This is a genomic window from Streptomyces sp. XY431 (genome assembly GCF_001279805.1).
GTDB lineage: Bacteria > Actinomycetota > Actinomycetes > Streptomycetales > Streptomycetaceae > Kitasatospora > Kitasatospora purpeofusca.
In genome coordinates this window covers 1-48,624 of the sequence record NZ_LGDO01000475.1, presented here as the reverse complement: position 1 = coordinate 48,624, position 48,624 = coordinate 1, and the positions used below count along the sequence as shown (strand labels likewise).

The 48,624-nt window shown below is 75.1% G+C and carries 42 protein-coding genes and 1 pseudogene; 36 read left to right on the top strand and 7 right to left on the bottom strand.

The genetic code is table 11. The annotated features are described in order from the left end of the window. Window positions 1-232, bottom strand: a pseudogene (locus tag ADK60_RS47080) (hypothetical protein); the annotation flags it as partial. 229 nt (window positions 233-461) lie between these two features. On the opposite strand from ADK60_RS47080, the gene ADK60_RS45960 reads away from it, so the two are divergent. Next, window positions 462-722 carry a hypothetical protein gene (locus ADK60_RS45960; RefSeq protein WP_199839792.1) on the top strand — a complete coding sequence of 87 codons (261 nt, stop codon included), beginning with the start codon at window positions 462-464 and terminating at the stop codon, window positions 720-722. A gap of 73 nt (window positions 723-795) precedes the next feature. Here ADK60_RS45960 and ADK60_RS30145 read toward each other — a convergent pair whose 3' ends face one another. Further along, on the bottom strand, window positions 796-2,784 hold the full coding sequence (locus tag ADK60_RS30145) for a glycoside hydrolase family 5 protein (RefSeq protein WP_107094753.1): 1,989 nt from the start codon (window positions 2,782-2,784) through the stop codon (window positions 796-798). Window positions 2,785-3,165: 381 nt separating this feature from the next. On the opposite strand from ADK60_RS30145, the gene ADK60_RS30140 reads away from it, so the two are divergent. The 11 genes from ADK60_RS30140 (at window position 3,166) to ADK60_RS30095 (ending at window position 10,289) form a co-directional block, all read left to right on the top strand. After that, window positions 3,166-3,930 (top strand): SDR family NAD(P)-dependent oxidoreductase, encoded by a 765-nt coding sequence (locus ADK60_RS30140; RefSeq protein WP_053650158.1) that lies wholly within the window; start codon window positions 3,166-3,168, stop codon window positions 3,928-3,930. Window positions 3,931-4,022: 92 nt separating this feature from the next. Then, window positions 4,023-4,895: an SMP-30/gluconolactonase/LRE family protein gene (locus tag ADK60_RS30135; protein WP_053650156.1), complete on the top strand. Its 873-nt coding sequence runs from the start codon at window positions 4,023-4,025 to the stop codon at window positions 4,893-4,895. Window positions 4,896-5,011: 116 nt separating this feature from the next. After that, window positions 5,012-5,515, top strand: coding sequence for a YfbM family protein (locus ADK60_RS30130; protein ID WP_053650138.1), 504 nt, complete (start codon window positions 5,012-5,014; stop codon window positions 5,513-5,515). 118 nt (window positions 5,516-5,633) lie between these two features. Further along, window positions 5,634-6,599 (top strand): SigB/SigF/SigG family RNA polymerase sigma factor, encoded by a 966-nt coding sequence (locus ADK60_RS30125; RefSeq protein WP_053650136.1) that lies wholly within the window; start codon window positions 5,634-5,636, stop codon window positions 6,597-6,599. A gap of 117 nt (window positions 6,600-6,716) precedes the next feature. After that, window positions 6,717-7,115 (top strand): STAS domain-containing protein, encoded by a 399-nt coding sequence (locus ADK60_RS30120; protein ID WP_052709604.1) that lies wholly within the window; start codon window positions 6,717-6,719, stop codon window positions 7,113-7,115. Between the two features lie 190 nt (window positions 7,116-7,305). Further along, the gene (locus tag ADK60_RS30115; RefSeq protein ID WP_079008801.1) at window positions 7,306-7,788 is read left to right on the top strand and encodes an ATP-binding protein; all 483 of its coding nucleotides are present in this window, start codon (window positions 7,306-7,308) and stop codon (window positions 7,786-7,788) included. A gap of 171 nt (window positions 7,789-7,959) precedes the next feature. After that, window positions 7,960-8,358 (top strand): SsgA family sporulation/cell division regulator, encoded by a 399-nt coding sequence (locus ADK60_RS30110; RefSeq protein WP_053650134.1) that lies wholly within the window; start codon window positions 7,960-7,962, stop codon window positions 8,356-8,358. Between the two features lie 86 nt (window positions 8,359-8,444). Continuing rightward, entirely contained in the window at window positions 8,445-8,744 is a 300-nt protein-coding gene (locus ADK60_RS30105; RefSeq protein WP_045943875.1) for a WhiB family transcriptional regulator, read from the top strand. A 160-nt stretch (window positions 8,745-8,904) separates the two neighbouring features. Continuing rightward, window positions 8,905-9,060: a DUF6131 family protein gene (locus tag ADK60_RS45955; RefSeq protein WP_199839791.1), complete on the top strand. Its 156-nt coding sequence runs from the start codon at window positions 8,905-8,907 to the stop codon at window positions 9,058-9,060. An 84-nt stretch (window positions 9,061-9,144) separates the two neighbouring features. Further along, entirely contained in the window at window positions 9,145-9,408 is a 264-nt protein-coding gene (locus ADK60_RS30100; protein WP_053650132.1) for a hypothetical protein, read from the top strand. Between the two features lie 56 nt (window positions 9,409-9,464). After that, on the top strand, window positions 9,465-10,289 hold the full coding sequence (locus tag ADK60_RS30095) for an aminoglycoside adenylyltransferase family protein (RefSeq protein WP_053650131.1): 825 nt from the start codon (window positions 9,465-9,467) through the stop codon (window positions 10,287-10,289). 21 nt (window positions 10,290-10,310) lie between these two features. On the opposite strand, the gene ADK60_RS30090 is transcribed toward ADK60_RS30095, so the two are convergent. Beyond that, on the bottom strand, window positions 10,311-11,195 hold the full coding sequence (locus ADK60_RS30090) for an alpha/beta fold hydrolase (RefSeq protein WP_053650128.1): 885 nt from the start codon (window positions 11,193-11,195) through the stop codon (window positions 10,311-10,313). A 78-nt stretch (window positions 11,196-11,273) separates the two neighbouring features. Here ADK60_RS30090 and ADK60_RS30085 point away from each other — a divergent pair, with 78 nt between their 5' ends. The 4 genes from ADK60_RS30085 to ADK60_RS30070 all read left to right on the top strand — a co-directional run bounded on the left by ADK60_RS30085 (window position 11,274) and on the right by ADK60_RS30070 (window position 15,357). Then, the gene (locus tag ADK60_RS30085) at window positions 11,274-12,251 is read left to right on the top strand and encodes a winged helix-turn-helix domain-containing protein (RefSeq protein ID WP_053650126.1); all 978 of its coding nucleotides are present in this window, start codon (window positions 11,274-11,276) and stop codon (window positions 12,249-12,251) included. Window positions 12,252-12,613: 362 nt separating this feature from the next. Then, window positions 12,614-13,057: a hypothetical protein gene (locus ADK60_RS43975; RefSeq protein WP_053650124.1), complete on the top strand. Its 444-nt coding sequence runs from the start codon at window positions 12,614-12,616 to the stop codon at window positions 13,055-13,057. Between the two features lie 122 nt (window positions 13,058-13,179). Next, window positions 13,180-14,763 carry a hypothetical protein gene (locus tag ADK60_RS30075; RefSeq protein ID WP_159400655.1) on the top strand — a complete coding sequence of 528 codons (1,584 nt, stop codon included), beginning with the start codon at window positions 13,180-13,182 and terminating at the stop codon, window positions 14,761-14,763. 57 nt (window positions 14,764-14,820) lie between these two features. Continuing rightward, window positions 14,821-15,357, top strand: a complete 537-nt coding sequence (locus tag ADK60_RS30070; RefSeq protein WP_045944030.1) for an isochorismatase family protein — start codon at window positions 14,821-14,823, stop codon at window positions 15,355-15,357. A 57-nt stretch (window positions 15,358-15,414) separates the two neighbouring features. On the opposite strand, the gene ADK60_RS30065 is transcribed toward ADK60_RS30070, so the two are convergent. Continuing rightward, complete coding sequence (locus ADK60_RS30065) at window positions 15,415-16,797, bottom strand: histidine-type phosphatase (RefSeq protein ID WP_234371336.1); 1,383 nt, start codon at window positions 16,795-16,797, stop codon at window positions 15,415-15,417. A gap of 275 nt (window positions 16,798-17,072) precedes the next feature. On the opposite strand from ADK60_RS30065, the gene ADK60_RS30060 reads away from it, so the two are divergent. The 7 genes from ADK60_RS30060 to ADK60_RS30035 all read left to right on the top strand — a co-directional run bounded on the left by ADK60_RS30060 (window position 17,073) and on the right by ADK60_RS30035 (window position 26,984). Beyond that, window positions 17,073-18,740 carry a protein kinase domain-containing protein gene (locus ADK60_RS30060; protein WP_053650120.1) on the top strand — a complete coding sequence of 556 codons (1,668 nt, stop codon included), beginning with the start codon at window positions 17,073-17,075 and terminating at the stop codon, window positions 18,738-18,740. Window positions 18,741-18,817: 77 nt separating this feature from the next. Beyond that, window positions 18,818-19,369, top strand: a complete 552-nt coding sequence (locus tag ADK60_RS30055) for a hypothetical protein (protein ID WP_053650118.1) — start codon at window positions 18,818-18,820, stop codon at window positions 19,367-19,369. A gap of 826 nt (window positions 19,370-20,195) precedes the next feature. Further along, window positions 20,196-22,838 carry a class III lanthionine synthetase LanKC gene (gene lanKC, locus ADK60_RS30050; RefSeq protein WP_053650116.1) on the top strand — a complete coding sequence of 881 codons (2,643 nt, stop codon included), beginning with the start codon at window positions 20,196-20,198 and terminating at the stop codon, window positions 22,836-22,838. A gap of 130 nt (window positions 22,839-22,968) precedes the next feature. Then, window positions 22,969-23,106 (top strand): SapB/AmfS family lanthipeptide, encoded by a 138-nt coding sequence (locus ADK60_RS43970; protein ID WP_094745592.1) that lies wholly within the window; start codon window positions 22,969-22,971, stop codon window positions 23,104-23,106. Window positions 23,107-23,281: 175 nt separating this feature from the next. Beyond that, entirely contained in the window at window positions 23,282-25,060 is a 1,779-nt protein-coding gene (locus ADK60_RS30045) for an ABC transporter ATP-binding protein (RefSeq protein WP_053650114.1), read from the top strand. A gap of 73 nt (window positions 25,061-25,133) precedes the next feature. After that, window positions 25,134-25,961, top strand: coding sequence for a poly-gamma-glutamate hydrolase family protein (locus ADK60_RS30040; RefSeq protein ID WP_079008797.1), 828 nt, complete (start codon window positions 25,134-25,136; stop codon window positions 25,959-25,961). 138 nt (window positions 25,962-26,099) lie between these two features. Further along, entirely contained in the window at window positions 26,100-26,984 is an 885-nt protein-coding gene (locus ADK60_RS30035) for a prohibitin family protein (protein WP_053650112.1), read from the top strand. A gap of 60 nt (window positions 26,985-27,044) precedes the next feature. Here ADK60_RS30035 and ADK60_RS30030 read toward each other — a convergent pair whose 3' ends face one another. Further along, complete coding sequence (locus tag ADK60_RS30030; RefSeq protein WP_053650110.1) at window positions 27,045-27,410, bottom strand: darcynin family protein; 366 nt, start codon at window positions 27,408-27,410, stop codon at window positions 27,045-27,047. Beyond that, entirely contained in the window at window positions 27,400-28,356 is a 957-nt protein-coding gene (locus ADK60_RS30025) for an NAD(P)H-binding protein (protein ID WP_079008796.1), read from the bottom strand. Before ADK60_RS30025 ends, ADK60_RS30030 begins: the two co-directional genes overlap by 11 nt. Window positions 28,357-28,466: 110 nt before the next feature. Between ADK60_RS30025 and ADK60_RS30020 the strand changes: the two genes are divergently transcribed. Further along, window positions 28,467-29,411, top strand: a complete 945-nt coding sequence (locus ADK60_RS30020; RefSeq protein WP_053650108.1) for a LysR family transcriptional regulator — start codon at window positions 28,467-28,469, stop codon at window positions 29,409-29,411. 85 nt (window positions 29,412-29,496) lie between these two features. On the opposite strand, the gene ADK60_RS30015 is transcribed toward ADK60_RS30020, so the two are convergent. Then, window positions 29,497-30,987: an alpha/beta hydrolase family protein gene (locus tag ADK60_RS30015; protein ID WP_053650106.1), complete on the bottom strand. Its 1,491-nt coding sequence runs from the start codon at window positions 30,985-30,987 to the stop codon at window positions 29,497-29,499. A 321-nt stretch (window positions 30,988-31,308) separates the two neighbouring features. Here ADK60_RS30015 and ADK60_RS30010 point away from each other — a divergent pair, with 321 nt between their 5' ends. The 12 genes from ADK60_RS30010 (at window position 31,309) to ADK60_RS45205 (ending at window position 48,508) form a co-directional block, all read left to right on the top strand. Further along, window positions 31,309-32,550, top strand: coding sequence for a sensor histidine kinase (locus ADK60_RS30010; RefSeq protein WP_079008795.1), 1,242 nt, complete (start codon window positions 31,309-31,311; stop codon window positions 32,548-32,550). Further along, window positions 32,547-33,209: a response regulator gene (locus tag ADK60_RS30005; protein ID WP_053650104.1), complete on the top strand. Its 663-nt coding sequence runs from the start codon at window positions 32,547-32,549 to the stop codon at window positions 33,207-33,209. The genes ADK60_RS30010 and ADK60_RS30005 overlap by 4 nt, the downstream gene beginning before the upstream one ends. A gap of 67 nt (window positions 33,210-33,276) precedes the next feature. Beyond that, window positions 33,277-35,322 (top strand): glycosyl hydrolase, encoded by a 2,046-nt coding sequence (locus ADK60_RS30000; protein ID WP_234371335.1) that lies wholly within the window; start codon window positions 33,277-33,279, stop codon window positions 35,320-35,322. A gap of 218 nt (window positions 35,323-35,540) precedes the next feature. Next, window positions 35,541-37,730, top strand: coding sequence for a catalase/peroxidase HPI (gene katG / locus ADK60_RS29995; protein WP_053650100.1), 2,190 nt, complete (start codon window positions 35,541-35,543; stop codon window positions 37,728-37,730). 389 nt (window positions 37,731-38,119) lie between these two features. Next, on the top strand, window positions 38,120-38,407 hold the full coding sequence (locus ADK60_RS45210) for a hypothetical protein (protein WP_159400654.1): 288 nt from the start codon (window positions 38,120-38,122) through the stop codon (window positions 38,405-38,407). Between the two features lie 418 nt (window positions 38,408-38,825). Next, window positions 38,826-39,992 (top strand): 4-hydroxyphenylpyruvate dioxygenase, encoded by a 1,167-nt coding sequence (hppD, locus tag ADK60_RS29990; protein ID WP_079008794.1) that lies wholly within the window; start codon window positions 38,826-38,828, stop codon window positions 39,990-39,992. Window positions 39,993-40,089: 97 nt separating this feature from the next. Continuing rightward, window positions 40,090-41,325: an acyltransferase family protein gene (locus ADK60_RS29985; protein ID WP_159400653.1), complete on the top strand. Its 1,236-nt coding sequence runs from the start codon at window positions 40,090-40,092 to the stop codon at window positions 41,323-41,325. A gap of 26 nt (window positions 41,326-41,351) precedes the next feature. Next, window positions 41,352-42,422 carry a prenyltransferase gene (locus ADK60_RS29980; RefSeq protein WP_079008792.1) on the top strand — a complete coding sequence of 357 codons (1,071 nt, stop codon included), beginning with the start codon at window positions 41,352-41,354 and terminating at the stop codon, window positions 42,420-42,422. Window positions 42,423-42,569: 147 nt separating this feature from the next. After that, window positions 42,570-43,658, top strand: coding sequence for a polyprenyl synthetase family protein (locus ADK60_RS29975; RefSeq protein WP_079008791.1), 1,089 nt, complete (start codon window positions 42,570-42,572; stop codon window positions 43,656-43,658). A 55-nt stretch (window positions 43,659-43,713) separates the two neighbouring features. Next, window positions 43,714-45,582: a prenyltransferase/squalene oxidase repeat-containing protein gene (locus ADK60_RS29970; protein ID WP_053650096.1), complete on the top strand. Its 1,869-nt coding sequence runs from the start codon at window positions 43,714-43,716 to the stop codon at window positions 45,580-45,582. Next, on the top strand, window positions 45,579-46,886 hold the full coding sequence (locus ADK60_RS29965) for an FAD-dependent oxidoreductase (RefSeq protein ID WP_053650093.1): 1,308 nt from the start codon (window positions 45,579-45,581) through the stop codon (window positions 46,884-46,886). The genes ADK60_RS29970 and ADK60_RS29965 overlap by 4 nt, the downstream gene beginning before the upstream one ends. A 62-nt stretch (window positions 46,887-46,948) precedes the next feature. Further along, window positions 46,949-48,508, top strand: a complete 1,560-nt coding sequence (locus ADK60_RS45205) for an NAD(P)/FAD-dependent oxidoreductase (RefSeq protein WP_159400652.1) — start codon at window positions 46,949-46,951, stop codon at window positions 48,506-48,508. Window positions 48,509-48,624 lie beyond the last annotated feature (116 nt).

Sequence of the window (48,624 nt, the reverse complement as noted above, 5' to 3'; positions counted from 1 at the left end):
GCGGGGCGGGCGGGGCCGGAGGGTGGGCCGGGGCGGGTGGCACCGCCGGAGCCGGGACCGGGAGGAGCGCCGTGAGCTCGACTGCGAACGGCGCCTCGGTGGACAGGGCATGGACCAGGACCCGGCACAACTCAGCCTGTGCGGCGGGTTCCTGAGGCTCAGCGTCGAAAGCCTCCACCGCGGCCAGGCCGTCCGGCTGCGAGGACAGCCGGCGCCGGACCAGCTCTCCCACGGCCTCCCCCATCGCCCGGCCTGCGGTTCCCGCGATTCCCGATGCCGTGTCCGTCATGAGTCCGACAATGGTCGCAGCAAGATCAGACTCGCTCAAAGCGCCCCCCTGACACAGTCGTTGAAACTCAACCTTGACAGCGATGGTGGCCGGCGACCCTCGGGTCGCCGGCCATTGCGATCGAACCGCAACATCGGGCGGGCCCGTCCCCGGCTCGCCCCGGGTGCCTTCGTTGCAATCCATTGCAACGAACGGTGAAATCGGTCGTTGCATCGAGCGTCCGGACCTCGGTCCGGAGCACGGCGCCGTCGTCCACCACAACGGCGGTGCCCCGGGCGGCTACGGGGCGCTGATGATCGCCGCCCCGGACGGCGGCAGGACCCTCACGGCAGGGCCGACCGCGGGCGACGCCGCGACGGACCCGGCGCAGGTGTTCGCGGGGGCGCTGGCCGCGCTGATCACGGTCGTGTTCCGCGACGGCCGCGGGCGGTGACCCGGACGTGCCCGCCGCCGGCGGGACGGTTCGCCGGACAGCTGTCGTCCGGCGAACCGTCCCTGATGGTGCGTCAGGCCAGCGGGCGGCAGAGCACCGCGTCCGGGACGCCGTAGTGCAGCCACCGCCAGGTGAAGGCGACCCCGGCGAAGTACTCGTTGTCGCCGCACTGCCCCTTGTAGTAGCCCGGGGCCCAGTCGCTGCCGGAGGAGCCGCCGGTGGCGGGGCGGTTGTCGCCGTGGTCGAACCACAGGGTCCGGTCGGCGGTCGGCAGGGCGGCGGTCGCGGGCGCGCAGAGCAGGGCCGACATCGCGTTGGAGCTCACGCTGTAGCCGACGGCGAAGGTGCCGTCCGGGCACTGGAGCTTGTTGTAGCCGGAGGCCCAGTCGCCGTGGGTCACATAGCGTTCGTCGGTGACGGTCACCCAGTCGCCGGCGCCGGTCGCGGGCTGCCCGGCGTCGGTGCACAGGCCGCGGCCGTCACTGCGGGCGAGGCCGACCAGCCGCTGGCCGTCGGGGCAGTTGCCCTTGCGGTTGCCCGGGCTCCAGTCCGGCCGGGCGAGCATCCGCCGGGAGAGGTCGAGGTCGGCGTGGTCGAGGTCGAGCAGGCCCCAGTGCGGGGTGGGGGCGACCTGGCCGGTGTACGAGGGCGCGTTGATCAGCCGGTTCCAGTACGGCGCGCGCCAGTCGCCCGGGTCCTCCAGGCTGAGCGGGCGGCCGGCGGTGTCGAAGTCGAGCAGCGCCCAACTGTCGTTCGGCACGCCGTTGGTGTGCCAGCCGACCAGCGGCCAGACGGCGAAGTCGGTGTCGTTCGCGGCCAGGATCCGGGTGAAGTTGTCGAACCAGGCCTGCTCCTTGGCGTCGGTCGAGCCCCGGCCGCCGGCGCCGAACTCGCTGATCCACACCGGCGCGGTGAAGTGCTGGCCGGACTGGGTGACGAACAGGGCCTCGTCATTGACGACCTGCGCCAGCTGCGCCGGGGTGAAGTCCTGGTAGCGCGGGTCGCTCGTGGAGCCCGCGGAGCCGCTCGCCGCGCCGGTGTTGGCCGGGCCGGTGTAGCCGTAGAAGTGCGCCGAGTAGACCAGCTTGCCCGAGTCGATCAGGGCGTTGGAGAGGTTGCGGACCGGGGTCAGCTGCGGCCGGCCGTGGCTGAACCCGGCGGCCGGTATCCCGTACCAGTTGATGCCCTCCATGATGACGAGCAGGTCGGGGGCGGTCCGCAGGATCCGGTTCCCGGCCTCCTCGAACGCGGCGTACTGGTCGTGGCTGTCGCCCAGGCCCCAGTTGGGGTTGTCCCAGGTGTCGCGGCGGACCTCGTTGCGCAGGTCGGCGCCGACCACGCGCTTGTTGTCCTTGTACCGGTCGGCGAGGAAGACCCAGTCGTCGATCCACTGCTGGGTGGACTGCCCGCTGTTCCACCGCTCGTTGCCGTCCAGCCCGCAGCAGAACCGGTAGCTGGTGGTGTGGTTGTTGAGGATCACCGCGAAGCCGTCGGCGGTCAGCGCCGACACGACCGCGTCGAACACCTGGAGCGGGGTCTTCCCGCGCAGTTGCGGGTTGGCCGTGACGGCGACGTCCGGCACCGTGCTCCGGTCGTGGAGCAGGGCGTTGGCGAAGGGCAGCCGGATGCTGTTGATGCCGAGGCGGTGGAAGCCGCCCAGGATGTCGGCGATCGGGGCCCGGTCCAGGCCGAGCGGCAGGTTGTAGGAGACCTGTCCGGCCTGGTTGTTGGCCGGGTCGGTGGTCGGCCCGCTGCCCTGCCAGGTGCCCTGGGCGCCGGCCCAGTTGCCGGACCTGAGCTTGAAGCGGGCGCCGGAGGCGTCGACGATGTAGCGGCCCCGGGTGCTGAGCGGGCCGGTCCAGGAGGCGGCCAGGGCCGGTCCGTCGAGTACCGCCGGTGCCGCCCCGGCCGCACCGGAGGCAGTGGTTCCGACGGCTCCGACGGCTCCGACGGTTTCGGCGGCTCCGGCGGCTCCGGCGGCGGTGCCGGTCCCCGCCGTCATGGCGACGCAGGCGAGCAGGGCGGCCCCCGCCGCCAGCGCGCGGCGCGCGAATGTGTTCATGGTCATCCCGGTGGGTGAGGGTTGGTCTGGCATGGATGTGACAACCGCGGGTGTGACAACCATTCATGCCCCGTCCGCCCGGCCGGGACTCCGCAGTGGCCCGGTGGATCGGACGGCGGGCACGGGTGCCGGGAGGCGGGCGGCCGCCCGGGCGGGCCCGTGCCGACGGTCGGGCCGGAGGCTAGCAGTGGCGGCGAGGATGTATGGACAACTCCCGGTGGCGGAAGCCGAGCTGTCCGGCGAACGGCGTGCGGCGATCGGTACGTGTACGGCCGACGGTGGGTGGTGCGCGGCGGGTGGTGGCGCGCGGTCACCGGTGCGGACGGGGCCGGGGCCGGTGCGGATCTTCTCAGCGCCGGTCGCGCGGACTACGGTGAGGCCGTGGCGGACACCTGGGGAAGATTCGAGGGCCGCGTCGCCCTCGTCACCGGCGCCGCCGGCGGCATCGGCGCGGCCACGGCCCGGCGGCTGGCGGCCGAGGGCGCGGCGGTGATCGCCGTCGACATCGCCGACGAGGCCGGGGAGGACCTGGCCTGGTCGATCACCCGCGCGGGCGGCCGGGCCGAGTACCGGCACGGCGACGTGACCTCCGCCGCCATGTGGAGCGAACTCGCCGACCACGTCCGCGACCGCCACGGACGGCTCGACGTCCTGCACAGCAACGCCTACGCCGTGGTCGTCAAACCCGCGCACGAACTCGCCGAGGAGGAGTGGGACGGCCAGCTCGCGGTCACGCTCAAGGCGTCCTGGCTGGCGGTGCGCGCCCTCGTCGGCGACCTGGCCGCGAGCGGGGGCTCGCTGGTGCTGACCTCCTCGGTGCACGCCCTGGTCGGCCTGCCCGGGCACCCCGCCTACGCGGCCGCGAAGGGCGCGCTGTGCGCCCTCGGCCGCCAACTGGCCGTCGAGTACGGGCCGCAGGTCCGGGTGAACACCGTGCTGCCGGGGCCGATCCTCACCCCGGCCTGGGACCGGGTGGACGCGGCGGCGCGGGCCGACAGCATCGCCGGGACCGTCGCCAAGCGCTTCGGCACCCCGGAGGAGGTGGCCGCCGCGGTGGCCTTCCTCGCCTCCGCCGACGCCTCGTACATCACCGGGGCGACCCTGGTGGTGGACGGCGGCTGGTCCGTGCTCAAGGACTCGGCGTGAGCCGGCCGGACCGCCCTGACCGGTTCGACGACCCTGACCGCCCTGACCGCTTCTCCCGCCCCGTCCGGACCTCGCAGAACGGAACGACCACCATGCCCGACCAGGACCAGCAGCCCGTCGTCTGGGCCCCCGGCACCCACGATCTGGGGGAGGGCGCCCGCTGGGTGGACGGCCGACTGGTCTTCACCGACATCCTCGCCGGCCGGCTCCTCGAAGTCTCCGGCACCGCGCCCGGCACGCCGCGCGAACTCCTCCGCCTGGACGTGCCGTTGGGCGCGGTGGCCCCGGTCGAGGGCCGCCCCGGGCACTGGATCGCCGCGGCGGGCACCGGCATCGCCCTGCTCGGCCCGGACGGCTCCACCGAGTGGCTGGCCCGCCCGGAGGAGGACGCCGCCACCCCCGCGCGGATGAACGACGGCGTCTGCGACCCCCAGGGCCGCTTCTGGGCCGGCAGCATGGCGTACGACGCGACCCCGGGCGCCGGTTCGCTCTACCGCACCGACCACGACGGCACCGTCCACCGCGTCCTCACCGGACTGACCATCGTCAACGGCCCCGCCTTCAGTGCCGACGGCCGGCTGCTCCACGTCGCCGACAGCACCGCGGGCGTCATCCACCGCTGCACCCTCGACGCCGACGGCAACCCGCTGGACATGGTGGAGTTCGCCCGGATCACCGACGGCGGATCCCCCGACGGCATGACGGTCGACACCGAGGGCCGGCTCTGGGTGGCGGTCTGGGGGAGCGCCGCCGTCCACTGCTACGAGCCCGACGGCACCCTCTCGGCCGTCGTCCCGCTGCCGGCGCCGCAGCCCACCTCCGTCTGCCTCCGGCCGACCGGCGGCCGCCTCCTCGTCACCACCGCCCGGTTGGGCCTCCCCGGCGCGCCGCCCGCGTCCGGTGCCGTGCTCGCCGTCCCCGTCGACGCCGCCGCCCCGGCGGCCGCCGCCTACCGCCCGCGCTGACAGCCGAGCCGAGCCGAGCCGACGTGGCCGGGGCCCGACCCCTGCCCCGACCCGACGCCTGCCCCGACCCGACCTGGCCGGGGCCCGCTGTCGGTGCCCCGTCCTAGGCTGCGGCCATGAGCATGATCGGGAGGTATCTCCGGCTGAGCGCCGGGGAGTTGGAGCGGGCGGAGCAGGATCCGGAGTGGGCCCGGGAGTTCGTGGAGGAGCTGGACGAGGGGGCGCAGGACGGCCGGTCCGGCGGGGCGTGGGCGCGCCTGCACGGCACCGGCCGGGCCTGGCAGGCACTCGACTTCCTGCTGCGCCGCCGGGAGTTCCCGGTCGACGTCGTGTACGGCGAGGCGGAGCTGCCCGGCGCCGAGGACTGGGGCTACGGCCCGCCGTGCCTGATCACCCCCGAGCGGGTCCGCCTCGCCGCCGGGATCTTCGCGGAGCTGGACCCGGGCCGACTGACGGAGGGGATCGCCGCCGCCGACCTCGCCGAGGCCCGGATCTACCCGCACGGGCTGTGGAACTCCGAGGACGCGCTGCACCTGGTGACGGCCGAGTACCGCGCCCTGGCCGACTTCCTCGGCGCGGTGGCGACCCGCCGGCACGGCGTCCTGGTCTGGATCGAGTGACGACGCCCTGGGCGACCGCTCCAGCCCGGTTCACCGAATCTCCACGCGGGGTGGCCGCATCCTTCCGCCGATCCGGGGTACCGGGCCAGGACCGTGTCGACACGACGGAAGGACTCCCATGGTGGCCCCCACCGGTGAACTGCTCGTTTCCGCCGCTGCCCCGACGGCGGACCCCTTCGGACCTGCGGCGCCCGCAAACGCTCCCGGCGCCGCCGGCCCCGGCCGCACCCCCGGCCCCGGCACAGGCACCGCCGCCGGCCCCGGCCTGCGGGACCTCCTGCCGCCCGAGCTCGCGGCGGTCGACGACCCGCGCGAGGTCGCGCCCGCGGACGCCCGTGACCTCACCCGGCAACTGCTGTGCCGACTGGCCGAGCTGGAGGAGGGGACCAGGGAGTACTCGTACGTCCGCACCACCCTGGTGGAGATGAACCTCTCCCTGGTGCGGTTCGCGATCCGGCGCTTCGACGCGCACCGCGAGCCCAAGGAGGACCTGCTCCAGGTCGGCGCCGTCGGCCTGATCAAGGCCATCGACCGGTTCGACCCCTCGCTCGGTGTGGAGTTCACCACCTTCGCCATGCCGACCGTGCTCGGCGAGATCCGGCGGCACTTCCGCGACACCACCTGGGCCGTCCACGTGCCCCGCCGCCTCCAGGAGCTGCGGATCGCGCTCGCCCGGGCGCAGGAGCGCCTCGCCCAGCGCCTGGACCGCGCCCCGACCGTGGCCGAACTCGCCGAGCACCTCTCGCTCACCCCGGACGAGGTAGTCGAGGGCCTGACCGCCGCCAACGGCCACACCGCCGGTTCGCTCGACGGCGGCGGCCCCGAGGGCGGCGACGGCCCCGGGCCGCTCGGTGAGCAGTTCGGCACCGACGACCACGACCTCGCCCTGGTCGAGGACCTGGTCACGCTGAAGCCCCTGATAGCCGCCCTGCCGGAACGCGAGCGCCGCATCCTGTCGATGCGCTTCTGCGAGGACCTCACCCAGTCCCAGATCGGCGCCCGGCTCGGCCTGTCCCAGATGCACGTCTCCCGGCTCCTCGCCCGCACGCTCGGACAGCTGCGCGACGGCCTGGAGGACGTCTGAGGGTGCCGTCCGGCGCGGAGTCCGAGAGCGTGGCGGCTCCTTGACCACAAACCCTTCACTTGGCCGACCGGCGCGGCCTCCGTATCGTCGGAGGGCACGGACACGGAGGGGACGACGATGATGCCATCCGACAACGACCCGGGGGACACCACGCTGGCGGCGGTCCCTCCGTACCGTCCCGGCCTGGTGGTGGAGACCCGCTGCGGGCCCGGCGGTGCGATGCTCTGCATCCTCGTCGGCGATCTCGACATCGAGACCCTGGAGCCGGCCGCCGAAACGCTCGACGCGCTCGTCGCGCAGCGCCCCGAGGCGGTGGTGATCGACCTCAGCGGGGTGGGCTTCTGCGACTCCTCCGGCCTGAACGTACTGCTCAGAACCCGGATCGCGGCCGAGCAGGGCGGGCTGGCGCTGCGGCTCGCCGCCGTGCCGCCCACCGTCATGCGGGTGCTCGACCTGACCGGCGCCCGGGTGGTGTTCTCGATCCACGACTCGGTGGCCGGGGCACTGGCCGGTTGAGCCGGGCGCGGACGGCCGTCGCCCGTGGCCGCCCGTTGCCCCGCGCGCGGCCGGACGTCCGCCTTCGGCCGTTCCCGCGCCTTCGCTCCCGGATGCGTACCCCCGTCGCCCCCGGAACGGGCATAATTCCGGGACTGCCGGGAAACCGACCACGCGACAGATCGCCGTCGATCCGAAAGGGCGCCCTCACATGACGATGAGCCGCGGAACCCTGGACGGCGACCCGCACCGGGCCGGTCCCGAGGTACCCGTCGGTGGTCAACGCAGGCGGCTGACCCTGGCCGGACTCCCCAAACCGGTCGCCCACGCCAGGACCTTCACCGCCCGGGCGCTCGGAGAGTGGTTCCCGACCGCGCCCGCGCCCGGCGGCGGTGACGGCGCCGCCGACGACCTCGTGCTGCTGGTCGCCGAGCTCGTCGCCAACGCGATGCTGCACGGGGACGGTCCGCTGGAGCTGGTCCTGCACGTCACCGAGGTGCGGCTGCGGGTCGAGGTCAGTGACCGCAGCCCCGCGATGCCCGAGCTGCGCCGACCGCACAACCCGGCCCTGCCCGGCGGCCACGGCCTGTTCATCGTGCAGCGGACCGCGGACCGCTGGGGCGCCGAGCCGCACAGCCAGGGCAAGACGATCTGGGCCGAGGTCGGCATCCCTCGGCTGCTCGGGACTCGCTGAGCGCGCCCACCCGCGCCCACCCACGCCCGCGCCCACCCATGCCCACCTGCGCCCGCGCGCGCCCATCCGCGCGCGCCCGCCGCACTTCCGCCACACCGACGCATGATTCCGCCCGTCCGGGGCACACGGGGGCCGACAGAGTCGGGCACAGGAAGGACGGGGGCGAGGCCGATGTCGGAAGCGGTGGCGGCACACCTGACGATGCGTCTGATCACCGGCGAGGACCGGGGCCGTGACCTGGCCGTCGAGTGCCGGTACGAGGCCGGAGACCCCTACGCGGTCCGGCTGGATTTCGGCGGCGGCGAGGAGACGGTCTGGGTCCTGGCACGGGACCTGCTGGCCGCCGGGCTGCGCGGGCCGGCGGGGGACGGGGACGTCCACATCGAGCCCAGCGCCACCGGCCGGCACGTCCTCATCGCGCTGGGCGGCCAGGACGGTGTCGCGCTCCTCGACACCCCGACCCGGCCGCTCGCGCGGTTCCTCACCGCGACCGGCCGCTCCGTGCCGATGGGCTCGGAGTCGGCCCGGATCGACTGGGACGGCTGGCTGCACCGGCTGCTGTCCGCCTGAGCACAAGCGCATGAACAAGGGCATGAACCGGGGCATCGGGGTTAGACGAGCGGACGAAACGACCGATCCGTCAGGAAAGGACCGCCATGACCGACCTGTCCCGTCTCCCCGGACCCATCGAGCAGCAGTGGAGCTGGCAGTTGCAGGGAGCGTGCCGCGGTGTCGACAGCAGTGTCTTCTTCCACCCCGCCAACGAGCGCGGCACCGCCGCCAAGGAACGCGAGCAGAACGCGAAGTCGGTCTGCGCCCGCTGCCCCGTCCGTGTGCAGTGCCGCCGCTACGCGCTCGCGACCCGTGAGCCGTACGGCGTGTGGGGCGGTCTGACCGAGGGGGAGCGCCGTGTGCTGTTCACCGAGTTCGCCGAGACGGGCGCCCGGCCCGCGTAGCGCGGCCGGGCGCCCGGGGCGCGCCCGCTGCGCGGCTCCCCGGGCCGAGCGGGTTTGCCCCGCGGGGCGGGTGGTAGACGCAGCCCAGGGGCGCGGCCGAAGAGCGGCAGGTCACACGGCCCCCGCGGCCCCGCCCGCCCGAACCCACCGGGAGGCTTCCGTGATCGTCCTCGGCGTCATTCTGCTCATCATCGGATTTGTCACAGGAGTCTCGATCCTGTGGACCATCGGTATCGTCCTCCTCCTCGTCGGCGTCGTGCTGCTGATCGCCGGCGCCCTCGGCCACGCGGTCGGCGGACGCCGCCACTACTACTGATGCGGCCACCGACGGCTGCCGGCCGCCGCCCACGAACAGCCCACCCGGGGTGTCCGGCGGCGCCGGGCGGCCGATCCTCGTGCCATGGCCTCGATCGTCGTCCTCTACGAGTTGGACCCCGGGCAGCTGCTCGGCCCGGACGGGGTGGAGCCCGCCGTGCTGGGTGTGCACGCGGCCGGGTCGGACCCCGACGTGCCGGAGGACCCGCTGCCGAGCACCCTGTGCGGGCGGGACACGGCAGGCATGGAGCACGCCCACTTCCGGGCGGCCCTGGGTGAGCCCTGGTACCCGCCCGCCCTCGCCGAGCAGCGCTGCCGGGAGTGCGAGCGGGCGCTGCGGTCGTCCTGACGGCCGCCGGACCGGAATGGACCCCGCCGGACCGGACGGCGGGGGAGACTGGCGCGGTGAACCAGTTGCAGCGGATCGTGGCACTCGCGGAGGGCGTACTGGGCCGGGACGTCGTCGGGGTCTACCTCCACGGGTCCGCCGTGCTCGGCGGCCTCCGACCGGCCAGTGACCTGGACGTCCTGCTGGTCGCCCGGCGGTCGCCGACGGGGCGCGAGCGGTCGGCGCTGCTCGGGGGCCTGCTCGGGATCTCCGGCCCCGGAGCCGGGGACAGCACTGCGGACGGGGACGGGGACGGCACCGCGGGCAGGGACGAGGACGGCGCGCGCCCGGTCGAACTCGCCGTGGTGGTGCAGTCCGACGTCCGGCCCTGGCGCTACCCGCCGGTCTGCGACTTCCTGTACGGCGAGTGGCTGCGCGCCGACTACGAGGCCGGAAGCGTCCCCCGGCCGGAGCCGATGCCCGACCTGGCGCTGCTGATCACGATGGCCCTGGCCGGTGACCGCCCCCTCGCCGGTCCGCCCCCGGCCCGGGTCCTCGACCCCGTTCCGCACACCGACCTGGTCCGGGCGAGCGTGGCGGGCCTCCCCGGCCTGCTCGACGACCTGGAGGGCGACACCCGGAACGTGCTGCTCACCCTCGCCCGGATCTGGAGCACGCTCGCCACCGGCCGGATCAGCTCGAAGGACACCGCCGCCGACTGGGCCCTCGCCCGGCTCCCGCCCGAGCACCGCCCCGTGCTGGCCCACGCCAGGCGGCTCTACCTCGACTGCCGCTACTCCGAGGAGAGCTGGAGCGGGGAACTGCGGTCGCGGGTGCGCCCGCACGCGGACCGGGTGCTCGCCGAGATCGACCGGCTGAGCCCCCGGAACGGGCCGCGCTGAGGCGTGCCCCACACCCCGCCGTCAGCGGGAGCCCTGCGCCGCCGCCCCGGTGTCGGCCGTGCCGCGCAGGAAGTCCTCCACCGTCGCCGCGAAGGCCGCCGGGTCGTCCAGCCACGGGTAGTGGCCGCCCCCGGGCTGGACGGCGAGCGTCACGTCCGGGAACAGCGGGGCCGCGGCGCCCACGGAGGCCGCGGTGGGCCACGGGTCGAGTTCGCCGGCCAGCAGCAGGACGGGGCAGGGCAGGGCGCCCAGTCGCTGCCGCAGCCGCTCGGTGTCGGGTGTGTAGCCGGCGTAGTAGTTCTCGCTGACGGCCAGCGAGCGCTGCGCCGGGTCGGCGGCGGCGTGGGCCCGGGCCGCGTCGTCCCAGCGGCCGTACATCAGGGGTTCGAAGGCCAGTCGGTGCGGGGCGGCCTCGGCGAAGCTCCGGGCGGACTTCACCCGCCGGTAGGCGGCCACGGCCTCGGCGTGCCAGGGTTCGGCGGCGCGGGCGGCGATCACCTGCTCCGCGCCCAGGTCGGAGGCCGCGCCGACGGCGGCGAAGGACGGGGTGACCAGGACCAGGCGGGTCAGCCGGTCGGGGTGCTCGGCGGCGTACAGGAGGCCGAGGCCGCCCCCGGCGGAGTGGCCCAGCAGGTCGACGCGCTCCAGGCCGAGGTGACGGCGCAGCGCCTCGACGTCCTCGACCAGCCGGTCGACGCGGAAGGTGCCCGGGTCGGCGGGGGTCGCGGAGGCGCCGGTGCCGCGGGTGTCGGGCAGGATCAGCGTGCGGGTCGCGGCGAGGCCGCCGAGGTCGCCGAGGTAGGCGGCGGCGCGGCCGGGCCCGCCGGGCAGGACCAGCAGCGGCGGGCCGTCGCCGACAGTGCGGAAGGCGAGCTCGGTGCCGTCGTACGAGGTGAAGGTCTTCATGCCGGACAGCCTGCGGGGCGGTCGGCCGGTCCGGCTACTGTTCAGCCACGGCTTAATGATCGGGAGGGGGCGGCGGTTGTGGCGGTGGAGATCCGGCTGTCGGCGGCGGAGGTGGCCCGGGTGCGGCTCGCGGTGTCGCCGCTGGCCGAGACGGTGCTCGGGGTGCGGGTGGCGCTCGGCGCGGGCGGTCACCAGGTCCATCTGCCGTGGGTGCGGGAGGCCCGCCCGGTGCTCGCGGCCGAGCCCGAACTGCCGCTGCTGCGGACCCTGCTGGAGGGCTGTCTGCCCGCCTTCCTGTTCCCGCTGCCGGACCGGCGGGTGCCCGACTTCGCCACCGAACTGGCGGGCCTGCGCGCGGTCGACCCGGGCTATGTCGCCGCCGAGTGCGCCGCCGCGCTGGGCCGGGCCCGGGCGGCCCGCGAGCTGCCGGAGCCCGCCGAACTGCTGGCCCGGGCCGCCGACGCGTTGGACCGCTGCCACACCCGGCTGGTGGCCCCGCACTGGGGGCGGATGCGCGCGGTGCTGGAGGCGGACCTGGGGCGGCGGGCGGTGGCGCTGGTGGACGCCGGGGTGGAGGGCCTGTTCGCCGAACTGCACGCCGATGTGGTGTGGCGGGAGGGCGAGTTGCTGGTGGGCGGCCGCCGCGGGCCCGTCGCGCCGTGGACGGTCGCGGGCGGCGGGCACGGCCTGGTGCTGATGCCGTCCGTGTTCGCCTGGCCGGACGTGCTGGTCGACCACTCGCCGCTCGCGGCCGCCTCGATCCGCTACCCGGCGGCCGGCGTCGGACTGCTCTGGGAGCGGCCCCGTCCGTCCTCGGAGGGGCTGGGCGCCGTCCTCGGCCGCACCCGGGCCGCCCTGCTGGACGCGCTCGCCGAACCGCTGAGCACTCCCGAACTCGCCGACCGGCTCGGCGTCAGCCCGAGCGCGGTCTCCCAGCACCTGGGCGCCCTGCGCGGCGCCGGCCTGGTGAGTACCCGCCGCACCGGCCGCACCGCCCTCCATCTGCGCACCCGGAGCGGGACGGCGCTCACCAGCGGTGCGGCGGAGGCGGCCTGACGCATCGCCAGGCAGGTGGTGCGACCCCCGTGAGGAGTGTTCCTGCCCCGACGGATTGAGTACGAATACTCAGGCGGGTGGCGCGCCGGGCGCGGCAGGATCGGGGGCATGATCAGACCTCAGCACGGCAGCAGGGGCGGGCGGCGGAGCGGGGAGGCGGCTCCCGCCGGCCGGCGGCGCCGCTCCCGGCCAGGCCCTCCGAGGCCTCCGGGGCGGCCCGGTCCGCCCGGTCGGCCCGACCGCGGGGAAGTGGCGGGATGATCTGGGGATCCGGCGGCCCGGTGCGGGTACCGGACGGAATGTTCGGACCGAGGTCGGGTCCTGGCTCGGGCTCGGGGCTCGGCTGCCGCGCGGTGGGGGCGGTGCCGACGGCCGGGTGCGTCGCGCCGGTGCCGACGGTGTGGGTGCCCGTGCTGCGCAAGGCGGCGGCCGGGCCGCCGGTGGCGGTGGTCGTGGTGGAGGCCCGCGGCCCGCGGTACGGGGCACTCGCCGCGGCGGCACTGGCCGGCGGCTTCGCCCCGGCGGTGGGCGGACCGCCGCGGACGGACGCGGTGCTGGAGATCCGGAACGGCGTGCCGGTGCGGCTGCGGCTGGCGGGCGGCCGTGCGATCTGGGTGCCGGCCGCCGAGGTGCTGGTCCCGCCCGGCTGGGCGGCGGCCGCCGCCGGGAGGCGGTCGGTGGTGGTGGTCCTGGCGCCACCGGGGGCCCGGCCGCCGACCTCGGCCGGCCCCGCCCCCGAGGGGGCCGCCGGCCCGGCCCTCCACGGTACGGCCGCCCTGGCCACCGGCCCGCCCGCCACCGCCTGAACCGCCCCCGGCGGCTGCCGACTGCAACTCGGGCTCGTCCGGGGCCTCCGACGGCGCGGCGGCGGTCCCCCCCGGGGGGCTGCCGGGGCTCGTTGTCGGAGGTCGCTGCGATGATCGTCCGCATGAACGACGCCGTGAACACCGACACCCCCGCCGTGACCTGGACCGCCGACCTGCCCACCACGGTCGGGCTGGTCCGCACCCTGCACGACCTCGACGACTGCTGGACGCGGGCGGACGTCGAGCGGCTGGTCGAGGCCAGGCCGGACTGGAAGGTCCGCCGCGTGTTCACCGACCTCCTCGTCGTGGGTCTGCAGGCCGAACTCCGCTGGCCGGCCGGTGCCGAGCTCTTCCTCGGCACCACCGAGCCGAAGGCCGACAGCTACCGGCGGGCCTGGGTGCCGCTGCTGCAGTTCCGGCTGCCGACGCCCGAGGAGGAGCGGCGCGGCGCACTGCGCGCGCTCTCCGAGGCGCTGCGCGAGGTCGGCGAGCCGACGGCCGTGCCGACCGCCGCCGACGGGTTCGGGCTGCGCTGGCGGTCCGCCGGGCGGACGATGCTGCTCCAGGCCAACGACCGCCGGGCCTGGATCGCGATCCAGCCGCACGTCCGGGAGGTCCGGCACGTCAGCCCCGAACTGCCAGCCGCGGTGGCCGCGTTCGTCCCGCTGCTGCACGACGCGCCCGGCGGGCACCTCGCGGTCGAGGAGGTCCGCCGGGCCGTCGCCGAACTCCCCGGGGTGAAGGCCGAGTTCGGTGACAGCTGGGCCGACATCCGGTCCGCCGACCCGTCCTTCACGCCCTCCTTCGCCCAGCGCGGCTCCGTCCTGCGCGCCGCCCCCGAGGGCACCTTCGACGTGCTGGACCTGCACCGCTTCGACCTGGGGCCGACGACCCTGGAGCACCGGCGGGCGGTGTTCGGCGAGATCTACCGAGCGGTCTGCGCCGTCCTCGGCGAGCCGACCCTCTTCGGCGGCGGACCGGACGGGCCGGACGTCCGCTGGCGCGAGGCCGGGGAGGAGGGCCGGCTGCTGCGCCTGCTCTGCGAGGGGCGCCGGGTCCGGCTGGAGACCGAGCCGGCCGCGGCCTTCGAGGAGGGCGAGTACACCACCTTCGAGTGGGGCGGTCCGTCCGGCGGCACCGACGGGCCCAGCGACTTCCCCCTGCTGCCGTACAGCTGGCAGCTCCACCTGCCGCACCAGGCACCCGGCGGCACCGCCGACCACTTGCCGGGCGGGCGGCTCGCCCTGTCGGTGCCGCACCTGCGGGAGGGGCTGGAGTGCCTGCTCGCCGGGTGGATCGAGCAGCTTCCGGTGCAGCGGCCGGGCGAGAAGGCGATGTTCACGATAGCCGCGCCGCAGATCAGTGGCGGGCTCTCCGTCACCTACAGCACGGTCAAGGGCGTCCTGCTGCGGGTCGGCCCGCGCCCGGGGGACTTGGCCGAGGTCGCGGTGGCGATGACGGCCGACGGCTGGGAGCCGTCGGGGCGGCGCTTCAAGGCCGAGTGGCGGACGCCGACCGAGGAGACCGCCGGGGAGGTCGCCGCGCTGATCGCCGCCGAGCTGACCGCCCGCGGCATCAGCGGCGACTCCGGTTTCGGCCTCGGCCCCGGTTATGTCACCGCCCGCCGCCCGGGCATCGGCCTCTCGCCCCAGCTGGCGGCCCACGGGTTCCTCCGCGTCACGGGCCTGGGGCTGGAGACCTCCTGACCCGACGCCGACGCCGGTCACCCCTGCCGGGCGGGTGCCGAGAGTAGGGTGACGAGCATGCCGGACACCGCGCTGCTCGTCGTCGACATGCAGATCGCCCTGCTCATGGGGGCCCATGACACCGAGGCCTGCCTCGACCGGGTGGCCGAACTGGCCGGGCGGGCCCGGGCGGCCGGTGTCCCGGTGGTCTATCTGCGACAGCGGGTCGACCATCCCGACGTTCCGGCCGAAGCGCTGGAGATCCACCCGACGGTGGCCCCGCGGCCGGGGGACACCGTGCTGGAGAAGGACAGCGCCGACTCCTTCCTCGGCACCGACCTCGACGCGGTCCTGCGCGGGCAGGGCGTCCGGCGGGTGGTCGTCACCGGCCTCGCCACCGAGTACTGCGTCGACTCCACCTGCCGCAGCGCGCTCTCGCACGGCTACGACCTGCTGCTCGTCGCCGACGGCCACACCACCCCGACCCGCCCCGCCGACAGCCCCCTGCCCGCCGCGGCCCAGGTGATCGTCCACCACAACGCGCTGTTCGCGACCATCATCTACGCGGGCCGCACCGTCCGGGTGCTCCCGGCGGCCGAGGTGGACTTCGCCTGACGGCCGGCGGGCCGGGCACCCGCGGAGTACGGGTGCCCGGCCCGGGGGCGCGGTGGATCAGGAGTGCGCGAGGCAGTGCTTGAGCTCGTCCAGCGGGTAGAAATAGCTCCCCTTGGTGACCGGGCGGCAGGAGGACTTGAAGGCCGTCTCCTTCTCGTTGTAGAGCATGCGCACCAGGTAGGCGGCCGGGCGGCCGTCGGCGGGAGTGTCGGCGAACAGGTCCCACTGGATGTTCGCGCCCATCGGCGCGACCTCGGCGCCGCGCCACGGGTTGTTCCGGTAGGTGTACGGCTCGTCCGGGTCGGCCTGCTCGGTGCTGCCGGGGAGGCCCAGCAGCACGGCCAGCGGCTCGATCTCCTCGGCGTGGGTGAACCGCAGCACCGCGCCGTTGCCGCTGGTGCCGGCGGCCCTGGCCCCGGCCTGGGCCAGCAGGTCGTCCAGCAGGACGCCGGCCATCCGGTAGGTGATGGTGCGTCCGCTGAACGCCGGGCCCGACTGGTAGAACTCCTCGGCGTCGTCCAGGTAGGCCAGCCACCGGGCGTCGTCCCGGGCCAGGAACGGCGTCAGGTCGACACCCGGCGCCTCCACGCTCAGGTCCGGCGCGGAGCTGTAGAGCGCGTGCAGGGAACGGGCGAAGGAGACCTGCTCCTCGGTGGACATCGCCTCGGCGAAGCCCGCGCGGAACAGTCGCCCGACCGCGTGCCGGGCCGCCCGGGCGGTGCGCGGCTCGTGCTCGACGGCGGAGAGGACCGCGGCCAGGTCGGGGTCGCTCGCCAGGTACGCCTGGTAGTCCGCGTTCTGCGGCTGCTTGTGGAAGTACAGCAGGTTCTTGTCGGTCACGGGGGGCTTGATGGTGTCCGCCAGCGCCGGCTCCCCGGCCGTCAGACCCGCGGTGAAGGCACCGGCGCTCGCCACCGCGCGTGCCACGCCCGAGGTCTCCACCACGACGGGCCGCCGGTCGGCCGCGATCGACCGGAACAGCGACGGCAGCCGCTGCTCCATCCGCAGCGCCGTCTGCCGCTGCTCGTCGGCGCCGCGGGCGGAGAGGTTGCCGAAGCCGAGCGTGGAGGCCGCCGTCAGCAGCGTCCGCACCTGCGGGGCCAGCCGCGCGCCGAGGTCGGTGAGGGCGCCCTGCTCCTGGGCCCGGCCGAGCACGGCGAGCACCGCCTCGCCGTCCTCGCCGTCGGACATGGCGCGGGAGCCGTGCCGGGCGACGTTCTCGGTGAAGACCGGGGCGAAGCCCTTCGGCGCCTTCTGGTAGTGCCCGGGCCGGCCCTGCGGCTCGTACGGGGCCTTGGTGCCGTAGAGGTCGCGGTCGACGCGCGAGGCGCCGGACCGGTCGTGCGCGGCGGCGGTGCCCGCGGTGAACAGCACTCCGGCGGCCAGGGAGGCGGTCATGGCGACGGCCACGGCGACGGACAGGGGGGCGGTGCGCTTCACGGCGACCCTTCGGGTGGATGCGGACCGCCGGCCGGCGGTCTCGGACTGCCGCACGGTGCCACGGCCGCGGGAAGACCGGTCGACGCCCTGTCATGGTCCCGGTGAAGGAAGCCTGAACGCCGGACGGCCCGGCCCCCGCCCGGCGGGCCGCGGTGGCGCCACCGGATGCCGCTGCCGGATGCCGCCGCCGATCCTCGGATTCGCCTCCGCGGGCGTCGCGTTGATGGGATCATGTCGCTCCCGACGCAGAGCCTCAGCACCCGATGGGACCACCGATGAAGCCGCTCTCCGCCACCGACCCGCGCGAGGTCGGACCGTACCGCCTACTCGCCCGCCTGGGCGGCGGCGGAATGGGGCGGGTCTTCCTCGGCCGCTCGCCCGGCGGGCTGAGCGTCGCGGTGAAACTGGTCCGCCCCGAACTGGCCGAGGACGCGCGGTTCCGGCGGCGGTTCGCCCAGGAGATCGAGGCCGCCCGGCGCGTCGGCGGGTTCTACACCGCCCAGGTGGTGGACGCCGACGCCGAGGCCGACCCGCCGTGGATGGTCACCTCCTACATCCCCGGCCCCTCGCTGGGGGAGGTGGTGGCCCGGCACGGCCCGCTGCCCGTCGCCACGGTGGCCGTGCTCGGGGCCGGTCTGGCCGAGGGGCTGGCCGCGATCCACGCCTGCTCGCTGGTGCACCGGGACCTCAAGCCCGGCAACGTCGTCCTCGCCGAGGACGGCCCGCGGGTGATCGACTTCGGGATCGCCCGCGCCCTGGACGCCACCTCCGGCCTCACCGGCACCACCGTGATCGGCACCCCCGGGTTCATGTCCCCCGAGCAGATCCTCCGGGGCCCGGCCACCCCGGCGAGCGACGTGTTCAGCCTGGGCGCGGTGCTCGCCCACGCGGCCACCGGCCGCCCGCCGTTCGGGGAGGGGCCGACCGAGGCCGTCGTGTACCACGTCGTCCACGAGGAACCCGACCTCGAGGGCCTCCCGCCCGCCCTCGCACCGCTGGTCCGGTCCTGCCTGGCCAAGGACCCGAAGCTGCGCCCCGGCGTCGCCGAGGTGCTGGAGCGCTGCGCCGCCGCCTCCGCCGCCCCGGCCGCCGTCTGGCTGCCGCCGGACGTGACCGCGATGATCGTCGAACAGGTGCGCCGGACCTCCGAGTTGACCACCGCCGCGCTCCCCCCTCCACCGACCCTGGTGGATTCGCGGGAACCCGCCGGGGACCCGCCCGTCCCCCCGCCGGCCCTGCCTCCGCTCGCCGCCCGGGTGGGCGAGCTGAAGGCCGGCTACGCGACGGTCACCCTGCCCTGGATACCCGGCGAGACCGGCGGGATGAAGCGCACCACGGTCGTCCGCTGGCTCAAGCAGGTCGGGGACACGGTCGAGAAGGACGACCCGCTGCTGGAGGTCGTCTCGGGACGGGGCGACGTCGTGGTCACCGCCCCGCACGGCGGCATGCTCTACGCCGTCCACCGCCGGGCCGGGGAGAGCGCCCGCACCGGCGCGGTGATCGCCGGCATCGGCTCCCCGGCGGCCACCCTCCCGCGGCCCCGGGCGGTGCGCTACGCGCTGACCGCGCTGCGCCGCACCGCGTACACGCTCGGCGTGCTGCTCGTCCTGGGGCTGATCGCGGGGCCGATCGCCGTGTTCAGCCCGCTGTTCGAGGACGAGGCGGCGGCGGCCCGGCCCGGTGACTGCGTCGGCAAGGAGATCCTCCAACGGGACGGGGAACTCGACGTCGACCACCCGAAGTGGCTCACCGCGCCCTGCGGCCTGCTGTCGGTGCGCGGCCCGGTGCGGGACGAGAAGGGCGACCAGTACTTCACCGTGCTCGCCCGGCTGGACGCGCCCGTGACCACGACCTGCGAGCAGGCCGTCCCGGACTGGGCCACCGGCACCGGGAAGCTCGCGCAGGACTTCGGCGCCGTGGTCCTCTGCCTGCGCGAGCGCTGACCCGGCGGCGAGGGCACCCCGGGCCCGTCCGTTGCCGGCCCGGCTCCCGCTGCGGAGCGGCCGGGCGGCGTCCTACGGTGGGAGGGGCCGACCCTCCGGCCCCCGTCCACGGCGGCGGCCGCCCGGGCGGTGCGCTGCGCCGGGCCCGCCACTCCAGCCTGCTCACCGAGGCGATGTACGCCCAGTACCGCTGCGAACGGCACGACCCGGCCGGGGACGGGCCCACCTGGCGGGCGGCCGTCCTGGCCGGGCAGCACGCCGTCCGGGGCGCCGAACCGCTGCTGGCCCGCATCCCGCCCGGGACGGCCGCGCCCCACCGGGGCGGGGCACGGGCGCTGCAACGCCACGCGGACGAGGTCGCGGCGGCGTTCCGCCGCCAGGCGGCGGCCCTGCGCGCCCGTGAGCCGGCGGGCGCCGCGCTCCCGGCCGTCGCCCGGGCCCGCGCCGCGCTGGTGGCCGAACTCGACGGCGCGCCCGCGCCGGGCACCGACGGACGGGTGTCGCTGCACGCGGTGGACGTGGCGGTGTGGCTCGCGGGGCTGCTCGACGACCTCCAGCAGATCCACGAGCCCGGCCCGCCGGACGACGCGCGGTCCGCGCCGCCGGCCGGTTCGTTTCGGAAGGGTTGACCGGGGCCCGATGGGCGGAAGGTGCACCCGGGGCCGGACTTGTGCGAACGAGTCATTCCGATGAGCCGGTCCGATGGTCAAGGAAGAACAAAGTTCAGGGGCCCTCGAAATACTCCTGAAATAGAACAGAAATATGATCTACCCGACCGCGTTCGGTTCTGTCCGATGAAATGACCGACCCGGCCGTCCACGGGGACCCTGCCGGGCGCGGGCCGTCCGCCGGGAGTACGCCTGGAGCCGCCGGGTCCGGCCCGGAGCCGGCGCCCGCTCGGCCGCCGATCCGATCGTGTCCGCATCGCGGCAGTCCCACGCCCGGTCAACGGCCCTCCGGCGGGCAGGCGCGCGGCCGTCGCTGGGGGAGCGTTCGCGTACGCCCCGCGACGGCCGCGCGCCCGGAAACGGTGGCCCACGGCGTCGGGTGGCGCGCGGAGGCGCGCCCGCCGCCGGAAATGCGACCGAGCGCGAGCCGGGTGCACTGCGCCGGGAGTCCGGTCCGAACGTGCGCTGTTGCGGAGAATTCGTGGCGGCTCCACTATTCGGAGGGCCGCATCGCCATACCGGATTCCGACCGCCGGGGTCGCTCCCGGCCAGTACGAGCCGAACGACCCGGATCGCGATTCCTCCGGGCCGGCCCGGCCACCGCATTCCCCGCCCCGTCACCACCGGGGCGTCATGCCGCACCACGGTCCCGTCCGGCCGCGCCCCGCACCGCTGCCGTCGGACGGCCGCGTCCCACCGTGCTCCGCTCCGTGCGTCCCGCCATGCCCGCGGCGTGCCGCGCACCACCCGCCCCGCCCGTTCCGGCCCCGCCACGAGGAGGGTTCCGTTGGACAACCGCTACGAGGCCTACGCCTACGCCGACCCGCTCTTCTACGACTCGCCCCGGCGCTGGGGAGCGCAGGAGGAGTTCGCCGCCGTGACCCGGCCGCTGCCCGAGGGCTGGGAGCGCGGGGACCTGGAGATGTGGGCCGTGGTGCGTCCGGCGGGTGTGCGGATCCCGGACCAGGGCTGGAAGATCCATGTCTCCGCCTGCCTCGGCACCGCGGAGGAGGTGCTGGAGACCGTCCACTCCTTCTGTCTGCGGGAGCGCATCACCTTCAAGTTCCTGCGCGGACTGCCCATCCTCCAGGTGCAGAACTCCAAGTACGCGCCCCGCGGCTCCAGCGGGAAGTTCTGCACCCTCTACCCGGTCGACGACGCCGAGCTGCAACGCTGTCTCGACGGGCTCGGCCCGCTGCTGGCCGGACACCGGGGCGCGTACATCCTGAGCGACCTGCGCTGGAAGGACGGGCCGCTGTACCTGAGGTACGGCGGGTTCGCCGAGCGCTACTGCCGCAACGACGCCGGGGAGCTCGTCCTGGCCCTGGCCGGACCGGACGGCCGGCTCGTGCCGGACGTGCGCGGGGCCGCGTTCTCGGTGCCGCCCTGGGCGCCGGTGCCGGAGTGCATCGCCGAGGCGGTCGCGGAACGCGCGGCACCGCAGGACACCGGGCTCCCGTACACCGTCGAGCGGGTCCTGCACTTCTCCAACGCCGGCGGCGTCTACCTGGCCCGCGACGGGCGGGACGGGCCGCAGCTGGTGCTCAAGGAGGCCCGGCCGTTCGCCGGGCTGGACCAGCGCGGCGTCGACGCGGTGACCAGGCTGCGCAACGAGCACGCCGTCCTGGTGCGGCTGGCCGGCGTGCCCGGAGTCCCCCGGGAGCACGGCCTGCTGACGGCCTGGGAGCACGAGTTCCTGGTCCAGGAGTACATCGCCGGGCAGTCCCTGAGCGAGTGGCTGACGGCCCGCTACCCGCTGATCCACCCCGACGCCGACGAGGAGGCCGTCGCCGGGTACACCCGCGACGCCCTGGCCGTCGTGGACCAGGTGGAACGCGCGGTGGCCGGGATCCACGAGCGGGGCGTCGTCTTCGGCGACCTCCACCCGCGCAACCTGATCATCCGGCCGGACGGCGAGCTGTGCCTGATCGACTTCGAACTCGCCAGCACCGTCGACGACTTCCTGCGCCCGGCGCTGGGCGCCGCCGGCTTCACCGCCCCGCCCGGCCACACCGGGACGGACGTGGACCGGTACGCGCTGGCCGCGCTGCGGCTGTGGCTCTTCTACCCGCTGGTCCAGCTCACCGCCCTCGACGCGGACAAGGCCGGGCAGCTCGCGGACGCCGTCGAGCGCCGCTTCCCGGTGCCGCCCGGCTACACCGACGAGGTCCGCCGCCTGCTCGGCCGTAACCCCGGCGACGGGCGCACACCCCGCCCGGAACTCGCGGAGGGCCGCGACGGGACCCGCGCGCTGCTGGAGGCACCGGTCGCCGACTGGCCGGCGATCCGCGACTCGCTCGCCGCCGGCATCGCCGCGGCCGCCACCCCCGAACGCTCCGACCGCCTGTTCCCGGGCGACGTCGCCCAGTTCACCCAGGGCGGGCTCGGCTTGGCGCACGGCGCGGCCGGGGTGCTCTACGCCCTGCACAGCACCGGGGCCGAGGTCGACCCCGCGCACGTGCGGTGGCTGGCCGAGGCCGCCCTCGGCCGCCGGACGTCGCCCGGCCTCTACCACGGCGGCCACGGCGTCGCGTACGTCCTGGACCTGCTGGGGGAGCGCGAACGGGCGCTGGAACTGCTGCACCGGCTCGACGGGCACGCCGCCGACGGCGATTCGGCGCCCGCGCCGACGCTGGCCTCCGGCGGGCCCGGGACCGCGCTCACCCTGCTGCACTTCGCCCGCGCCACGGGCGAGGAGCGGCTGCTGGAGGAGGCCCTGAACGCGGCCGGCGCCGCCGCGACCGCCTGGGAGAAGCACGGGGGAGGCGCGGCCGGGCTGCTGGCCGGCTCCTCGGGTGCCGCCCTCGCGCTGGTCCGGCTGTACGAACACACCGGTGACCGCACCCTGCTGGACCGCGCCGAGGCCCTGCTCGAACTCGACCTCGCCCGCTGCGTCCAGGTGAGCGACGGCACCCTCCAGGTGGTCGACCGGCGCCGCGTCCTGCCCTACATCGAGACCGGCAGCGCCGGGATCGGGATCGCCCTGGCCGCGCTGCTCCGCCACCGGCCCGCCGCCGCAGCGGCCGAGCGGCAGGCGCTGATCCGCAGGGCCGCCGAGCCGGAGTTCGTGATCCAGGCGGGCCTGTTCAACGGGCGGGCCGGACTCATCGGCTACCTGGCCCTGACCGGCGGGTGTGCCGACGAAGGCCCGGCAGACCGGGGCGGCGGCGGGCTGCTCGACCGGCACCGGGCGCTGCTGGCGCTCCACCAGGTGCCCTACCTGGGCCGCCTGGCCTTCCCCGGCGACCAGCTGCTGCGGCTGTCGACGGACCTCGCGACCGGCTCGGCCGGGGTGCTGCTGGCCCTGGGCACGGCGTTCGCGGGGACCCCGTTCCTCCCGTTCACCGGCCCGGCCACCGCGGATCCGGCTGCCACCGACCTCGTTGCCACCGACCCGGTCGCCGCCGCACCGCCGGCCGCGCCCCACTGACCGCACGCCCCGACCCTGCCGAAGGGCCCACCGGCCCACCGGCACCCCGAGCGCGCCGCCGCGCGAGCGCGCCGCCACAGACTCCCGGCCGACCGGCCGGGTGATCCACCGCGAAGTGAAGGAGACCATCATGGCGATCCTCGACCTCCAGACCCTGGAGCTGCCCGAGACCGAGGCGGCCCCGATCGACGACACCCTCGCCAGCACCAGCTCGCTGAGCGTCCTGAACTGCGGCACCAGCACGGTCAGCACGCTCATCTGTCTCTGACCCACGCGGCCGCCCGACGGGTGGCCCCTGTGGTCCGAGCGGCCAGGCCGGGCGGGTGGTCGACCGACCACCCGCCCGGCCCCCGGGCCGCGGCGTCCGACGCCGCGGCCCTCGCGCTTCCCTCCTCCAGCCTCTGCCTCCACCCGCCGATCCGCCCAGCAGAGAGAGGTGCCCCGTGGCCGCCCAGCCCGCCGACACCGTCGCCGCCGCTCCCGCGTCGCCGCAGGTCCGGCTGCGCCGTGAACTCGCCGTCCAGCCGGTCCGCCTCGCCGCCGCCCTGCTCCTCGCCGTGGTGGCCACCGTCGCGGCCCTCGCGCTTCCGCTGCTGGTCCGCCGGATCGTCGGGGACTTCTCCGCCCACCGCTCCCTCACCCCCGGCCTCCTGCTGATGGCCGCCGCCGCCGTCGGCGGCGCGGCCGCCCAGGCACTCTCCGGCTTCCAGCTCGCCCGGGTCGGCGAGGGCATGACCTACCGCCTGCGCACCACGGTGATGGCCCACGCCCTGCGGCTGCCGCTGCCGGTGGTACGGGCCCGGGGGACCGGCGAGCTCGCCGCCCGCGTCACCTCCGACGCCCAACTGCTCGGCCAGGTCGTCGAGGTGGCGATGCAACTCCCGCTGGCCGCCTTCGGGGTGCTGGCGACCCTGGCGGTGATGGTGTGGATCGACTGGGTGCTCACCGCCGTCACCGTCGCCGCCCTGGCCGCCCTGACCGCGCTGGTCCTGCTGATCATGCGCCGGATGCGGGCCAACGTCACCGGCCAGCAGGAGGCGGTGGGCCAGATCGCCCAGCGCTTCACCGCGAACCTGGAGGCCCTCACCACCATCAAGGCCTGCCGGGCCGAACCGCTGGCCGACCGGGTGCTGGAGCAGGACGCCGAGCAGCTGCGCGTGGTGTCGCTGACCGGGGCCCGGCTGGGCGCCCTGGTGCCCGCGGCGCTCACCCTCGGCAACCAGTTCGCCATGATCGCGGTGATCCTCACCGGCGGTGCGCGCATGGCGGCGGGCCACCTGCAAGTGGCCGAGTTCGCCGCCTTCCTGCTCTACCTGCTCCAGACCGTCCCCTCCGTGAACACCCTCGCCACCGGCTTCGGCCGGCTCCAGGCCGGACTCGCCGCCCGGGACCGCTGCAACGAACTGCTCGCCCTGCCCCAGGAGGCGGACCCGGAGGACGAGGTCCGTCCCACCCCCGTCCCGGTGCCCGACGCCCCGGCCGTGGTCTTCCGCGGCGTCTCCTACACCCACGCCGGCACCGGGCGGCCCGCCCTGGACTCCGCCTCCTTCAGCATCCCGCGCACCGGCCTGACCGCCGTGGTCGGCCCCTCGGGCGCGGGCAAGAGCACCGCGCTCTCCCTCGTCGGCCGCTTCCTCCGGCCCGGCGCCGGGTCGGTCAGCATCCTCGGCCACGACATCCGCACCTGGCCCCTGGGCTCGCTGCGGGCCCGGATGGCCTACGTCGACCAGGAGTTCACCCTGCTGGAGGCCAGCGCCCGGGACAACCTCCAACTCGGCCGCACCGGCACCGCCGGCGACGGCGAACTCGCCCGGGCCCTGACCACCGTCGGCCTCGCCCAGGACGTCGACCGCCTCCCGCACGGCCTGGACACCGTCCTGGGCCGCGAGTTCGACCTGTCCGGAGGCCAGCGCCAGCGGATGGCCCTGGCCCGCGCCCTCCTCACCGGCGCCGACATCGTCCTCCTCGACGAGCCCACCAGCCAGCTCGACGGCCTCAACGAGCTGCGCTTCCGCGAGATCGTCGACCAACTGGCCCGCCGCAGCGCCGTCGTGGTCGTCGCCCACCGGCTCTCCACGGTCCAGCACGCCGATCACGTGATCATGATGAACCGGGGCACCGTCGTCGACGCCGCCGACCACCCCACCCTCCTCGCCCGCTGCGCCCCCTACCGCGAACTCGTCGCCGCCCAGACCGGCCAGGTGGCGGTCCCCTACGAGTAGCCCGAGGAGTTCCGCCCACGAGCCGTCACACGGTTGCCGGAATTTCCGCCTTCTGTCATGATCACGATCCGTGATGAACCGTCGTACTCTGATCACCGCGCTCGCCGCCGCCCCCGCCCTCGCCGCCGTCGGCGGCACCCTGGGAGCCGCCCCGGCCCACGCCGCGGACACCTACGCCTCCAACACGGCCCTCTACTCGGACCCGGCGCTGGCCGAGGGAGTGGACTTCGGCCGCCGCTCGCGCCGGCACCTGGTCGACGACCAGAACCCGGCGGCGCGCGCCGGAATCGTCCGCACCACCGTCGTCGCCCCGCACGGCGGCGGCATCGAGGGCGGCACCTCCGAGCTGTGCCTGGCCGTCGCCGGCTACCACCCGGCCGACCTCGCCCCCACCCCGGCGGCCGGACCGGTGCACGACTTCTGGATGTTCGAGGGCCTGCGCTCCTCCGGGAACAGCGCCCTGCACGTCACCTCGACCCACTGCGACGACACCGTCGCCCGCGCGATGTGCGCCGGCAGCCTCAATGTGCTCTCGCTGCACGGCTGCACCGCCGCCCAGGCCGGTCTGGAGGCCGGCGCCGCGGCCGTGCTGGTCGGCGGCCTGAACCCGACCTTCCGCCAGTACCTGATGGAGCAGTTCGCGGCGGCGGGCATCCGCGCGGTGACGGCCTCGGGGGAGGAGGAGATCGCCGGGATCTCCCCGGAGAACATCTGCAACCGCAGCCTGCTCGGCATGGGCGCCCAGCTGGAGACCACCACCGAGCTGCGCGCCGCGATGTTCGCCCCGGGCCGGAACACCAGGACCGAGCGCGCCGCCAACACCCTGCCGCTGTTCTGGGCCTTCACCAACGCGGTCCGGATCGCGATCCAGCGCCTGGAGGCCACCCAGCCCGTGCTCTGACCCGGCCGCCTCCCGTTCCCCTCGGCCAATGTCGGGGGTTCATTGCATGAACATCAGCTGACGTGACTTATGGAGGCGAGGGCGGGCTGTCTAGGCTGCGGCCGTCCGGTGTGATCATTTCAGTCCGAGAGACTTGCCATGTTGATCGTTTCCCTGCTGTTCCTGGCCATCGGTGTCAGTCTGCTCGTTCTCCGCTGGCGCAAGGTCGGGTCCTGGCCGGTCACCCTGGGCGGACTCCTCACCGGTGCCCTCGGGCTGCTGCTGGGGCTCACCACCTTTGTGCACGTGGTCGATCCGACCGAGGTCGGGGTGCCGACCAGCCTCGGCAAGGTCGGCGCGGCCTGGCAGCCGGGGCTGCACTTCAAGTCGCCGCTGACCGACGTGACCACCTTCTCGACCCGGCCCGTCGACCTCGATCTGACTGGTGACTCGACCGTCGAGGTCCGGTCCTCCGAGGGCGGGGTGCTGTACGCCGATCTGACGGTCAAGTGGTCGATCGACCCGCAGCACACCGTCGAGCTGTACAAGCTGGCCGGCAGCGCCGAGGCCGTCCAGCGGCGGCAGGTCTACCCGGACAGCCGGGAGATCGTGCGCAATGTCTTCGCCCGCCACACCAGCGTCGAGGGCTACAGCTCGCAGCGGGAGGCGATCAGCGCGGAGATCGACAAGCTGATCACCGCCCGGCTGGCCCCGCGCGGCATCCTCGTCAACGGGGTCAACCTGCGCAACGTCCGGCCGAGCGACGGCCTGCAGAAGGCCATCGACCAGAAGATCCAGCAGGACCAGGCCACCGCCCAGGCGGAGGCGTCCGTGCGCACGGCCAAGGCCGAGGCGGAGAAGCGCAAGATCGAGGCCGACAGCACCGCCGCCGCCAATGCCGCGATCGCCGGCTCGCTGACCGACAAGATCCTGCTGAGCCAGTGCATCGAGGCCTTCAAGGCCGCTGCCGAGAAGAACCCCGTCTACGCCAGCCCCTGCGGCTCCAACGGCACGCCGGTCATCGTCGACGGCACCAAGCGCTGAGGCCGGAGCCCGGTCCGCCCCTCCCCGACAGGCATGCGGGGGAGGGGCGGTGGCGGTCCGTCAGGCGGTGACGGTGGCGACCGGGTCCAGGCCGTAGGTGCGGGCGTAACCGTTCTCGGTGCCCACGAGCAGCTCGACGACCTCGAACCAGCGGTCCCAGAAAGGGGTTTCGCGCAGCGCGTCGACCAGCAGCCGGTAGGCGTCGTGGTCGTCCGCCTCCCAGACCCAGATGTCGGTCACCCGCGCCGAGTAGAACTCCGTGTCGTAGAAGCGGGAACGGACGCCGCGGGCGCGGGCCTCGATCACCGGGAGGACCTGGGTGGTGAAGGCGTGGACCCGCTCGCCCACGCTCATCCCCAGCCACTCGGGTGTGGTCTTGACCAGCATGAACGCGGTGACGGGCGGTGCGGTCGCTTCAGCGGGCATCGGTGGCCTCCAGGGCCGTGTCAGTGGTGTCAGTAATGGCGGCGGTGCCGGCGGCGAGGACGGCGGGCTTCAGGGTCTCGGCGCACCACTGCGCGAACCCGGTGGCCGGGACCTCCGGCCGCGGCGGGCGCCCGACGCCCGCGTCCAGGCCCTGGTCCTTGGCGCGCTTCATCTCGACGACGCCCTCCGCGAAGGCCGGGTGCAGGCCGTACCCGAGCAGGGCGGACCGCAACTCGTCCAGCGACTGGCGCCGGTAGCGGACCGGGCGGCCGAGCTGCTCGGTCATGATCCGGGCCAGGTCCTCGGGCGAGAGGTCCTCGGGGCCGAGCACCGGGACGCTGTCGACACCGCTCCAGGTGCGGTCCAGCAGCAGCCCGGCCGCCGTCGCGGCGATGTCGGCGACGGCCACCAGCGGGGCGCGGCGGTCCGCGGCGACGGTGTCGGTGAAGACGCCGTCGGCGCGGATCGAGTCGGCCTCCTCCAGCAGGTTCTCGAAGAAGGACGGGCAGGCCAGGGCGCGGTAGGCGACGCCGGAGCCGGCGATCAGGTCGTCCATGGCGAGGGAGGCGGTGACCAGCCCGGCCCGGGCCGCCTGTGCGGTGCCGCGGCCGAGCGCCGACACCCCGACGACCCGGCCGACGCCGTGGGCGGCGAACGCCCGGGCGGCGGGGCGGGTGAAGCCGCTCCACCCGTCCTCGGGCGAGGCCGAGGCGTCCGGCGGGACCAGCCAGAACACGGCGTCGGCGCCGGCGAACGCGCGCTCCACGGTCGCTGCGTCGCCGTGCGAGCCGGTGACCACCTCGACCCGGCCGCGGACGGCCTCGGGCAGCCGGGCCGGATCGCGGACCACGACCCGCAGTTCCTCCCCGTGCACGGGCGCGGCCTCGACCAGGAGGGACAGCAGCCGACGGCCGATGCTCCCGGTGGGGGCGGTAATGACGATCATGAAAAACCTCGCGGTCTCGGTCGGATCAGGGGTGCCCCCTCATCGTGCGGACGGCGACCGCATTGCCACAATGGGAACTTCAGCATCCAATCCTTGCCCAGAACGGAACAATGCCGGTGAGCAGCCAGGATCCGAACCTCGACGCCAATCTCGCGATCGCCCTGGACGCCCTGCTGACCGAGCAGAGCGTCACCCGCGCCGCCGCGCGGCTGCACACCTCCCCCGCGGCGATGAGCCGCACCCTGGCCCGGCTGCGCCGGGTGCTCCAGGACCCGCTGCTGGTGCGGGCCGGCCAGGCGATGGTGCCCACGCCCCGCGCCGAGGAACTGCGGGACGAGGCCGCCGCGGTGGTGCGCCGGCTGGAGGCGCTGCTCACCCCGAGCGGAGAGGTCGATCCCGCCGCGCTGCGGCGCACCTTCACCGTCCAGGCTGCGGACCTGGTCGGCGCGGCCCTGGCGCCCGGCCTGCTGGCCCTGGCCCGCCGCCGGGCACCGGGCGTCTCGCTGCGGGTCCTGGCCGAGGACTCCGAGGCGGGACCCGCGCTGCGCGAGGGCCGGATCGATCTGGAGATCGGGTCGATCGACCACGTCGACCCGGAGACCCTGGTGGAGGAGCTGGCCACCCTGCGGATGGCGGCCGCGGTCAGGGCCGGCCACCCGCTCGCCGAGGGGCCGCTGACGCCGGCCCGGCTGGCGGCCGCCGAGCACGTGGTGGTCAGCCGCCGCGGCCGCTTCACCGGCCCGCTGGACGCGGCCCTCGCCGAACAGGGCCTCAGCCGCCGGGTGAGCGCCGTACTGCCCGGGCATCTGGCGGCGATGGCCCTGGCCGCCACCGGCGACGTGGTCTGCCTGGTGCCGGTCGCGCGGCCGGGCGAGCCGCCGTCACCGCTCTCCGGCGCGGCACAGACGCTGGGCCTGCGGCTGCTGGAGATCCCGCTCGAACTGCCGCCGCTGACGATCGGCATGGCCTGGCACCCGCGCCATGCCGCCGACGGCGGCCACCAGTGGTTGCGCGCCGCCGTGCGGCGGGTGCTGCGCCCGGCTCCGGCGGGGTGAGCCCCGGACCTCGGCACGCGGAACCGCACGTGCGGCACCGCTGTGTTGCGGTGCCGCACGTAGGTCGGCCGGAGGCGCCGCCCCCTCAGCGCCCGCCGCCCGGGGGACGGACGGTGAGGCTGCCGTAGGCCGACAGCGCCCCGGCCAGGTCGCCGGGCCGGTCGCGCAGGGTGGCGTCCAGGAAGGCGAGCGTGGCCCCGGCGACGACGCGCGGGCTCCGGGCGCGGCCCAGCGAGCCGACGATCGCGGGCACGGGCGGCAGGTACAGCGGGCCGTCCATGAAGCTGAGGTGCGCAGCGCCGGGAACGGTGAGCCGGTAGCTCGTCGCGGTGCCGGCCGCGAGCGCCTCGGTCAGCCGGGGGAGGTAGCGCGCGTCGGTCGCCCCGGTGAGGGCCTGGGTCAGCGCGAGCGCCGGCCGGTCGAGGGCGGGCGAGGCCGGGCCGTGCGGGAAGCCGTCCAGATCGACGACGGCGCGGAACCGGCGGTCCTGCCGGGCCGCCTGGAGCGCGGCGGCGCCCCCCATCGAGTGGCCCGTCACCGCGGCCCGGCCGGTGTCCAGACGACCGGTCAGCGGGTCGCCGCTCCCGGCCCGGTCCAGACCGTCCAGCTGGGTGAGGACGAAGCCGAGGTCGGCGGCCCGGACCGCCGTCCAGCCGGCCGCCAACTGCTCGTCCTGGTCCGCGTCGCCGGAGGAGGAGGTCTCGGTGGTGACCGTCCGGCCGTCGGCGAGGACCACGGCAGCGGAGTCGTACGGGTGGTCGAGGGCGGCCACCAGGTAGCCGTGGCTGGCGAGTTCCTCCGCCCAGGCGGTGTTCTGGGTGCGCACCCCGCCCGACCCGGGGGAGAACAGCACGACCGGGAACCGGCCGCCGCCCCCGGCCACCGCGGCGTCGAAGACCGAACGGCTGCGGGCGTGCGGGACACCGTCGACCAGGAAGCCCGGCAGGCCGACACCCCGGGCGAGGGCCGCGGAGACCGTGCGCGCCTCGTCCTCGGTGCGCCCGAGGTACTGGGCCCGCGGCGTACCGGCGGGGCTCTGCTGCGCGGGGTACCAGAGCTGGACCACGACCGTGCGCCGGTCGTCCGGATCGGGGGTGAAGGTCTCCGGCCGCTGCGGGTCGGTCCACTGCAGCACCCGGGTGCCGACCGCGAACTCGCCCGTGGGCTCGGGGAACACGGGGACGGGGAAGGCCCAGGCGGACACCGGTCCGGCGGCGATCAGCCCGGCGCAGGCCAGCGATCCCGGCAGCGCCAGCCACCAGCGGGCCCGCCGCGCCGGCCGGCCGGTCCGGCGCCGCAGCAGGGGAGCGAGGGCGAACGGCAGCGCGAGGAGGGCGCCGGCCAGGACCGGCAGCAGCTGCCAGCGGAGCCCGGTCAGCGCCAGCACGAGCACGGACAGGAGGAGCGCCGCCCCCGCCGCGACGGTGGTGCGCGGGCGGGCCGCGGGGGGCAGCCAGCGCGCCACCACCAGCGCGAGGGCACTCAGCAGGGCAAGGATTTCCAGGGGGGACAGGAACAGTCCCGTGATGATCTCGGTCACCCGGCCATCGTCGGCGCCGGGCACCTGCCGCCACATCGCTCCCGGGTCGCCGCCCGGTCCGACCGGGGGCGGGCGCCGGGACCCTCTCCACTGCGACCGGGGTGGCAGGCGAACACGCCGGACCGGCCCGCCGCGTTGCGACCCCGGTCGGTGTCCGTCTCCTCCTCCGGTCGTACGCCGGCCCGGCACCGTCCGACGGTGGACTCATGCGCCCGGCGGGCCGGTGGCCTACCGTGACAGGGCCGCGGGACGAGCCGGGCGGCGCGCCGGGTGCGGTCCCCGTACCGGAGGCGGGTCCGGCGGTCCCCGGTGGTGGCCCGCCGGGCCGCCACGACACCGGATCGACAGGGACGTGTGATGACCGAGGCCGCCGCGGAACCCGGCAAGGCCCACCGGCCGAAGGGGCTCCGGCCGAGGGCGGGCCGGGCGGAGCGGGCGGTGACGGCCGCCGCCCGCCGGATCCGCCGCCTGCCGCCCCCGGTGTGGGACTCGCTGCTGCCCGCGCTGCTCCTCCTCAATGCCGCGACCACGCCCGCGCCGCGCGAACCGGCGCTGACCGTGGCCCTCACCGCCGCCCTCGCGCTGCCCCTGCTGTGGCGCCGCCGGGCCCCGCTCGCGGTGTTCGGCGCCGTGGTGGCCGCGGCCTTCGCCCAGTGGCTGCTGGACGTCCAACTCCCGGCGGACATCGCCGTGCTGGTGGCCCTCTACACGGCGGCCGCGCACTCGGAGCGGCGCACCACGCTGGTCGCCGGTGCCGTCGTGGAGGCGGGGGTCCTGCTGGCCTGCCTGCGCTGGGCGCCGGACGGCGCGTTCCTCACCCCGTTCGTCGCGGTCACCGCGATGACCGTGGCCGCCGCCGTCCTCGGGATGAACGTGCGGACCACGCGCGCCTACCTCGCGGCCGTGGAGGAACGGGCCGCGCACCTGGAGCGGGAACAGCAGCAGCAGGCGCGACTGGCCGTCGCCGAGGAAAGGGCGCGGATCACCCGGGAGATGCACGACATCGTCACCCACAACCTGTCCGTCATGGTCGCGCTCGCCGACGCCGCCGGCTACGCGCGGCAGCGGTCGCCCGACCGGGCCGACGCCGCGATGCGGCAGATCTCCGAGACCGGCCGGCAGGCCCTGACCGACATGCGGCGCTCGCTGGGCGTCCTGCGGGCCGACGAACCGGACGCGGAGCGCCACCCGCTGCCCGGCATCGCCCAACTGGACGCTCTCGCCGAGCAGATGTCCGCCGCCGGCCTGCCGACCGCGCTGGAGGTCCACGGCGGCCACGGCCACCTGCCCGCCACCGCCCAGCTCACCGTCTACCGCCTGGTACAGGAAGCCTTGACCAACGCCCTCAAGCACCCCCCCGCCGGCACCCGCGCGACGGTCCGGATCCGCTGCTCGGCCGGCACCGTCACCGTGGACGTCACCGACACCGGCCCCTGCCCGCCGACCCCCGCCGCCGCGCCCTCCGGCCACGGCATCCCCGGCATGCGCGAGCGCTCGGCCGCCTACGGGGGGACCCTGCGGGCCGGACCGCTCCCGGGCGGCGGCTGGGGCGTCCGGACCCGGCTGCTCCTCGACAGCGCCGGGGCGGTGTCCGCATGACGATCCGGATCCTGATCGCCGATGACGAGGCCCTGCTCCGGATGGCCTTCGCCACCGTCCTGGACGCCCAGCCCGACATGGCCCCGGTCGGCGAGGCCGCGGACGGCGAGCAGGCCGTCCGGCTCGCCCGGGAGCTGCGCCCCGATGTCGTCCTGATGGACGTCCGGATGCCCGGGACGGACGGGATCGAGGCGACCCGCGAGCTCGTCCGGGTCTCCCCGCGGAGCAGGGTGCTGATCCTCACCACCTTCGACCTGGACGAGTACGCCTTCGCCGGGCTGCACGCCGGGGCCTCGGGCTTCCTGCTGAAGAACACCAGGCCGGAGGAGCTGCTCGCCGCGATCCGGAGCGTGGCCGCGGGCGACGCGGTGGTCTCGCCGCGGATCACCCGGCGCCTGCTGGAGACCCTCCGCCCGCACATCCCCGACGGCCGCGGCGCCGCGCGCGACGACCGGCTGGGACGGCTCAGCGCCCGGGAGCGCGAGGTGCTGGTCGAGGTGGGCCGAGGGCTGTCCAATGCCGAGATCGCGGCCACCCTGTACCTCGCGGAGGCGACCGTGAAGTCCCATCTGGGGCGGGTCCTGCACAAGCTCGAACTCCGCGACCGGATCCAGGCAGTGGTCTTCGCCCACGAGAACCGCCTCGTCCACCCGGGGTGACGCCCCCACAGGCGCGGGTTTGAAGACGCGCCCTAGTGTGATCATCGGCAGGACGGATGCTCCTGCCGTGCTGAGAACAACGGGGGTGCTGATGAGGCTGCGTCGACGATCCGTCGCGGTCCTGGTCGCGGTGGCGAGCATGCTGGGCGGCGGGAGCGCCGCCGCACCGGCGGCGGTGGCCGCCGCCGTCCAGCCGGTGGACGCGGGGGCTGGCCCGCAGGCGCGGGCGGTGCTGAACTGGCTCGCGCAGCTGCCCGACCGGGGGCTGCGGAACAGGACGGCGTCCGGATTCTTCGCCGGGTACAGCGGCAGTGCCGCGCCGGAGTCGGGCAAGGACTTCGCCACCCAGTACCGGGACGTCACCGAACTGGCCGACCGGACGGGCCGGTTCCCGGCGGTGCTGGCCTGCGACTACGCGAGCGGCTGGAACGCCGACGGGGTGCCGACCGCGATCGACTCGGGCTGCGACACCGAACTGATCGACCACGCCGGTCGCGGCGGGCTGGTCTCGGTGAGTGTCCACCTGCCGAACCCGGTGGCGGGGGCCGCCTGGCGGACTCCGCTGCCGCAGCCGGCCTTCCGTCAGCTGTCCGACCCGGCCACCGCCGTCGGCCGGGCCTGGCGGGCCGAACTCGACGACGTCGCGGCCGGGTTGCGGCGGCTGTCCGACGCCGGGGTGCCGGTGCTGTTCCGCCCGTTCCACGAGATGAACGGCGACTGGTTCTGGTGGGGCCACCAGGACCCGGCCGACTTCGCGGCACTGTGGCGCGGCACCTACGACTACCTCACCACCGCCAAGGGCCTGCACAACCTGCTGTGGACCTACGCGTCGAACTGCGGCTCCGCCGACCCCACCGCCTACTGGGTCGGCCGCGCCTACGCCGACGTGGTCGGGCTGGACTGCTACACCGCCGACCCGTCGGCGATCACCGGCTACGAGAAGCTGGTCGAGCTCGGCAAGCCGTTCGCGTTCACCGAGATCGGCCCGGGTTCGGGCGCGGGCGGCACCTTCGACTACGAGCTGTGGGTGAAGGCGCTGCACGAGCGCTTCCCGCGCACCTCCTACTTCCTGGCCTGGAACAACGAGTGGAGTCCGGCCCGGAACGTCAACGGCGCCAAGCTGATGAACGACCCGTGGACGGTGAACCGGGGCGGGGTCGACCTCGCCGCCGCCCCGGCGGAGAACCCGCCGGTGGTCCACCAGGACTTCGAGAGCGGCACCCAGGGCTGGAGCGGCTGGCACCTCGCGGCCGGCCCGTGGCAGGTCACGGAGTGGTCCGCCCGCGGCAGCGGCTCGCTCAAGGCCGACGTGGACCTCGGCACCGGAGCGGCCTACCTCAACAAGGTCGGCCCGCTCGACCTCTCCGGGGACACCGAGCTCAGCGTCGACGCCCGCACCGCGCCCTGGGGCGACCAGGCCGGCGGCACCCGCGCCAAGCTCTACGTGCGCACCGGCACCGGCGACGCCTCCGGCTGGACCTGGACCGACTCGGGCGCCGTCACCGTCGACACCAAGTCCACCCGGCTGGTCCTCGACCTGACCAGGGTCCCGGACCGGGCCCACGTCCGCGAGATCGGCGTCGAGTTCGCCCCCGCGGCCGGGGCGAGCGGCCGCTCCGCGGTCTACCTCGACGACATGCGGCGCGGCGGCCTGCTGGCCGGCTTCGAGCACGGCACCGAGGGCTGGTCCGGGTCCGGCGCGGCGGCCGGGCCCTGGGCGGTCGCCGACGAGGGAGCGGCCGAGGGCCGCGGCGCGCTCAAGGCCGACGCCGAGCCCGAGCGGGGCGCCGTGCAGCTCCGGCGGACGGCCCCCGTCGACCTGACCGGGGCCACCGTGCTCACCGTCGCCGCCGGCACCGCGCCCTGGGGGCAGCAGGCGGGCGGCACCACCGCCACGCTGTATGTGCGCACCGGTACCGGCGACGCCTCCGGCTGGACCTGGACCGGGAGCCCCGCCGTCACCGTCGGCCCGGACGGGCGGACCCTGCGGCTCGACCTGGCCGGGGTGCCCGACCCCGCCCACGTCCGGGAGATCGGCGTGGTGTTCACCCCCGCCCCGGGTGCCACCGGCCGCACCGCCGTCTACCTGGACGCCCTGCGGAGGTGGAGCTGACCCGGTCGGCCCTGCTGCCGTCCGGCCCGGCCCGGCCTGGCACGATCCCCGGACGCCCCGGACCCCGCCACCGCGCGGGGGCCGGGGCGTCCGGCCGTGTGCCGTCCGGTCGGCCCGGTGGCCGGAGGCGCCCCGCGTGTTCTGCCCGCCGTACGGTCCCGGGTGCGGGACCATACGGGCGAAAGGGCAGAAAACGACTAAGGACGAAGGGGCGGACATTGTCCGGCAGCGAGAGCGAGAACCCAGCAATTCCTTCCCCCACCCCCAAGGCGACCGGGCCCAGGACCAACCGTGACTGGTGGCCCGAGCAGCTGGACCTCCAGGTCCTGCACCGGCACTCGCCCCTCTCCAACCCGATGGACGAGGACTTCGACTACGCCGCGGAGTTCGCCACCCTCGACGTCGACGCGCTGAAGCGGGACGTCGTCGCGCTGATGACCGACTCCCAGGACTGGTGGCCCGCCGACTACGGCCACTACGGCCCGCTGTTCATCCGGATGAGCTGGCACGCCGCCGGCACCTACCGGATCTCGGACGGCCGGGGCGGCGGCGGCAGCGGTGCCCAGCGCTTCGCGCCGCTCAACAGCTGGCCGGACAACGCCAGTCTGGACAAGGCCCGGCGCCTGCTCTGGCCGGTCAAGCAGAAGTACGGCCGGAAGATCTCCTGGGCCGACCTGCTGGTGTTCACCGGCAACTGCGCGATGGAGTCGATGGGGTTCCGGACCTTCGGCTTCGGCTTCGGACGCGAGGACATCTGGGAGCCCGACGAGATCTTCTGGGGCTCCGAGGACACCTGGCTCGGCGACGAGCGCTACACCGGCGACCGCGAGCTGGCCAATCCGCTCGGCGCCGTGCAGATGGGCCTGATCTACGTGAACCCGGAGGGCCCCAACGGCAATCCGGACCCGCGGGCCGCCGCCGTCGACATCCGGGAGACCTTCGCGCGGATGGCGATGAACGACGAGGAGACGGTCGCGCTCATCGTCGGCGGCCACACCTTCGGCAAGTGCCACGGCGCCGTGGACCCGTCCTGCCTCGGCCCGGAGCCCGAGGGCGCCCCGATCGAACAGCAGGGCCTGGGCTGGCGCAGCACCTGCGGCAGCGGCTCCGGCGCCGATGCCCTCACCAGCGGACTCGAAGGCGCCTGGACCACCGAGCCGACCCGCTGGGACAACGGCTACCTGGACAACCTGTTCCGCTACGACTGGGAGCTCACCACCAGCCCGGCCGGGGCCAAGCAGTGGAAGCCCACCGACCCGGCGGCCGCGACTGCGGTGCCGGACGCGCACGACCCCGCGAAGCGGCACGCCCCGATGATGCTGACCACGGACCTCGCCCTGCGCCAGGACCCGGTCTACGAGGCGATCTGCCGGCGCTTCCACGAGCACCCCGACCAGCTCGCCGAGGCCTTCGCCAAGGCCTGGTACAAGCTGCTGCACCGTGACATGGGCCCGGTGTCCCGCTACCTCGGACCGTGGGTGCCCGAGGCGCAGCTGTGGCAGGACCCGGTCCCCGCCGCCGACCACGAGCCGGTCACGGACGAGGACATCGCCGCCCTCAAGAAGCGGATCGACGACTCCGGCCTGGGCGTTCCCCAGCTGGTCGCCACCGCGTGGGCGTCGGCGGCCGCCTACCGCGGCACCGACATGCGCGGCGGCGCCAACGGCGCCCGGATCCGGCTCGCGCCGCAGAAGGACTGGGAGGTCAACGACCTCCCCGAGGTGGCCGACACGGTCCGGCGGCTGGAGGAGATCCGGCGGGACTTCAACGCGGCGCAGGGCGGCGCCAGGCGGATCTCGCTCGCCGACCTCATCGTGCTGGGCGGCAACACGGCGGTCGAGCGGGCCGCGCACGCCGCCGGGCACGCCGTGACGGTCCCGTTCGCCCCGGGGCGCACCGACGCCTCTCAGGAGCAGACGGACGTGGAGGCCTTCGCCGTGCTCGAACCGAGGGCGGACGGGTTCCGGAACTACCTGCGGGCCGACGAGAAGCTGTCGCCGGAGACCCTGCTGCTCGACCGGGCCGACCTGCTGACGCTGACCGCGCCGGAGATGACGGTCCTGGTCGGCGGCCTGCGGGCGTTGAACGCCGGCTTCCGGGGCTCCCGGCACGGCGTCCTCACCCACCGGCCGGAGGTGCTGACCACGGACTTCTTCGTCAATCTGCTCGACATGGGGACGGAGTGGAAGCCCTCGGCGTCGGAGGCGAACGTCTTCGAGGGACGGGACCGGGCCACGGGTGCGACGAAGTGGACGGCCACCGCCGTCGACCTCGTCTTCGGCTCGCACTCCCAGCTGCGCGCGCTGTCCGAGGTCTACGGCTCCGGGGACGCGGACGAGAAGTTCGTCCGGGACTTCGTGGCGGCGTGGACCAAGGTGATGAACCTCGACCGGTTCGACCTGCGCTGAGCGACTGTCGGGCCGGGCGGTCGTCCGGCCGGGCGGCGGTGCCCCGGGCGGCCTGTGCGGGTCTGCCGGGGCACCGCCGCCTTCGGGGGGAACCGGAGCGTGTGCATTCCGTTCCAGGAACACCGGAACCGAATGACTCCTATTCCGCTCCGGGCGAGCGGAACCGAATCATTTCCATTCCGTTCCGCAGTGCGGGTGCGTCCGGCAAAATTCGTCGGGGACTCCCTTGAACCGACCTTGGAATGGGGTAGGGTGATCCCGTCGCTGGGGGAGCGAAGGAGTGGAAACGCCTCCCCCGCAGGCCATGGCAGTTCCGATGAATAGCGCCTTGATACCAGCACTGCCGTCACTTTCCGTCGTTTCCGGCATGCTCCGGGAGCGGCGGGTGGGTGGACCTGTCCGGCTGCGGCTCGAGAAGAGCCTCGCCGTTGAATCCGGGCATTGTGCACAAACGGGGGAAATGGAAGATCATGGTACTCATTTCTGAACGCGCGCCCGCATTGTCGCCGGATTCGGCGGGGCCGGACGGGCTCGTCCGCAAGGATTGCCCGGGGTTCTCCGGAGCGCGGTTCGAGGTCGGCCCGGAATTCGTTCCGGCCCGACCCGGCATTGACCAGGGGCCGGCCGTCGAGGAATTTCCGGCAACGGTCCTGCGATCATTCCCCGGCTCCGGCTGAGCGACGCCTCCGGGGCCCGGCGCCGGCGAGGCGGACGTCCCGTCCACGTGGCCGGGCGCCGTACGTGATTCCCGCGCGCCCGCGAACCGTCGGGCGGACACTGCTCCGGTCCACGGCGCGTTCTGCTGATTCCCACTCGGCCGGTGCGGCCGCTGCGGCGCGCCCACCTTCACCTTGTCCCGGTCCGGGGCCCCGTGCGGTGTGCACGCCGTGCCCGGATCCGCTGTGACCGCCTGACCGGTGTTCCTCGCTCCACCGTCACCTCTTCCACGCGCGCCCGTGCGGGTGCGTGCTCCTGCAGTGCGCAGCGCGACGCCGTGACGCCATGACGGCGGTCGTGGCCGTCGGCCCTGCCCCGCTGCGCCCAGCCACGTCTTCTCCCCGGTCCGGAACCGGGGCTTCTCACGAAGGAAACCTGATGACCGATCTTGTGCTGCCCGAAACCGCCCCGGTGGCCCCCGGCGGGCGGACCCCGTCCACCGGGGCGTTCCCCGTCCTGGGTATCGACGCCGTCGAGTTCGCGGTCGGAAACGCCAAACAGGCCGCACATTTCTACTCCTCCGCGTTCGGCATGCGGCTCGTCGCCTACCGCGGCCCGGAGACCGGCTTCCCGGAGACGGCGTCGTACGTCCTGGTCTCCGGCGACATCCGGTTCGTCTTCACCTCGGTGGTCCGCGCGGTCGGCGAGGAGGCCGCGTTCATCGCCGGGCATGTCGCCCGCCACGGCGACGGCGTGCTCGACGTGGCGATCGCCGTCCCGGACGCCCGCCGCGCCCACGACCTCGCGGTGGAACGGGGCGCGACCGGCCTCGCCGCACCCCGCGACGCGGCCGACGAACACGGGACGGTGCGGACCGCCGTGATCGCCACGTACGGCGAGACCCGGCACAGCCTGGTCGAGCGGACCGGCTACGACGGCCCGTACCTGCCCGGCTATGTGCACCGCGGGCCGGCGACGGCCGCCGGCGCCCGGCGGCCGCTGCTGACCGGCATCGACCACTGCGTGGGCAACGTCGAGCTGGGCCGGATGGACGAGTGGGTGGCCTTCTACAACCGCGTCATGGGCTTCACCAATATGAAGGAGTTCGTCGGTGACGACATCGCCACCGAGTACTCGGCGCTGATGTCCAAGGTCGTCGCGGACAGCACCCGCACCGTCAAGTTCCCGCTCAACGAGCCGGCGGTCGGCCGGAAGAAGTCCCAGATCGACGAGTACCTGGAGTTCTACGGCGGGCCGGGCGTCCAGCACATCGCCCTGGCGACCGACGACATCGTCACGGCGGTCCGCGAACTCCGCTCCAGGGGCGTCGAGTTCCTGGACACCCCGGACAGCTACTACGACGCGGTCGGCGAACGGCTCGACGGGACCGGGGCGGTGGTCGAGGAACTGCGCGAGCTCGGGATCCTCGCCGACCGGGACGAGGACGGCCACCTGCTGCAGATCTTCACCAAGCCGGTGCAGGACCGGCCGACCGTGTTCTTCGAACTCATCGAACGCCATGGCTCCCAGGGCTTCGGCAAGGGCAACTTCAAGGCCCTGTTCGAGGCCATCGAGCGCGAACAGGAACGCCGCGGCAACCTCTGAGCGGCTCTCCGGCACGGCAGCACGGCAGCACGGCAGCACGGCAGCACGGCAGCACGTCATCGCGGCACCACGTCACCACGTCGAAGGGAGCGGACTCGTGTCCGACGAAGGGCCGGAGCGTCCGGCAGGACAGCAGGTGGAACGGTACCCGTCCCTCACCGGGCTGCGGTTCCTCTGTGCGCTGGGGGTGTTCCTGACCCACGCCTGGTATGTCGCGAAGGTGTTCCGGGACGACCGGGCCGAAGAGGCCGTCAAGGCCGTGCTCCCGCTGGGCATGGTGGGCGTCTCGGTGTTCTTCGTGCTGAGCGGATTCGTGCTCACCTGGTCCGCCCGCGACGGCGAGAGCGGCGGCGGGAGCGAGGGCGCCCGGTCGTTCTGGCGGCGCAGGGCCGCCAAGGTCTACCCCAACCACCTGGTGGTGTGGGCGCTGCTCCTGGTGTTCGTGCTCGCGACCGGCTCCGCCGTCACGGGCGGGGCGGGCGGCGGCTTCCCCTGGCTGCCCGCACTGGCCAACCTGCTGCTGCTGCACGCGTGGCTGCCCGGCCCCGGCTTCACCGCCGGACTGAACATCGTCACCTGGTCGCTGGCCGTCGAGGTGTTCTGCTACGCCCTCTTCCCCTTCCTGCTGCCCCGCCTGCGACGGATCCGCCCGGAGCGGCTCTGGGCCGCCGCCGGGTGCGCGGTGCTGGCGGTGTGGCTGGTGGCGGGGATCGCCTCGCAGTTCCACGGCGGCCGCACCGTGCCGGAGGTCGAGGTCTCCCAGTGGCAGTTCTGGATCCCCTACTTCTTCCCGCTCGGCCGGCTGCCGGAGTTCGTCCTCGGCATGCTGCTGGCCCGGATCGTCCGGGCGGGCCGGGGTGTCGTGCCCGGCATGGCGCTGTCCGGGCTGGTGCTGGTGCTGGCCCTGGGAACGGCCCTGGCGACCCTGCCGTTCGCCTTCCTGCCGGCCGCCGCGACCGTCGTGCCCGTGTGCGGTCTGATCCTTTCGGCCGCGGCGGCGGACCGCGACGGCCGCAGGTCCTGGCTGCGGCGCCCGGCGCTGGTGCGGCTCGGCGAGGCCTCGTTCGCCTTCTACGTGGTGCACTGGCCGGTCGTCATGGTCGCCCACTGGGCCCTGGGCGGCGGCCGCTGGAGCACACCCGTCGCGATGGCGGCGACCGCACTGTTCCTCGCCCTGTCCCTGCTCGCCGCCGTGCTGCTCCACCGCTACGTCGAACTGCCCGCGATGCGCCGGTTCGCCCGGCCGCGCCGCGCGGGCACCCCGTCCCCGCCCCCACTCCTCGACGAGGCACGCCGTCCGGCGGTTCCGGTGCCCGGCAGCACAGGGAGCTGACACATGAACAGCAAGGGAGCTGACGCATGACCAGCACAGGAATCGCCGCCCCCGTCCCCGCCGCCGCGCCCGCATTGCCGCGCGCCGACCGCGTGCGCGCCTTCGTCAGGCTGGGCAGGCCCAAGTTCCTCGTCCAGAGCATGATGGTGGTCGGCCTCGGGGTCAGCATGTCGGTGCACGACGGCCACGCCTTCCGGCCCGGCTGGTTCGTCCTCACCCTGGCCTTCGCCTGGTGCACCCACCTGATGACGCACTACTGCAACGAGTACTTCGACCTCGACGCCGACCGGGCCAACGCCGCGCCGACGGGCTGGACGGGCGGCAGCCGGGTACTGGTGAGCGGCCTGCTGCGCCCGATGGTCAGCCTCTCCGCCGCGTTCGTGCTGCTCTTCGTCTCGCTCGGCCTGATCGCCGTCATGCCGACGACGGGCACCCGGGTCATGGCGGTCGCGATCGCCGCGCTCTCCTGGTTCTACACGGCCCCGCCGCTGCGGCTGAACTACCACGCGCTGGGCGAGGTGGCCTGCGCGCTGGTGCTGTACGGGCTGGGGCCGCTGCTGGCCTGCGCCCTGCAGTCCGGCTCGGTGACCGGGGCGGACGTCGTCTACGCCGGCGTGGTCTGCGCCCTGCAGTTCCTTCGGATGTCCGTGATGAACCTCGCCGACATCGAGGGCGACCGGCGGACCGGCAAGCACACGCTCGCGGTCGCCCTCGACGGACCGGGCCTCGTCCGCCTCTACATCGGCGGCCAGTTCGCGGTGGGCGCCGGGATGCTGGTGCTCGCCGGGACCGGGGTGGTCCCCGTGGCCGGCGCGGTCGCGGTGCTCGCCACGGCTCCGGTCGCGGCCTGGGTCTCCCGCCGGCTGCTCACCGGGGCCTTGCGCGTGCCGGAGAAGGCGAACGCGGTGACCTTCCTGGCCTCGATGCACATGCCGATCACCGCCTGTGCGATCACGCTCAGCCTGCTCGGCAGCGCGCTGAACACCGATCGCGGGGTACCCGGCGGCTGGCTGGCCGTCTACGGCGTGACGCTCACGGCATTCCTGGTGTGGCTGACCGGGGCAGTGCGCAGCAACGTCCTCCGGCGCCCCGCCTGAAACCGGTCCCCGTCTGAAGTCGAACGCCGCCCGAAACCGGATCCCACTCGGTTCCGGACCGCCGTACCGCCGTACCGCCGGGGTCGGGCGACCGACCGGCCCCCGAGCTTTCCCGCAAGCCGACCATCGCGACAGGAAGGGTCCGCCATGACGACGATCGCGCACACGCTGCCCCCGCACACGCCGTCCCCGCTCTCGTTGGCCGCCGGAACGACACGGCGGGCCAGGGAGCTCACCGAACCGCTGCTGCGCGAGGCGGTCGCGCTGCTGGAGCCCTGGACCGCCCGGATGAGCTCCTACCACCTCGGCTGGTGCCGCGCCGACGGTTCGCCGGTGGAGCTCGACTCCGGCAAGGCCGTCCGCCCCGCCCTCGCGGTACTGGCCGCCGAGGCCGTCGGGGCGCCGGCGGAGGCCGCGCTGCCCGGTGCGGCCGCGGCGGAGCTGATCCACAACTTCAGCCTGATCCACGACGACATCATGGACGGCGACGAGGAACGCCGACGGCGCCCGACGGTCTGGAAGGAGTTCGGCGTCAGTGGAGCGATCCTGGCCGGGGACGCGCTGCAGGTCCTCGCCTTCGACCTGCTGCTGGCCAAGGGAGGGCCACACGGTCCGGCCGCGGCCGGGTATCTCGCGGTGGCGCTGCGCGAACTGGTGGAGGGCCAGGCGTGCGACATCCGGTTCAGCGAACGCCCCTGGTCGGGCCCCGGCACGGTGACCGTGGCCGAGTACCAGGCCATGGCGATGGCCAAGACCGGCGCCCTGCTGGCCGGCGCCAGCGCGATGGGCGCGGTCCTCGGCGGCGCGGACCAGCCGCTGGTCCACGCGCTGGCCGAGGCGGCGGGACAGCTGGGCCTGGCGTTCCAGTGCGTCGACGACATCCTCGGCATCTGGGGCGACCCGGCCGTCACCGGGAAGCCCGTGCGCGGCGACCTGCGCGAGCGCAAGAAGAGCCTGCCCGTGGTCGCCGCCTCCGCCGCCTCCGGGACCGTCGCGCGGCGCCTGGCGGAGCTGCTCGCCGAGGACCGCTCCCCGGCGGGCGGCGCGGAGGCGGAGGCGGTGCTGCTGGAGGCCGCCGAACTGATCGAGGAGTGCGGGGGCCGGCGGGCCTGCGAACGCGAGGCCGAACAGGCGCTGGCCAGGGCGCGCGCCAGCCTCGACCTGGTGCCGATGCCCGCCGGCGTCCGCGCGCAGTACACCGCCCTCGCCGACTCCTTCGTCGCCCGCGTGATGTGACGTGTCGTCCCGTCACGCTCAGAGTCCGGCCCCCTCATCACCCAGCGGAGCGCCGATGTCCCTCCCACTGAACCAGCACCCGCACGACGGCTTCGACCGGCAGGCCCGGCTCGAAGGCGCGGTGGCGGCGAGCACCGGCCTGCTGCTCGCCACCCAGCTGCCCACGGGCGCGTGGACCAATCCCCGCCCCGCCGCGGTCTCCGGCACCGCCGGCGCGGCCCTGGCCCTGCACCTGGCGGGCACCGTGGCCGACCGCGCCCTGGCGGAGGGCGGCTGCGCATGGCTGCTGCGGGTGCGCAACCCCGACGGCGGCTGGGGCACGCTCGAAGGCTTCCCGTCGGACGCCGTGGCCACCTGCATGGCGGCGGCCGCCCTGACGCTGGTGCCGCGGCCGGACCCCGGCGACGGCGCGGCCCGCGCGGCGGTCGCCGGTGCGCTGGCCTGGCTCGGCGCCGCGGGGGGCGTCGAGGCCATTGAGGACCGCACGGTCCGGCAACTCTGCTCGCTGGTCCTGGCCCTGGCGGGCCTCGGCGAGGCCGGCGGGGTGTCCCGCGTCCCGGTCGAGCTCGTGCTCCTGCCGGCCGCGTTGCGCCGCAAGTTGCTGTCCTACCTGTCGCCGCCGTTCGTCGCGCTCGCCCTGCTGCAGTCCCGCTTCGGCGCCCCGGGACCGCTCGCCCGCGGTGCGCTCGCGGCCGCGCGACCGGCGGCCGTCCGGCTGCTGGGCGCGGTGCAGTACCAGGAGGGGAACGTCGGCTCGTACGGGGGTGATCCCTGGCTGACCGGCCTGGTCGTCACGGGCCTGGCGAGCACCGGCTCCGTCGCGTCGCCGGAATCCGTCGGGTCGTCGGGCGCCGTCGGGTCGTCGGGCTCGGTCACGTCGCTGGGCGCCGTCACGTCGCCGGACGGCGCGCGTCTGGTCGCGGCGGGCCTCGACTACCTGCGGGCCACCGTCCAGCCGGACGGCTCCTGGTGCATGATCCACGGGATGGAGACCGCCCGGGTCGAGGTCACCGGCCCGGCCTTCGCGGCCGCCGCCCTGGGCGCGGCCGGGCTCGCGGACGACCCCCGGCTCGTCCGCACCAGGACCTGGCTGGCCGACTGCCAGCAGACCGCGCCGTTCCCGCTCTACGACTGCCCGCCCGGAGGCTGGACCTGGTCCGGACCCAAGGGCTGGCCGAACGTCCTCGACTCCCTCGCCGTGCTGGAGGTGCTGCTGCAGGGCGACCGCGACGCCCCCGCGCTGCGCCGCGGCCTGGACTGGCTGCTGGCCCGGCAGGACCGGCGCGGCTCGTGGAGCACCTTCGTCCGCAACACCCTCGTCCCGCTGGACGGCCCCTGCCCGTACATCACGGCGAAGGCGCTGCTGGTCCTGCACGAGGCGGGCGTGCCCGCGAGCGACCCCAGGCTGGTGCGGGGCCTGCGGTGGCTGCTGCGCCGACAGGACCGGGACGGCGGCTTCCGGGCCCTGTGGCACCGGGGCGTCGTGCCGGCCACCGTCGCCGTGCTGCGGCTGCTGGCCGCGCTCGGCCGCTCCCGGAGCCCGGTCGCGCAGCGTGCCCTCGACCGCCTGCGGGCGGCACAGCTCCCGGACGGCTCCTGGTCCACCGGCGACCGGGGAGAGCCCGGAACGGTGGACGAGACCGCCCGCGCCGTGCTGGCCCTCGCGGCCTGCGGGGACGGTGCGCGGGCGGCGCGCGGCGCCGACTGGCTGCTGGAGCAGCAGCGGCCGGACGGGAGCTGGGAGCCCGGCCGGACGTGTGTGTACATCCGCGACCATGTGCACTACAGCGACTTCCTGATGGCCCAGGGCCTGGCGCTCTCGGCGCTTTCGGCGGTCTCTGCACTGGCGGACCTGTCGGAGCCGTCCGACGTGTCCGAGGTGTCGGCGCCGGCGGCCGGTGCCGGGACGGGGGACGCCCGATGAGCGGGGCCGCGGGTGCGGGCCCGGACCGGGGCCCCTGGGACGCGATCGTCTGCGGCGCCGGGGTGGCCGGGCTGGCCACCGCCCGCGCCCTCGACCTCGCCGGGCTGCGGGTGCTCCTGCTGGAGAAGCAGCGGGTGCCCGTGCCGATCGCCAAGGGCGAGGTGCTGCAGCCCAGTTCGGTGCGGATCCTGCGCGAGTGGGGCGTCATGCCGCTGCTGCTGCGGCGCGGCGCCGTCCCGCTCGGGCAGCTGATGATCCGCGACGCGGACGGCCGGCGCCTGATGCTCTTCGACTACCGGACGATGCCCGGCGAGGACCGCCAGCTGTTCTCCCTCGACTACCCGGAGATCCTGGCGGCCCTGCGCGAGTCCCTGGGCGAACGGGTGGAGTCCTGGCCGGGCGCCCTGGTCGAGGGGCTGGTCCGGGACGGCGGACGGGTGTCGGGGGTGCGGGTCGCCTGGCAGGGCCGCGAGCGGGAGCTGACCGCACCGTTGGTGGTCGCCGCCGACGGACGCTCGTCGAAGCTGCGGCGCGACGCGGGCATCGGGACGACGTCCGCCGAGTACGGGCACCGGCTGCTGTCCTTCGACATCGACGGCGTCCCGGCAGCGGCACCCGAGGTGACGACCTATCTCACCGGCGAGGGGCTGCGGCTCGCCTACCCGCTGCCCGGCGCCCGGATGCGGCTCTACGCCCAGGTGCGCCCCGACGCACTGCGCGGCACCGGCGCGGAACGGCAGGCGCGCCTGGAGGGCTGGTGCCGAGAGCTGCTGGCGGGCACACCCGCGCTGCGGCCGCTGGAGGAGCGGCTGCGCGCCAGCCTCGGCAGCCGGCAGCTGCTCAACCTGTGGCGGTTCACCGCCGACGTACTCGCCGTCCCCGGGCTCGCCCTGGTCGGCGAGGCGGCGCACTGCGTGCACCCGATGGCGGCCCAGGGCATGAACACCGCCATCGCCGACGCCGAGGCGCTCGCGGCGTGCCTGACCGGTCGGGGCTTCGCCGCCGGTGCGTCCACGGCCACCGTCGACCGGGCGCTGGAGGCGTACGCGGCGCAGCGCGTGGGCTGGGTGCGGCACATGGACCGGATGAGCCACGACGCGACCCGGATGATCACGCAGCTCTCCAGGTCCGGCCAGGCGATCGGCCGCCGGGTGCTGCGCCGGATGGACGGCAACCCGCGGCTCCGGTACCAGGCCACCTACAACATGGCGGGGCTCGGGATACGCCCGTTCACCGCGCTGGACCGGCTGCACCAGTTGGGCCTGCCGGACCCGCGCGCCCGGCGCGTGCCGGACTGGGCGTGACGGGGCCCGCCGGACCGGGCGCGACCGGGGCGACGACCGACGAGGAAGGACGGGACAAGGGGATGGACCGATCACGCGGGGCCGACGGAGCCGACGGTGCGGACGGAGCCGTCGGCGCGGCCGAGGGCGCGGCGGACGAACGGGCGGACCGGCGCACGGACCGCTCGCGCCGTCCCGCGCTGCGCCGTGCCGTCGTCCTGGGCGGGGGCTTCGCGGGCATGCTCACCGCGTCGGTGCTCGCTCGCCACGCGGAGCAGGTCGTCGTGCTCGACCGGGACCGGCTGCCCGCCGGCCCGGTCGCGCGGGCCGGTCTGCCGCAGGCCCGGCACGGACACCTGCTGATGGCCTCCGGGGCGGCGAGCCTGGAGGCGCTGCTGCCCGGGCTCACCGACTCCCTCACCGCGGCCGGGGCCCGCCGCCTCGCCCTGCCCGGTGACCTGGTGACACTCACCCCGCACGGCTGGCTGCCCCGGATCGGCGAGGCCTCCCACGGCTGGTGCCTCAGCCGGGACCTCCTGGACTGGATCGTCCGGGACCGGGTGCTCGCCGATCCCGCGATCGAGCTCCGCCAGGGCGTCCACGGCGAGGGGCTGGTCGGGGACGCCCGCCGGGTGACCGGCGTGCGGGTACGGGGCGGGGCGTGGCCGGACGGCCGTGAACTCCCCGCGGACCTGGTGGTGGACGCCACCGGGCGGGGTTCGCGCGCACCCGACTGGCTGGCCGGGCTCGGCCTGCCCGACGCCGTGCAGGAGCGCGTCGACTGCGGGCTCGTCTACGCGACCCTGCTGGTCCGCGCGCCCGAGGGCGCGGCAGCCTTCCCCTCGGTCTCGATCCAGTCGGGACCGGGCGCCGGTCCCGGGCGGGCGGGCGTGATCTTCCCGATCGAGGACGGCCGCTGGCTGGTCACCCTCTCCGCCACCCGCGGTGCGGAGGCGCCGCGTGACGAAGCGGGGTTCCATGCCTTCGCGCGCGCCCTGCCGCATCCACTGATCGCGGACCTGCTGCCGCTCTGCGAACCGCTCGACCAGGTGCGCCGCTACGGCAACACCGCCGACCGCCGCCGTCGATACGACCGGCTGCGGCGGTGGCCGGCGGGCTTCGCGGTGGTGGGCGACGCCGTCGCGCACACCAACCCCGCCTACGGGCACGGCCTGTCCGTCGCGGCGGCCGGCGTACTGGAGCTGGCCCGGGCCCTGGAGCACCGCGGCGCGGACGACGGTCGCCTCACCGCGGGCGTCCGGCGGGCCGTCCACCGGGCCACGCGGGCCGCCTGGAGCCTGGCCACCGGCCAGGACGTGCTGTACCCCGACGTGGCCGGAGCCCGGCCGACCCGGGGCGACCGGACGCGCGCCCGGCTGGGCGAGCGGCTCCAGGCCGTGGCGGTGCGCGCGGACGGCACCGGGGGAGACGCCGACGCCGTGCTCCGCACGCTTGTCCGGCTGGGCACCCTGGAGGGGCGGCCCGCGGACCTGGCCCGCCCCGCAGCGGTGCGCGCGCTGCTGCGCGGCCCGGCTCCGGAGGTGCTTCCCGGCCGTGAACCGCCCCTCACGGAAGACGAGCTGGCCTTGCTGGGTGACGGTGCGCGCCGTCTCCACGATGGGGCGCGTGGCCGGGTGGTGTGAGGCTGTCGGGGTGTTGTCGGTTGGTGAAACGCACGACGCCGCTGGTCACCGGGCCGCCCTGTGGTGGGGGTGGTCGGGTGCAGCGGCGTTGTTGTGGTGCGTCCCCGTAGGTGGGG

Coding starts and splice junctions, on each gene's coding strand:
- ADK60_RS29975 (WP_079008791.1), top strand. CDS start 42,570: ATGACGACGATCGCGCACACGCTGCCCCCGCACACGCCGTCCCCGCTC.
- ADK60_RS30010 (WP_079008795.1), top strand. CDS start 31,309: ATGACCGAGGCCGCCGCGGAACCCGGCAAGGCCCACCGGCCGAAGGGG.
- ADK60_RS30105 (WP_045943875.1), top strand. CDS start 8,445: ATGACCGACCTGTCCCGTCTCCCCGGACCCATCGAGCAGCAGTGGAGC.
- ADK60_RS30125 (WP_053650136.1), top strand. CDS start 5,634: ATGGTGGCCCCCACCGGTGAACTGCTCGTTTCCGCCGCTGCCCCGACG.
- ADK60_RS30115 (WP_079008801.1), top strand. CDS start 7,306: ATGACGATGAGCCGCGGAACCCTGGACGGCGACCCGCACCGGGCCGGT.
- ADK60_RS30130 (WP_053650138.1), top strand. CDS start 5,012: ATGAGCATGATCGGGAGGTATCTCCGGCTGAGCGCCGGGGAGTTGGAG.
- ADK60_RS45205 (WP_159400652.1), top strand. CDS start 46,949: ATGGACCGATCACGCGGGGCCGACGGAGCCGACGGTGCGGACGGAGCC.
- ADK60_RS30005 (WP_053650104.1), top strand. CDS start 32,547: ATGACGATCCGGATCCTGATCGCCGATGACGAGGCCCTGCTCCGGATG.
- hppD (WP_079008794.1), top strand. CDS start 38,826: ATGACCGATCTTGTGCTGCCCGAAACCGCCCCGGTGGCCCCCGGCGGG.
- ADK60_RS30135 (WP_053650156.1), top strand. CDS start 4,023: ATGCCCGACCAGGACCAGCAGCCCGTCGTCTGGGCCCCCGGCACCCAC.
- ADK60_RS30035 (WP_053650112.1), top strand. CDS start 26,100: ATGTTGATCGTTTCCCTGCTGTTCCTGGCCATCGGTGTCAGTCTGCTC.
- ADK60_RS30020 (WP_053650108.1), top strand. CDS start 28,467: ATGCCGGTGAGCAGCCAGGATCCGAACCTCGACGCCAATCTCGCGATC.
- ADK60_RS30110 (WP_053650134.1), top strand. CDS start 7,960: ATGTCGGAAGCGGTGGCGGCACACCTGACGATGCGTCTGATCACCGGC.
- ADK60_RS30070 (WP_045944030.1), top strand. CDS start 14,821: ATGCCGGACACCGCGCTGCTCGTCGTCGACATGCAGATCGCCCTGCTC.
- ADK60_RS30015 (WP_053650106.1), bottom strand. CDS start 30,987: ATGTGGCGGCAGGTGCCCGGCGCCGACGATGGCCGGGTGACCGAGATC.
- ADK60_RS30040 (WP_079008797.1), top strand. CDS start 25,134: ATGAACCGTCGTACTCTGATCACCGCGCTCGCCGCCGCCCCCGCCCTC.
- ADK60_RS43970 (WP_094745592.1), top strand. CDS start 22,969: ATGGCGATCCTCGACCTCCAGACCCTGGAGCTGCCCGAGACCGAGGCG.
- ADK60_RS30060 (WP_053650120.1), top strand. CDS start 17,073: ATGAAGCCGCTCTCCGCCACCGACCCGCGCGAGGTCGGACCGTACCGC.
- ADK60_RS30100 (WP_053650132.1), top strand. CDS start 9,145: ATGGCCTCGATCGTCGTCCTCTACGAGTTGGACCCCGGGCAGCTGCTC.
- ADK60_RS29980 (WP_079008792.1), top strand. CDS start 41,352: ATGACCAGCACAGGAATCGCCGCCCCCGTCCCCGCCGCCGCGCCCGCA.
- ADK60_RS30090 (WP_053650128.1), bottom strand. CDS start 11,195: ATGAAGACCTTCACCTCGTACGACGGCACCGAGCTCGCCTTCCGCACT.
- ADK60_RS30030 (WP_053650110.1), bottom strand. CDS start 27,410: ATGCCCGCTGAAGCGACCGCACCGCCCGTCACCGCGTTCATGCTGGTC.
- ADK60_RS30025 (WP_079008796.1), bottom strand. CDS start 28,356: ATGATCGTCATTACCGCCCCCACCGGGAGCATCGGCCGTCGGCTGCTG.
- ADK60_RS29970 (WP_053650096.1), top strand. CDS start 43,714: ATGTCCCTCCCACTGAACCAGCACCCGCACGACGGCTTCGACCGGCAG.
- ADK60_RS30145 (WP_107094753.1), bottom strand. CDS start 2,784: ATGAACACATTCGCGCGCCGCGCGCTGGCGGCGGGGGCCGCCCTGCTC.
- ADK60_RS30075 (WP_159400655.1), top strand. CDS start 13,180: ATGAACGACGCCGTGAACACCGACACCCCCGCCGTGACCTGGACCGCC.
- ADK60_RS30120 (WP_052709604.1), top strand. CDS start 6,717: ATGATGCCATCCGACAACGACCCGGGGGACACCACGCTGGCGGCGGTC.
- ADK60_RS29965 (WP_053650093.1), top strand. CDS start 45,579: ATGAGCGGGGCCGCGGGTGCGGGCCCGGACCGGGGCCCCTGGGACGCG.